The sequence below is a fragment of the Nocardioides malaquae genome (assembly GCF_015070385.1).
Lineage (GTDB): Bacteria > Actinomycetota > Actinomycetes > Propionibacteriales > Nocardioidaceae > Nocardioides > Nocardioides malaquae.
Genome location: NZ_JADCSA010000001.1, coordinates 1 through 56,550 on the forward strand (window position 1 = coordinate 1; position 56,550 = coordinate 56,550).

56 protein-coding genes and 1 riboswitch (1 of these 57 only partly in view) are annotated in these 56,550 nt (G+C 71.7%); of the genes, 7 read left to right on the top strand and 49 right to left on the bottom strand.

What is annotated here, in order from left to right; translation table 11 throughout:
• Positions 1 to 411: 411 nt before the first annotated feature.
• The 11 genes from argH to IEQ44_RS00055 all read right to left on the bottom strand — a co-directional run bounded on the left by argH (position 412) and on the right by IEQ44_RS00055 (position 12,862).
• Positions 412 to 1,851, bottom strand: a complete 1,440-nt coding sequence (argH, locus tag IEQ44_RS00005; RefSeq protein ID WP_193636381.1) for an argininosuccinate lyase — start codon at positions 1,849 to 1,851, stop codon at positions 412 to 414.
• 41 nt (positions 1,852 to 1,892) lie between these two features.
• Positions 1,893 to 3,329 carry an argininosuccinate synthase gene (argG, locus tag IEQ44_RS00010; protein ID WP_193636382.1) on the bottom strand — a complete coding sequence of 479 codons (1,437 nt, stop codon included), beginning with the start codon at positions 3,327 to 3,329 and terminating at the stop codon, positions 1,893 to 1,895.
• Positions 3,326 to 3,919 (bottom strand): arginine repressor, encoded by a 594-nt coding sequence (locus tag IEQ44_RS00015; RefSeq protein WP_193636383.1) that lies wholly within the window; start codon positions 3,917 to 3,919, stop codon positions 3,326 to 3,328. Before IEQ44_RS00015 ends, argG begins: the two co-directional genes overlap by 4 nt.
• Positions 3,916 to 4,839 (bottom strand): ornithine carbamoyltransferase, encoded by a 924-nt coding sequence (argF, locus tag IEQ44_RS00020; protein WP_193636702.1) that lies wholly within the window; start codon positions 4,837 to 4,839, stop codon positions 3,916 to 3,918. The genes IEQ44_RS00015 and argF overlap by 4 nt, the downstream gene beginning before the upstream one ends.
• A 1-nt stretch (position 4,840) precedes the next feature.
• Positions 4,841 to 6,043, bottom strand: coding sequence for an acetylornithine transaminase (locus IEQ44_RS00025; RefSeq protein WP_193636384.1), 1,203 nt, complete (start codon positions 6,041 to 6,043; stop codon positions 4,841 to 4,843).
• Positions 6,040 to 6,975: an acetylglutamate kinase gene (argB, locus tag IEQ44_RS00030; protein WP_193636385.1), complete on the bottom strand. Its 936-nt coding sequence runs from the start codon at positions 6,973 to 6,975 to the stop codon at positions 6,040 to 6,042. The genes IEQ44_RS00025 and argB overlap by 4 nt, the downstream gene beginning before the upstream one ends.
• Complete coding sequence (gene argJ, locus IEQ44_RS00035) at positions 6,972 to 8,123, bottom strand: bifunctional glutamate N-acetyltransferase/amino-acid acetyltransferase ArgJ (protein WP_193636386.1); 1,152 nt, start codon at positions 8,121 to 8,123, stop codon at positions 6,972 to 6,974. Before argJ ends, argB begins: the two co-directional genes overlap by 4 nt.
• Positions 8,124 to 8,195: 72 nt before the next feature.
• The gene (locus IEQ44_RS00040; RefSeq protein ID WP_319804384.1) at positions 8,196 to 8,600 is read right to left on the bottom strand and encodes an ACT domain-containing protein; all 405 of its coding nucleotides are present in this window, start codon (positions 8,598 to 8,600) and stop codon (positions 8,196 to 8,198) included.
• Entirely contained in the window at positions 8,597 to 9,640 is a 1,044-nt protein-coding gene (gene argC, locus IEQ44_RS00045) for an N-acetyl-gamma-glutamyl-phosphate reductase (protein WP_193636387.1), read from the bottom strand. The genes IEQ44_RS00040 and argC overlap by 4 nt, the downstream gene beginning before the upstream one ends.
• A gap of 58 nt (positions 9,641 to 9,698) precedes the next feature.
• A complete protein-coding gene (locus tag IEQ44_RS00050; RefSeq protein ID WP_193636388.1) occupies positions 9,699 to 11,576 on the bottom strand; it encodes a fibronectin type III domain-containing protein in 1,878 nt (625 codons plus the stop codon).
• 62 nt (positions 11,577 to 11,638) lie between these two features.
• Complete coding sequence (locus tag IEQ44_RS00055; RefSeq protein WP_193636389.1) at positions 11,639 to 12,862, bottom strand: GDSL-type esterase/lipase family protein; 1,224 nt, start codon at positions 12,860 to 12,862, stop codon at positions 11,639 to 11,641.
• Between IEQ44_RS00055 and IEQ44_RS00060 the strand changes: the two genes are divergently transcribed.
• Positions 12,840 to 13,130, top strand: coding sequence for a hypothetical protein (locus tag IEQ44_RS00060; protein WP_193636390.1), 291 nt, complete (start codon positions 12,840 to 12,842; stop codon positions 13,128 to 13,130). The two genes, IEQ44_RS00055 and IEQ44_RS00060, sit on opposite strands and share 23 nt — an antisense overlap.
• A gap of 38 nt (positions 13,131 to 13,168) precedes the next feature.
• On the opposite strand, the gene pheT is transcribed toward IEQ44_RS00060, so the two are convergent.
• From pheT to infC, 9 genes are all read right to left on the bottom strand, one after another.
• Entirely contained in the window at positions 13,169 to 15,649 is a 2,481-nt protein-coding gene (gene pheT, locus IEQ44_RS00065) for a phenylalanine--tRNA ligase subunit beta (protein WP_193636391.1), read from the bottom strand.
• Between the two features lie 11 nt (positions 15,650 to 15,660).
• Entirely contained in the window at positions 15,661 to 16,758 is a 1,098-nt protein-coding gene (gene pheS, locus IEQ44_RS00070) for a phenylalanine--tRNA ligase subunit alpha (protein ID WP_193636392.1), read from the bottom strand.
• 188 nt (positions 16,759 to 16,946) lie between these two features.
• Positions 16,947 to 19,523 carry a DUF4153 domain-containing protein gene (locus IEQ44_RS00075; RefSeq protein WP_193636393.1) on the bottom strand — a complete coding sequence of 859 codons (2,577 nt, stop codon included), beginning with the start codon at positions 19,521 to 19,523 and terminating at the stop codon, positions 16,947 to 16,949.
• Positions 19,520 to 20,215 (bottom strand): response regulator transcription factor, encoded by a 696-nt coding sequence (locus IEQ44_RS00080; protein WP_193636394.1) that lies wholly within the window; start codon positions 20,213 to 20,215, stop codon positions 19,520 to 19,522. The genes IEQ44_RS00075 and IEQ44_RS00080 overlap by 4 nt, the downstream gene beginning before the upstream one ends.
• Positions 20,216 to 20,293: 78 nt before the next feature.
• The gene (locus tag IEQ44_RS00085; RefSeq protein WP_193636395.1) at positions 20,294 to 21,340 is read right to left on the bottom strand and encodes a sensor histidine kinase; all 1,047 of its coding nucleotides are present in this window, start codon (positions 21,338 to 21,340) and stop codon (positions 20,294 to 20,296) included.
• Positions 21,341 to 21,381: 41 nt separating this feature from the next.
• Positions 21,382 to 22,161, bottom strand: coding sequence for a TrmH family RNA methyltransferase (locus IEQ44_RS00090; protein WP_193636396.1), 780 nt, complete (start codon positions 22,159 to 22,161; stop codon positions 21,382 to 21,384).
• 8 nt (positions 22,162 to 22,169) lie between these two features.
• Positions 22,170 to 22,553 carry a 50S ribosomal protein L20 gene (gene rplT, locus IEQ44_RS00095; RefSeq protein ID WP_193636397.1) on the bottom strand — a complete coding sequence of 128 codons (384 nt, stop codon included), beginning with the start codon at positions 22,551 to 22,553 and terminating at the stop codon, positions 22,170 to 22,172.
• Between the two features lie 82 nt (positions 22,554 to 22,635).
• Positions 22,636 to 22,830, bottom strand: a complete 195-nt coding sequence (gene rpmI, locus IEQ44_RS00100; protein ID WP_193636398.1) for a 50S ribosomal protein L35 — start codon at positions 22,828 to 22,830, stop codon at positions 22,636 to 22,638.
• 73 nt (positions 22,831 to 22,903) lie between these two features.
• The gene (gene infC, locus IEQ44_RS00105; RefSeq protein WP_193636399.1) at positions 22,904 to 23,572 is read right to left on the bottom strand and encodes a translation initiation factor IF-3; all 669 of its coding nucleotides are present in this window, start codon (positions 23,570 to 23,572) and stop codon (positions 22,904 to 22,906) included.
• Between the two features lie 114 nt (positions 23,573 to 23,686).
• On the opposite strand from infC, the gene IEQ44_RS17570 reads away from it, so the two are divergent.
• Positions 23,687 to 23,815, top strand: a complete 129-nt coding sequence (locus IEQ44_RS17570) for a hypothetical protein (RefSeq protein WP_264674415.1) — start codon at positions 23,687 to 23,689, stop codon at positions 23,813 to 23,815.
• Between the two features lie 38 nt (positions 23,816 to 23,853).
• On the opposite strand, the gene IEQ44_RS00110 is transcribed toward IEQ44_RS17570, so the two are convergent.
• On the bottom strand, positions 23,854 to 24,372 hold the full coding sequence (locus tag IEQ44_RS00110) for an SseB family protein (protein ID WP_193636400.1): 519 nt from the start codon (positions 24,370 to 24,372) through the stop codon (positions 23,854 to 23,856).
• 41 nt (positions 24,373 to 24,413) lie between these two features.
• On the opposite strand from IEQ44_RS00110, the gene IEQ44_RS00115 reads away from it, so the two are divergent.
• The 5 genes from IEQ44_RS00115 (at position 24,414) to IEQ44_RS00135 (ending at position 29,442) form a co-directional block, all read left to right on the top strand.
• Positions 24,414 to 24,839, top strand: a complete 426-nt coding sequence (locus IEQ44_RS00115; RefSeq protein WP_193636401.1) for a cellulose synthase — start codon at positions 24,414 to 24,416, stop codon at positions 24,837 to 24,839.
• Positions 24,836 to 26,050: an amino acid deaminase/aldolase gene (locus tag IEQ44_RS00120; RefSeq protein WP_319804385.1), complete on the top strand. Its 1,215-nt coding sequence runs from the start codon at positions 24,836 to 24,838 to the stop codon at positions 26,048 to 26,050. Before IEQ44_RS00115 ends, IEQ44_RS00120 begins: the two co-directional genes overlap by 4 nt.
• A 2-nt stretch (positions 26,051 to 26,052) precedes the next feature.
• A complete protein-coding gene (locus IEQ44_RS00125) occupies positions 26,053 to 26,619 on the top strand; it encodes a nucleoside/nucleotide kinase family protein (RefSeq protein WP_319804386.1) in 567 nt (188 codons plus the stop codon).
• A 65-nt stretch (positions 26,620 to 26,684) separates the two neighbouring features.
• Positions 26,685 to 28,160, top strand: a complete 1,476-nt coding sequence (locus tag IEQ44_RS00130) for a DUF1800 domain-containing protein (protein ID WP_193636402.1) — start codon at positions 26,685 to 26,687, stop codon at positions 28,158 to 28,160.
• Positions 28,161 to 28,164: 4 nt separating this feature from the next.
• Positions 28,165 to 29,442: a DUF1501 domain-containing protein gene (locus IEQ44_RS00135; RefSeq protein ID WP_193636403.1), complete on the top strand. Its 1,278-nt coding sequence runs from the start codon at positions 28,165 to 28,167 to the stop codon at positions 29,440 to 29,442.
• A 45-nt stretch (positions 29,443 to 29,487) separates the two neighbouring features.
• Here IEQ44_RS00135 and IEQ44_RS00140 read toward each other — a convergent pair whose 3' ends face one another.
• The 28 genes from IEQ44_RS00140 to IEQ44_RS00270 form a co-directional block, all read right to left on the bottom strand.
• Complete coding sequence (locus IEQ44_RS00140; protein WP_193636404.1) at positions 29,488 to 29,952, bottom strand: PH domain-containing protein; 465 nt, start codon at positions 29,950 to 29,952, stop codon at positions 29,488 to 29,490.
• Complete coding sequence (gene hisG / locus IEQ44_RS00145; RefSeq protein WP_193636405.1) at positions 29,936 to 30,802, bottom strand: ATP phosphoribosyltransferase; 867 nt, start codon at positions 30,800 to 30,802, stop codon at positions 29,936 to 29,938. Before hisG ends, IEQ44_RS00140 begins: the two co-directional genes overlap by 17 nt.
• A gap of 11 nt (positions 30,803 to 30,813) precedes the next feature.
• On the bottom strand, positions 30,814 to 31,077 hold the full coding sequence (locus IEQ44_RS00150) for a phosphoribosyl-ATP diphosphatase (protein WP_193636406.1): 264 nt from the start codon (positions 31,075 to 31,077) through the stop codon (positions 30,814 to 30,816).
• A gap of 48 nt (positions 31,078 to 31,125) precedes the next feature.
• On the bottom strand, positions 31,126 to 31,605 hold the full coding sequence (gene ribH, locus IEQ44_RS00155; RefSeq protein WP_193636407.1) for a 6,7-dimethyl-8-ribityllumazine synthase: 480 nt from the start codon (positions 31,603 to 31,605) through the stop codon (positions 31,126 to 31,128).
• Positions 31,602 to 32,825 carry a bifunctional 3,4-dihydroxy-2-butanone-4-phosphate synthase/GTP cyclohydrolase II gene (locus IEQ44_RS00160; protein WP_193636408.1) on the bottom strand — a complete coding sequence of 408 codons (1,224 nt, stop codon included), beginning with the start codon at positions 32,823 to 32,825 and terminating at the stop codon, positions 31,602 to 31,604. Before IEQ44_RS00160 ends, ribH begins: the two co-directional genes overlap by 4 nt.
• Positions 32,822 to 33,547, bottom strand: coding sequence for a nicotinamide riboside transporter PnuC (gene pnuC / locus IEQ44_RS00165; RefSeq protein WP_193636409.1), 726 nt, complete (start codon positions 33,545 to 33,547; stop codon positions 32,822 to 32,824). The genes IEQ44_RS00160 and pnuC overlap by 4 nt, the downstream gene beginning before the upstream one ends.
• Positions 33,544 to 34,197 (bottom strand): riboflavin synthase, encoded by a 654-nt coding sequence (locus IEQ44_RS00170; RefSeq protein ID WP_193636410.1) that lies wholly within the window; start codon positions 34,195 to 34,197, stop codon positions 33,544 to 33,546. Before IEQ44_RS00170 ends, pnuC begins: the two co-directional genes overlap by 4 nt.
• Positions 34,197 to 35,258, bottom strand: a complete 1,062-nt coding sequence (ribD, locus tag IEQ44_RS00175; protein ID WP_227486674.1) for a bifunctional diaminohydroxyphosphoribosylaminopyrimidine deaminase/5-amino-6-(5-phosphoribosylamino)uracil reductase RibD — start codon at positions 35,256 to 35,258, stop codon at positions 34,197 to 34,199. The genes IEQ44_RS00170 and ribD overlap by 1 nt, the downstream gene beginning before the upstream one ends.
• Positions 35,259 to 35,367: 109 nt before the next feature.
• Positions 35,368 to 35,497: riboswitch (FMN riboswitch) on the bottom strand.
• A gap of 70 nt (positions 35,498 to 35,567) precedes the next feature.
• Positions 35,568 to 36,236: a ribulose-phosphate 3-epimerase gene (gene rpe, locus IEQ44_RS00180; RefSeq protein ID WP_193636411.1), complete on the bottom strand. Its 669-nt coding sequence runs from the start codon at positions 36,234 to 36,236 to the stop codon at positions 35,568 to 35,570.
• 9 nt (positions 36,237 to 36,245) lie between these two features.
• Positions 36,246 to 37,217 carry a non-homologous end-joining DNA ligase gene (gene ligD / locus IEQ44_RS00185; RefSeq protein WP_193636412.1) on the bottom strand — a complete coding sequence of 324 codons (972 nt, stop codon included), beginning with the start codon at positions 37,215 to 37,217 and terminating at the stop codon, positions 36,246 to 36,248.
• A 9-nt stretch (positions 37,218 to 37,226) separates the two neighbouring features.
• A complete protein-coding gene (locus IEQ44_RS00190; protein WP_193636413.1) occupies positions 37,227 to 38,603 on the bottom strand; it encodes an RsmB/NOP family class I SAM-dependent RNA methyltransferase in 1,377 nt (458 codons plus the stop codon).
• Entirely contained in the window at positions 38,596 to 39,012 is a 417-nt protein-coding gene (locus IEQ44_RS00195) for an MmcQ/YjbR family DNA-binding protein (RefSeq protein ID WP_193636414.1), read from the bottom strand. The genes IEQ44_RS00190 and IEQ44_RS00195 overlap by 8 nt, the downstream gene beginning before the upstream one ends.
• A 32-nt stretch (positions 39,013 to 39,044) precedes the next feature.
• Positions 39,045 to 39,977: a methionyl-tRNA formyltransferase gene (fmt, locus tag IEQ44_RS00200; RefSeq protein ID WP_193636415.1), complete on the bottom strand. Its 933-nt coding sequence runs from the start codon at positions 39,975 to 39,977 to the stop codon at positions 39,045 to 39,047.
• On the bottom strand, positions 39,977 to 40,522 hold the full coding sequence (gene def, locus IEQ44_RS00205; RefSeq protein ID WP_193636416.1) for a peptide deformylase: 546 nt from the start codon (positions 40,520 to 40,522) through the stop codon (positions 39,977 to 39,979). Before def ends, fmt begins: the two co-directional genes overlap by 1 nt.
• Positions 40,523 to 40,575: 53 nt before the next feature.
• Positions 40,576 to 42,615, bottom strand: coding sequence for a primosomal protein N' (locus IEQ44_RS00210; protein WP_193636417.1), 2,040 nt, complete (start codon positions 42,613 to 42,615; stop codon positions 40,576 to 40,578).
• 63 nt (positions 42,616 to 42,678) lie between these two features.
• Positions 42,679 to 43,872, bottom strand: a complete 1,194-nt coding sequence (metK, locus tag IEQ44_RS00215; RefSeq protein ID WP_193636418.1) for a methionine adenosyltransferase — start codon at positions 43,870 to 43,872, stop codon at positions 42,679 to 42,681.
• Positions 43,873 to 43,945: 73 nt separating this feature from the next.
• Positions 43,946 to 45,205, bottom strand: coding sequence for a bifunctional phosphopantothenoylcysteine decarboxylase/phosphopantothenate--cysteine ligase CoaBC (coaBC, locus tag IEQ44_RS00220; protein WP_319804428.1), 1,260 nt, complete (start codon positions 45,203 to 45,205; stop codon positions 43,946 to 43,948).
• A 46-nt stretch (positions 45,206 to 45,251) separates the two neighbouring features.
• Positions 45,252 to 45,581, bottom strand: coding sequence for a DNA-directed RNA polymerase subunit omega (gene rpoZ, locus IEQ44_RS00225; RefSeq protein ID WP_319804387.1), 330 nt, complete (start codon positions 45,579 to 45,581; stop codon positions 45,252 to 45,254).
• Positions 45,582 to 45,640: 59 nt separating this feature from the next.
• Positions 45,641 to 46,147: a guanylate kinase gene (gmk, locus tag IEQ44_RS00230; protein WP_227486680.1), complete on the bottom strand. Its 507-nt coding sequence runs from the start codon at positions 46,145 to 46,147 to the stop codon at positions 45,641 to 45,643.
• Between the two features lie 80 nt (positions 46,148 to 46,227).
• Positions 46,228 to 46,575 (bottom strand): integration host factor, actinobacterial type, encoded by a 348-nt coding sequence (gene mihF, locus IEQ44_RS00235; RefSeq protein ID WP_227486646.1) that lies wholly within the window; start codon positions 46,573 to 46,575, stop codon positions 46,228 to 46,230.
• Between the two features lie 119 nt (positions 46,576 to 46,694).
• The gene (gene pyrF, locus IEQ44_RS00240) at positions 46,695 to 47,549 is read right to left on the bottom strand and encodes an orotidine-5'-phosphate decarboxylase (protein WP_193636421.1); all 855 of its coding nucleotides are present in this window, start codon (positions 47,547 to 47,549) and stop codon (positions 46,695 to 46,697) included.
• Positions 47,546 to 48,373, bottom strand: coding sequence for a tRNA-dihydrouridine synthase (locus IEQ44_RS00245; RefSeq protein ID WP_193636422.1), 828 nt, complete (start codon positions 48,371 to 48,373; stop codon positions 47,546 to 47,548). Before IEQ44_RS00245 ends, pyrF begins: the two co-directional genes overlap by 4 nt.
• Positions 48,370 to 49,206, bottom strand: a complete 837-nt coding sequence (locus IEQ44_RS17765) for an iron-sulfur cluster-binding protein (RefSeq protein ID WP_193636423.1) — start codon at positions 49,204 to 49,206, stop codon at positions 48,370 to 48,372. Before IEQ44_RS17765 ends, IEQ44_RS00245 begins: the two co-directional genes overlap by 4 nt.
• Positions 49,207 to 49,226: 20 nt before the next feature.
• A complete protein-coding gene (locus IEQ44_RS00255; RefSeq protein ID WP_193636424.1) occupies positions 49,227 to 50,300 on the bottom strand; it encodes a quinone-dependent dihydroorotate dehydrogenase in 1,074 nt (357 codons plus the stop codon).
• A complete protein-coding gene (gene carB, locus IEQ44_RS00260) occupies positions 50,297 to 53,605 on the bottom strand; it encodes a carbamoyl-phosphate synthase large subunit (RefSeq protein WP_193636425.1) in 3,309 nt (1,102 codons plus the stop codon). The genes IEQ44_RS00255 and carB overlap by 4 nt, the downstream gene beginning before the upstream one ends.
• A 3-nt stretch (positions 53,606 to 53,608) precedes the next feature.
• Complete coding sequence (gene carA, locus IEQ44_RS00265; RefSeq protein ID WP_193636709.1) at positions 53,609 to 54,724, bottom strand: glutamine-hydrolyzing carbamoyl-phosphate synthase small subunit; 1,116 nt, start codon at positions 54,722 to 54,724, stop codon at positions 53,609 to 53,611.
• A gap of 180 nt (positions 54,725 to 54,904) precedes the next feature.
• Entirely contained in the window at positions 54,905 to 56,113 is a 1,209-nt protein-coding gene (locus IEQ44_RS16660; protein ID WP_319804429.1) for an MFS transporter, read from the bottom strand.
• Positions 56,110 to 56,550 carry the 3' end of an ATP-grasp domain-containing protein gene (locus IEQ44_RS00270; protein WP_193636426.1) on the bottom strand. The gene runs 819 nt beyond the window's last position, so only the last 441 of its 1,260 coding nucleotides appear in the window; its start codon lies off the right edge, out of view; it ends in the stop codon at positions 56,110 to 56,112. Before IEQ44_RS00270 ends, IEQ44_RS16660 begins: the two co-directional genes overlap by 4 nt.

Sequence of the window (56,550 nt, forward strand, 5' to 3'; positions counted from 1 at the left end):
CGACAAGAACAAACCCTGACTAACTTACGTTGTCAGAATTCATTGTCAAAGAAATCCATCGACACCAACCAAAAGACTGATGCCGACGGGGCATATCAAACTAATTCGTCGACTATGACACACTGTTGAGTTCTCAAGGATCAAGCACACCCAGATCCCACAACCGAAGCTGCTTCGTTCCAGGGCAACCCGACGAACCCTAGTCCGCCAGCCGGAGACCGTCAAACCGACCGGACCCACTTGTCTGCCACCACAACACCAACACCCTCAGATCCAGGCCTTCTGGCCCGGGAGGCTGTCCCTCGCGGCGACAAGAAGAACATTAACCCACCCCCCACCACCACACAAAACCGGGGGCCACCCCCACACAAAACCGCAGGTCAGAGACGGATCGGTGCCGGGTTGGGCCGTTCAGGCGAGCTGAGCCCGCAGCGAGGAGGACCGCTCGCGGACCTCCGTGAGCTGCTTGGCGACCTGGACCGGACCGGTGCCCCCGCGCCCCGTGCGCGCCTCGACCGAGCCTGCGACTGTGAGCACCTGACGTACAGCGGGAGTCAGGGCGGGCGAGATCGCGGCGAACTGCTCGTCGGTGAGCTCGTGCAGCTCGATGCCGTCGGCCTCCGCCACCCGGACGCAGGCGCCCGCCACCTCGTGCGCCACCCGGAAGGGGGTCCCCTCCCGCACCAGCCACTCGGCGATGTCAGTGGCGAGCGAGAACCCCTGGGGGGCCAGCTCGGCCATCCGCGCGGTGTTGAACTCCAGGGTGGCCACCATCCCGGTGAACGCGGGCAGCAGCACCTCAAGGGTGTCGACGGAGTCGAAGACGGGCTCCTTGTCCTCCTGGAGGTCCCGGTTGTAGGCGAGGGGCAGCGCCTTGAGCGTGGCCAGGAGGCCCGACAGGTTGCCGATCAGGCGCCCGGCCTTGCCCCTGGCGAGCTCAGCGATGTCGGGGTTCTTCTTCTGCGGCATGATGCTCGACCCGGTGGACCAGGAGTCGTGCAGCGTCACGAAGTCGAACTCGCGCGTCGACCAGAGAATGACCTCCTCGGCCAGGCGGCTGACGTCGACGCCGACCATCGCACACACGAAGCCGAACTCGGCCACGAAGTCCCGGCTGGCGGTGCCGTCGATGGAGTTCCCGCTCGACCCGGTGAAGCCGAGCTCCGTGGCGACGGCCTCGGGGTCGAGCCCCAACGTCTGGCCGGCGAGCGCGCCAGAGCCGTAGGGAGAGTCGGCCGCGACCCGGCGGTCCCAGTCGGCGAAGCGGTCGACGTCGCGCAGCAACGGCCACGCGTGGGCCAGCAGGTGGTGGGCCAGCAACACCGGCTGGGCGTGCTGCAGGTGGGTCCGTCCGGGCATGACTGCCTCACCGGCGGCCTCCGCCTGCACGGCGAGCGCGTCGACGAGGTCGAGCACCCGTTCGGCCACCGACCGGCCGTGGTCACGCAGGAACATCTTGAAGAGGGTGGCGACCTGGTCGTTGCGACTGCGGCCCGCGCGCAACCGTCCGCCGACCTCCGCGCCGACCTCCGCGATGAGCAACCGCTCGAGGGCACCGTGGACGTCCTCGTCCGAGAAGTCGGGGCGCAGCTCCCCACTGGCGTACCGCTCCCCCAGCACGTCGAGCCCACGCAGGAGCTCCGCGTGGTCGGCGTCGGTCAGCAGCCCTGAGCGGTGCAACGCGTTGGCATGGGCCCGGGAACCCGCCAGGTCGTAGGGCGTCAACCGCCAGTCGAAGTGGGTGGAGCGCGACAGCGCCTCCAGCTCCGGCGACGGGCCACCGGCGAACCGGCCGCCCCAGAGCTTGCCCTCGTTGGTGGTGGACCCGTTGCTGTTCCCTGCGCTGCTCACAGTGCTCCTCGTAGGTCTCGAACTGTCTCGGCTGACCGCGCTCAGTCGGCGCCGAACTCGAACGCCGCGTGGTCGTTGGCCGCGTCGACGTCGGCCTCGTCGGCCACGTCGGGGTTCGCGGTGATCACGTCGGCGCCGCCAGCGGGGAGCTCACCGAAGAGCGTGCCGTGCTCGACGAGCACCTGCCCCTGGTCGAGCGGCTGGTTGGCGTACTGCTCGAGCTTGGCGCGCGAGTCGGCGATGTCGAGGTTGCGCATGGTCAGCTGGCCGATGCGGTCGAGCGGGCCGAAGGCGGCGTTCTCGGTGCGCTCCATCGACAGCTTCTCCGGGTGGTAGGAGAAGGCAGGGCCGTCGGTGCGCAGGACGGTGTAGTCCTCGCCGCGGCGCAGACGGAGGGTCACCTCCCCGGTGACGAGGGAGGCGATCCAGCGCTGGATGGACTCGCGGATCATCAGCGCCTGCGGGTCCAGCCAGCGGCCCTCGTAGAGGAGACGACCGAGCTTGCGACCCTCGTTGTGGTACTGCGCGACCGTGTCCTCGTTGTGGATCGCGTTGACCAGGCGCTCGTAGGCGATCCAGAGCAGCGCCATGCCCGGCGCCTCGTAGATGCCGCGCGACTTCGCCTCGATGATCCGGTTCTCGATCTGGTCGCTCATGCCCAGGCCGTGCCGGCCGCCGATGACGTTGGCTTCGGTGACCAGCGCCACCGGGTCGGCGAACTCGCGTCCGTTGAGGGCCACCGGGCGCCCCGCCACGAACTGGACGGTGACGTCCTCGGTCTCGATCTGCACCGAGGGGTCCCAGAACTTCACGCCCATGATCGGTTCGACGGTCTCCAGGGAGACGTCGAGGTGCTCGAGGGTCTTCGCCTCGTGGGTCGCACCCCAGATGTTGGCGTCGGTCGAGTAGGCCTTCTCCACCGAGTCGCGGTAGGGCAGGTTGTGCTCCAGCAGGAACTGACTCATCTCCGAGCGGCCACCGAGCTCGGAGACGAAGTCGGCGTCGAGCCACGGCTTGTAGATCTGCAGGGCCGGGTTGGCCATGAGGCCGTAGCGGTAGAACCGCTCGATGTCGTTCCCCTTGTAGGTGGAGCCGTCGCCCCAGATGTTGACGCCGTCCTCCATCATCGCGCGCACCAGCTGGGTGCCGGTGACGGCACGGCCCAGCGGGGTGGTGTTGAAGTAGGCCCGCCCACCCGATCGGATGTGGAAAGCACCGCAGGCGAGCGCCGCGAGACCCTCCTCGACCAGCTGGGGCTTGATGTCGACGGCGCGGGCGATCTCGGCGCCGTAGAGCTTCGCCCGGTCCGGGACTCCGGAGATGTCCGGCTCGTCGGGCTGGCCGATGTCGGCGGTGTAGGTGCACGGGACGGCACCGTGGTGGCGCATCCACGCGACGGCGACCGAGGTGTCGAGGCCACCGGAGAAGGCGATGCCGACGCGCTCGCCGACGGGGAGGGAGGTGAGGACCTTGCTCACTGGGCGTCCTTTGCTGTGCTGCTGACGGAGGTGTGGGTGGGGTTGGGAGAAGTCTGCGCGACGGAGTCCGGTGGAGCACCGCCGCCGTGCTGGTTGGCCAGGGTGACGAAGCGCTCAGCGAGCGCGGCGCCCCCGGCCGGGTCTCGGGCGATGACGAGGACGGTGTCGTCACCGGCGATGGAACCGAGGACGTCGTGGAACTCGGCCCGGTCGAACGCGCTGGCCAGGAACTGGGCGGCGCCCGGGGGCGTACGCAGCACCACGAGGTTGGCGCTTGCCTCGGCGCTGACGAGGAGCTCTCCGCACAGGCGCGAGATGCGGTCCAGCGCGGCCGGGCTCTCGCGCGGAGCCACGGGTGAGCGGTCGCCGCCCTCGCCGGGGACGGCGTACACGAGGACGCCCTCGGGGGTGCGGACCTTGACGGCGTCGAGCTCGACCAGGTCGCGGCTCAGCGTGGCCTGGGTGACGTGGAAGCCCTCGGCGGCGAGCAGGGCGGCGAGCTCGGTCTGCGAGCGCACCTCGCGGTGGCTCACCAGGTCGGTGATGCGGGAGTGGCGAGCGCCCTTGGTGCTCGGGCTGATCGCGCTCATGGCCGCTGCTCCTGCAGCCAGGTCATGACGGCCTTCTGGACGTGGCGGCGGTTCTCGGCCTCGTCCCAGACCACGCTGGCAGGTCCGTCGAGCACCTCGCCGGTGATCTCCTTGCCGCGGTAGGCGGGCAGGCAGTGCAGCACGACGGCGTCCGGGCGGGCCCGGTCGAGCAGCCGCTGGTCGAGGCGGTAGGGCTCGAGGACCGCGAGGCGAGCCGCGGCCTCGTCCTCCTTGCCCATCGAGATCCACGTGTCGGTCACCACCACGTCGGCGTCGGCGACGGCCTCGGCCGGGTCGGTGACGAGCTCGACGGAACCCCCCGTGGTCGCCGCGACGGCCCGGGCCCGGGCCACGACCGCGTCGGTCGGCTGGTGTCCGTCGGGACCGGAGAGCACGACGTGCATGCCGGCGGTGGCCCCGGCCAGGGCCCACGAGTTGCCCATGTTGCAGGCGGCGTCACCCAGGAAGACCGCGCGCAACCCGGACAGCGCGCCCTTGTGCTCCCTGATGGTGAGCAGGTCAGCCAGCAGCTGGCAGGGGTGGAAGTCGTCGGTGAGCGCGTTGATCACGGGCACGCCGGCGTGCTCGGCCATCTCCTCGAGCGACGCCTGGGCGAAGGTGCGCCAGACGACCTGTCCGGCCTGGCGGCCCAGCACGCGCGCCACGTCGGACACGGACTCGCGCACGCCGATGCCGGCCAGCGCACCGTCGACGAGCATCGGGTGACCGCCCAGCTCCGCGATGCCGGCGGCGAAGGACGACTGGGTGCGCAGGGTCGGCTTGTCGAAGATCATCGCGACCGTGACGGGCCCCGCCAGCGGCTTGTGGTCGTACGGGGCGGCCTTGAGCGTGGCAGCCAGGTCGAGCACCGTGGCCTGCTCAGCGGGGCTGAGGTCGTCGTCGGCGAGAAGGTGACGCACCTCAGGCACCGGCCTCGTCGAGGATGGCGGGGAACGTCGCCAGGAACTTCTCCGCGTCCTCGTGGGTGAGGACCAGGGGCGGCACCAGACGCACCCGTCCCGGACGCGGCACGTTGAGGATGAAGCCGTGGCGATGGCCGGCCTCGACCACCCGGGAGGTGTCCACGGAGTCAGCGAGGCTGAGTCCCAGCATCAGGCCGGCGCCGCGCACCTCGACCACCCGGGGGTCGGCGAGCAGCCCGTCCCGGAGCAGCGCACCCAGCGCCACGGCGTGCGCCAGCAGACCGTCGCGCTCGATGACGTCGAGCACGGCCAGGGCTGCGGCCGTCGAGACCGGGTTGCCGCCGAAGGTGGTGCCGTGGTTGCCGGGCACCAGGAGCTCGGCCGCGGCCCCGGTGGCGATCGTCGCGCCGATCGGCAGCCCGCCGGCCAGGCCCTTGGCCAGGGTGACGACGTCAGGCACGACCGTGCCGTCCACGAGGCGCGGGTTCTGGTGCGCGAACCAGGTGCCGGTGCGACCGACCCCGGTCTGGATCTCGTCGAGCCACATCAGGGCACCGTGGCGCGAGGTGATCTCACGGACCGCAGCCAGGTAGCGGGCAGGTGGCTGGTTGACCCCGGCCTCGCCCTGGAGGGGCTCCACGACCACGGCCGCGGTCTCGTCGTCAACGGCGTCCGCCAGCGCCTCGACATCGCCGAAGGGCACCCAGGTCACGTCTCCGGGCAACGGCTCGAAGGGAGTGCGGTAGGCCTCGTTGGCGGTGAGCGCCAGAGCTCCCATCGTGCGTCCGTGGAAGCCCTCCAGGCAGGCGACGATCTTTGTACGCCCGGTGCGCCGGGTCAGCTTGAACGCCGCCTCGTTGGCCTCCGTGCCCGAGTTGGAGAAGAAGACCCGGCTCTGCGGACCGGCACCCAGCAGGTCGACCAGGCGCTGGGCGAGGACAACCTGGGGCTGGCTCGCGAACAGGTTCGAGACGTGCCCCAACGTCGCGAGCTGGTCGGTCACCGCCGCCACCAGCGCGGGGTGGGCGTGGCCGAGCGAGTTGACCGCGATGCCGGCCAGCATGTCGACGTACTCGTTGCCCTCGACGTCCCAGACGTGGGCTCCTCGTCCGCGCGTCAGCAGCAGCTTGGGCACGCCGTAGGTGTTCATCAGTCCGGCCCGGTAGTCCTCCGACCAGCCCGTGGGAGGCGTCTGGTTCATGCCGTGGCCTCCTCGTCGGTGTAGGGCTTGCGCAGCTTGGTCTCGACGCCGGGGAGCACCTGGGTGCCGACGCCCTCGTCGGTGAAGATCTCCAGCAGGACGGCGTGGACCTCCCGCCCGTCCACGACGGTGGCGCGCGGCACTCCCCCGCTGACGGCGTCGTAGCAGGCGCGCATCTTGGGCACCATGCCCGAGTCGAGGGTGGGCAGCATCTCCGCCAGGGACTCGGGGCTGATCTCCTGGATGACGTCGTCGGAGTTGCCGTAGTCGCGGTAGAGGCCCTCGACGTCGGTGAGCACGAGCAGCTTCTCAGCACCCAACGCGACCGCCAGCGCGGCCGCCGCGGTGTCGGCGTTGACGTTGTGCACCTGCCCGCTCACGTCGGGTGCCACGCTCGAGATGACCGGGATCCGGCCGGCCTCCACCAGGTCGAGCACGGCTTCGGGGCGCACCTTCGCCACCTCGCCCACGAGGCCGAGGTCGACCTCCTCGCCGTCCACGACCGTGTGGGTGGCGCGGGCCGTGAAGAGCCCGGCGTCCTCACCCGAGAGCCCCACGGCCAACGGGCCGTGGGAGTTGATGAGCCCGACGAGCTCACGCTGCACCTGGCCCACGAGGACCATCCGCACGACGTCCATGGCCTCCGGCGTCGTGACCCGCAGCCCTCCCCGGAACTCCGACTCGATGCCGAGCTTGGTGAGCATCCGGTTGATCTGCGGGCCACCGCCGTGGACCACGACCGGGCGGAAGCCGGCGAAGCGCAGGAAGGCGATGTCCTCGGCGAAGGCCACCTTCAGCGCGTCGTCGGTCATCGCGTTGCCGCCGTACTTCACCACGATGGTGCGGCCGTGGTAGCGCTTCAGCCAGGGCAGGGCGGCGGCCAGCGTCGCGGCCTTCTTGGGATCAGGTCGGGTCGTCATCTTCTCGCTCATGAGCTGTAGGCGCTGTTCTCGTGCACGTAGGCATGGGTCAGGTCGTTGGTCCAGACGGTGGCGCGGGCGTCGCCGGCCTTCAGGTCGACGGTGACCGTGACGTCTCGGGGGGTGAGGTCGACGGTGGCGGGGTCCTCGTGGGGCGTGGAGCGGCGGCAGACCCAGACACCGTTCATCGCCACGTCGAGGTCGGCGGGGTCGAAGGCGGCCTGTGTGGTGCCGACCGAGGCCAGCACCCGGCCCCAGTTGGGGTCGTTGCCGAAGATCGCGGCCTTGAAGAGGTTGCTGCGGGCGATCGACCGTCCGACCTCGACGGCCTCGTCCTCGGAGGCCGCGTTGACCACGGTGATGGCGATCTCGTGGTCGGCCCCCTCCGCGTCCTTGAGCAGCTGCATCGCCAGGTCGGTGCAGACCTGGGTGAGCGCCTCGGTGAAGTCGTCGAGCCCGGGGGTGATGCCGCTGGCGCCGCTGGCCATCACGGTCACCGTGTCGTTGGTCGACATGCAGCCGTCGGAGTCGAGCCGGTCGAAGGAGACCCGGGTGGCGGCCCGCAGCGCGGTGTCGAGGTCGGCGGCGGAGACCACGGCGTCGGTCGTGATGACCACGAGCATGGTGGCGAGCTGCGGGGCGAGCATGCCGGCGCCCTTGGCCATGCCCCCGACCTTCCAGCCAGGACCCTCGACCACGCACTGCTTGGAGACCGAGTCGGTGGTCATGATCGCCTCGGCGGCGTCACCACCGCCGTCGGCCGACAGCGCGGCGTGCGCCGACTCCACACCGGCGAGCAGGTCGTCGCGGGAGTTGACCAGGCCGATGAGGCCGGTGGAGCAGACGACCACGTCGATCGCACCGATGCCGACCTTCTCGGCCACTTTCTCGGCGACGGCGTGCGTGGTCTGGAATCCCTCGGCGCCGGTGTAGCAGTTGGCGCCGCCAGAGTTCAGCACGACGGCGCGCACGACGCCGTCCTTGACGACCTCCTGGCTCCAGAGCACCGGGTTGGCCTTGCAGCGGTTGGCGGTGAAGACGGTGGCCGAGTCGAAGCGGGGCCCGGTGTTGACGACCAGGGCGAGGTCCTTGGCGCCGGTGGACTTGAGTCCGGCGGCGACGCCGCTGGCCATGAAACCAGCAGGGGCAGTGATGCTCACGGTGAGCCTTTCGGAAAGAGCGCGGCGAGTGGTCGGCGGGGCGGGGTCACACGCGGGGCGGCGGCGCTGCGCTCAGGCAGGGACGGCCGGGGCCACGGTGTGCCCCTGTCCTCGCCAGGCCTCCGCTGCAGCCTCGGCCTGCGGCTTGCGCACCAGGACCCAGTCGGTGTCGAACGTGGAGAGCGTGAAGACGCTGATGCCGGCCTCGGCCAGCGGCGTCAGCAGGGCCACGAGGACGCCGACCTGGTCGAACTCCAGCGGCCCCTTCACGGCGAAGGCGGTGAAGGACCGCTCGTGCCTGGCCTTGGTGGGCACGTTGCGGGCCGCGCACACCAAGGAGGTCTCGGTCGCGGTCGCGGTCACCGAGAAGATCGAGGACGACTCCGCCCACTCGGGGATCGGCGCCCCCGGGCCCAGCCGCACCACGGCGACCTGCTCGGGGAACTGCTCGATGGTGAACGTCTGCTTCTCGGTCACGGTGCCATCCCCACGGTCGAGAGTCCGGTCGCCTCGGGGAGCCCCAGGGCGATGTTCATGCACTGCACGGCCGCGCCGGCGGTGCCCTTCGCCAGGTTGTCGACGACGCCGACCGCCACCAGGCGGCGAGCCTCGGGGTCGACGGTCACCTGGACGTGCACCGCGTTGCTGCCCAGCACCGACTGGGTCTGGGGCCAGAGGCCCTCGGGCAGGAGGTGGACGAACTGCTCGTCCTCGTACGCCGTGGCGTACGCCGCCCGGGCCTGCTCGGCGCTCACGTCGCCCGCCAACGGTGCCTGCACGGTGGCGATGATGCCGCGTGGCATCGGGACCAGCAAGGGGGTGAAGGAGACCGAGACCCGGGCACCCGCGACGCGGGTGAGGTTCTGGACGATCTCGGGCGTGTGCCGGTGGGTGCCGGCGACGCCGTAGGCGCTGGCGTTGCCCATGACCTCGGAGCCGAGCAGGTGGGGCTTGGCGGCCTTTCCCGCGCCGCTGGTGCCACTGGCCGCCACCACGGTGACCTCGGGCTCCACCAGTCCCGCAGCGAGGGCCGGGGCGATCGTGATGCTCGAGACGGTGGGGTAGCAGCCGGGCACGGCGATCCGGGTGGCCCCGGCGAGCTCCTCGCGCTGTCCGGGCAGCTCGGGCAGGCCGTAGGGCCATGAACCGGCGTGAGGTGACCCGTAGAACTTCTCCCACGCCGACGCGTCGGTCAGTCGAAAGTCGGCTCCGCAGTCGATGACGACGGTGCTCTCGGGCAGCGCCGTGGCGATCTCCGCAGACTGCCCGTGGGGCAGCCCCAGGAAGACCACGTCGTGGCCGGCGAGCGTCTCGGGCGTGGTCGCCTCGAGGACCCGGTCCGCGAGCGGCACCAGGTGGGGCTGGAGACGCCCGAAGGACTCACCCGCGTTGGACCCACCCGTCAGGGCACCGATCTCCACGCCAGGGTGCCCGAGCAGCAGTCGCAACACCTCACCGCCGGCGTAACCCGAGGCTCCTGCCACGGCAACCTTGATCTTGTCGTCACTCACCTGCATAACAATACATACAAACGTATGCCTTGTCATCCACGGGTGGGGTCGAGTGGGGACACCGTCAGCGCAGACGCATCATGAGGCGACGCGAGGCCGGCCCCGACCACTGCTGGTGCATCGCCCGGACCCGGACAACATAGCGACCCGGTCGGAGCCGCACCGTGGCGCCGGGGCGGCGGACGTGGTCGCGCACCACGCGCCACCGCTGCGCGTCTCGCCGCAGCTCGACCCGGTAGTGAGTGGCTCGGCGCACCTTGCTCCACCGCAGGACGAGTCGGGCCTCGTCCACCGAGCCCATGAGTCGCGACACACGGGCCAGCCTGGGGCCCCGAGTGCGGGCGACGCGCGCCGTGGGCGCGGTGACTCCTTGCGGAGTGAGGCCCCGCACCCTGACCCGGTAGGGGGCGCCTGCGACCAGACCGTCGATCACGGCGGCCCCGGAGGTCACGATGCGTTGGCGCCACGGGGAGCGCCCTCCCCGCTTCCGCCACTCCACGCGATAGCTGACGGCTCCCTCGACCTCCCTCCAGCGGACCCGGAGACGGCGGTCACCGGGCATCACCCGGAGGCGGCGCACGGCCGGGGGTCTCGGCTCGCTCGTGGGCGGCTCGGTGGGAGTCGCTGTGGGCGTCGCGGTGGGAGTCGCTGTGGGCGTCGCGGTCGGAGTCGGCGTCGCGGTCGGAGTCACGGTCGCGGTCGGAGTCACGGTGGGAGTCGGAGTCGGGGTCTCCGTCGGAGTCGGCGTCTCAGTCGGCGTCTCGGTCGGCGTTTCCGTCGGCGTCTCAGTCGGCGTCTCGGTCGGCGTTTCCGTCGGCGTCTCCGTCGGCGCCTCGGTCGCGTCCCCGAGGCGCACCTGGACCGGAGCCGAGAACTGGTCGTCGGCAGAACGCACCGCATACTTCCGGGCCACGACCCTGAAGGAGTAGTCGTGCCCCTCCACGAGCGAGGACAACACGTGGCGACGCCCCCGGACGTCGGCAGCGATCTCGACGTACGCTCCCCCGTCGACGGACATCCACACGTCGTGCCCGGTGGCTCCGGGAGGTCCTGTCCACGTCAGGACTTGCGACCCGGTCCCCTCGTCGAGCGACACGGTCAGGGCCGAACCGCTGCGCAGTCCCTCGACCGGCGCCGGCAACTCTGGTGCGGCACCGTGACCGACACCCACGTGGGCCAGCGCCTCGGCAACCACCGCAGCGATCTTGATCTGACCCGAGGTGTCAGGGTGTGCACCGTCCCAGGTGTCCCGTTCGGGCCCCTCCCCCGTCGCCCGGAGGTCGACCGGAGGGGTGACCACCACCACCGGCGACGTCGGGGTGCTCCAACCCGGCGCCTCGGAGACCATCAGCGCGGCGTAGGCGGCCACGGGGAACTGGTCCCAGTGGTCAGCATCCACCATGGGCGCGGCCAGCACCACGCGCACGTCGGGGTTCACCGCCCTCGCCTCGTCCACCTGCGTCCTGACGCGTTGGAGCAGCTCGACGGGCGCGACCCGCAGCCACGTCAGGTCGTTGAAGCCCGTGGCGTGCACGACGACGTCGGCGTCATGGTCGGCCACCACCCTGCGCACGACACCGGGCGTCATCGAGACGGACTCACCCCAGAGGGCCTGGTGGTCACGGTCGAAGTGAGGGTCGGCGTAGGCCTGCGAGCCACGCGGACTCGTGCTGTCGTCCCAGTCGTCGTCGACCGGGTCGTACACCCCGTCGCGGGCGCCGACGAAGTCGACCTCTGTCCCCGCAGACGCCAGGTGCTGGGCCAGGAAGTAGCGCCACGTCCAGTCACCGCTGGATCCATGGGTGATCGAGTCACCCACCAGGGCGATCCTGACGGGCTCGACCGGCCCCGCGTCCGGCGCGGCCCCGACCGGAGCGACGGTGCCACCGACCAGGACGGCCCCGAGCAGGCCGACCAGCAGCCTGCTCGCCCCGGAACGCATGGGGTCATTCGTACCTCATGCGCACCCCAACCGACCGGAGAACAGCACAACAAGTGCCGTGGTCAGCGTCGGACGCGCCTGACCCGCGTCCGGGACCACGGTCCCGCGTTGCGGGCTCCTTCGGCCCGGACGCGCACCCTGACCACACTGTCGGCCGGAACCCTGCGCAGCACGGCGCGAGGCCGGTCCACCACCTTCGAGGTCACGACCCTGCCTCGCTGCGAACGGGTGACGGCCCTGAACCTGTACTGGCAGGCACCGTCGACGCTCTCCCACCGCAGCCGCACCTGCCGAGCACCTGCTCGCAGCCTAGGCCGCGGCCTCTCCGTGACCTTGGGGCCGACCCGCACACGTACGACGGGAGAGGCCACGTCGTGCCCGGCGACGGTCCACCCCTTGCGAGCCAGCACCCGGAAGTCGTAGGCCTGACAGGGCTCGATCCCGGTCACGACGTAGCTCGCCGCCGGGTGGGCGCGGGCGCGCCGCTGCCAAGGGGCGGGGTGCTCCCGCATCCAGACGTCGAAGCTCGTCGCCCCTGGCGGCACGCTCCACCTCAAGGTGCCTTCCTGCTCGCCGCTGTGCTGCTCGAGCACAGGCACCACCCGTGGCCCCTCGGCGGGGAACACCAACGGACGGGGGTACGGCAGACCCACTCCCAGGCCGGCCAGGGCGTCCGTCACCGCGGCGGCGATGCGCACCTGTCCCCGAGTGTTGGGGTGGACCTGGTCGTAGGTGTCGGCGGGCAGGTCGTCGTCACGGCCCATCGTGTAGCCCTCGGCTGCCCGGGCGACCGTGACGCGCTCCTCAGGCGTGTCCAGGTGCGTGGCGAGCGACCCCAGCAGCGCGTTGTACTCCATGGCGGGCGCGTGGGTGGTCCAGGGCACTTCCACCAGGACGACGTCGAGGCCCGGCACGTCGGTGCGGCTCGCCTCGACCCAGGCCCTCGTCGCAGCGAGCACGTCTGCCGGTGGCACCCGCATCCATCCGAGGTCGTTGGTGCCGAGCGCGAGGACAACCACGTCGGGACGGTAGGTCGTCATCAGCGCTTCCCGGTCGTGCATCGGGAGGTAGGAGATGCGGTCTCCCCAGGCCGCTGCGTGGTCCTGGTCGAAGTGCGGGTCGGCGTACTGCGGCGTCCACGGAGACCCCTCGCCCACGTAGGGGTCCTGACGGGGGCCGACGAAGTCGACCCGGGCACCGCTGGCCTGCAGGTGCCGCCAGGCGAAGTAGCGCCAGGAGTAGTCGCCCACCGACGCGTGGGTGATGGAGTCGCCCACGACGAGCACCGTTGCCTCCTCGGCTGCGCGCCCTTGCGCGTCCCCGGCGGCCGGCACGGACGCCGGGACGGTTGCCGCGGCGCCGACCGGGCCCATCGCCGTGGCGCACAGGGCTGCGGTCGCTCTCCACCCCGTCCTGCCTCGCCTGCTCCTGCTCCATCCCCTGCGGCCATGTCTTCTGCTGCTCTGCCGCGTACTGCTCCCCCGACTCTCCATGCTGGTCATCGAAGCAGAGCGACGACTGCGACGGAACACCGTCGGCCCACGTCCCGTGTAGTGGGACGTGGGCCGAGGCGAGGCGGAAGGTTGCGGCTCTCAGCGCTGGATCGCGCCCACCTGCTCGACGGCGTGGGCCACCGCGGCCTCACGGAACGCAGCGGTCTCCTTCTCGGTCAGCGTCCGGTCGGGGGCCCGGAACCGCAGCGCGTAGGCCAGCGACTTGCGGCCCTCGCCCACCTGCTCCCCCGTGTAGACGTCGAAGAGCCTGATCGACTCGAGGAGGTCGCCCGCCCCCTGGCGCAGCGCGGCCTCGACGTCCGCAGCCGGCACGTCGGCTGCGACGGAGAGCGCCACGTCCTCCTTGGCCATCGGCTGGGTGGCGAAGACCGGAGCCTTCCGCAGGTGCACGGCGCGCTCGATGAACACGTCAAGGTCGACCTCGGCCGCCACGGAGCCACGGGGCAGGCCCAGCGTGGCGCACACCTTCGGGTGCAGCTCACCGGCGTGACCGACGACCTGACCCGCGACACTGAGCTCGGCGCAGCGACCCGGGTGCCAGGGTGCGACCTCGACGCCCCTCGCGTCGACACCCAGGCCGACCGACTCGGCCACGGCTCGCACGGCGTCGACCGCGTCGGCCCACGTGACGGCACGGCCCTCGCCCCACCAGCCGGAACCGTCGGCCTCTCCCACGGCCACGAGGGCCAGGTGGAGCGGCTGGTGCGGGACGGCCGCCTCCAGTGCGGCGAACTCCTCGGCGCTCGGAGCCCGGTCGACCGGCAGGATCGGCGCGACGCCGCCGGTGGGCACGGTGACGGTCGTGGTCTCGAAGACCCCGAACGAGGAGGCGCCGATCCCGACATTGCGGGCGGCGCAGCGCAGCAGCCCGGGCAACAGCGTCGTGGTCATGAACGGGGCCTCGTTGTTGAGGGGGTTGGCCAGGCGCAGGGCCCGGCGGCGTTCGTCGTCGGTGGCGATGCCGAGGGCGTCGAAGTCGGCCTCACCGACGAACGGGAAGGTGACGACCTCGGTGTAGCCCTCCGCCGCCACGGCCCGGCTGAGCCGACGGCGCAGCTGCTGGGCCCGGGTGAGCCCACGTCCGGCGGGCGGGACCGGCAGCACCGACGGCACCTTGTCGTAGCCGACGAGGCGGATGACCTCCTCGGTGGTGTCCTGCGGGTCGGTCATGTCCGGGCGCCACGGCGGGGGCACCACGGTCAACGTGCCCGTGCCGGACACCTCGCACCCGACGGCACGCAGCGCCTCGACGGCGGTGGCCTCGGAGATGTCCATGCCCGAGACCCGCGCGGCCTTGTCGCCGGCGACGGTGATCTGCGGCATGCCGGGAGGCGTGCCCACGACGGTGACGCCGGGGTCGGCGGTGGCGCCGCCGTGCTCCACGAGCAGCTCCACCACGCGGTCGGCGGCTGCCTCGCAGATGGTGGGGTCGACGCCACGCTCGTTGCGCTTGCCGGCCTCGGAGGTGATCTTGTGGCGCTTGCCCGTGCGGAACATCGCCACGGCATCCCAGTGGGCCGACTCGACCAGGATCGAGGTGGTGGTCTCCCCCATCTCGGTCGTCTCGCCGCCCATCACGCCGCCCAGGCCGATGATCCCCGAGTCGTCGGTGACGACCAGGTCCTCGGGGTGCAGCTCGCGACGGGTCCCGTCCAGGGTGGTGAGGCTCTCCCCCGCCACCGCGCGACGGACGACGATCGGGCCCTGCAGCTTGTCGGCGTCGTAGCCGTGGATCGGACGCCCGGTCTCGAGCATCACGTAGTTGGTGACGTCGACCGCGAGCGAGATCGAACGCATGCCCGCACTGGTGAGCCGGTCGGCGATGTAGGCCGGGGTCGGCGCCGTCGGGTCGAAGCCGGTGACCTTGCGCGCGACGAAGACCGGGCAGCCGACGGCGTCCTCGAGGACGACCGGGTGACCGGCGTCGTTGGCCGCCGGGGTGTCGCGCAGGGCAGGGTCCCGGAAGTTCGAGGCGCCCTCGACCGAGACGAGGACGTCGCGGGCGATGCCACGCAGGCTGAGGCCGTAGGCGCGGTCGGGGTTGACCTCGAACTCGATGACCTCCTCGTCGAGCCCCAGCACCGGCCGGACGTCCTGTCCCGGCTCCCCCGCGTCGGCTCGCAGCACGATGATGCCGTCGTGGTCACTGCCGATCCCGAGCTCCTGGGAGGAGCAGATCATGCCCGCGGACACGTGGCCGTAGGTCTTGCGCGCGGCGATCGCGAAGTCGCCGGGCAGCACCGCACCGGGCAGGACGACCACGACCAGGTCGCCGGGCTCGAAGTTGTGCGCTCCGCAGACGATGCCCTGGGGCTCACCTGTGCCGTTGGCGTCGCCGACGTCGACGGTGCACCAGTTGATGACCTTGCCATTCTTCTGCGGCTCGGGCTCCTTGGTGAGGACGCGGCCGATGACCAGCGGTCCGCTGATGGCGGCGCCGGGGCTGACAATCGCCTCGAGCTTGAGCCCGGTCATGGTGAGCCGACGGGTGAGCTCGGCGGTGGTGACGCCCTCGGGGACGTCGACGTACTCCTTGATCCAGGAGACAGGTGCCTTCATCGTTCTACTCCTCAGATCTCAGTGCCGAAAGCGGACGCGAAGCGCACGTCGCCCTCGAAGAGCGGGCGCAGGTCCTCGAGCTCGTGGCGGAACATGAACGATCGGTCCACCCCCATGCCGAAGGCGAAGCCCGAGTAGACCTCGGGGTCGACGCCGCAGGCGACCAGGACGCGTGGGTTGACCACGCCGCAGCCACCCCACTCGATCCAGCCCTCGCCCTTGCAGGTGCGGCAGGAGTCGGAGTCCTCTCCCCGGCACACGAAGCAGAGCAGGTCGACCTCGGCGCTGGGCTCGGTGAAGGGGAAGTACGACGGCCGGAAGCGGGTGCCGATGCCCTCGCCGAAGAGCCGCGCCGCGAAGTGGTCGAGGGCGCCCTTGAGGTGGGCCATCGAGATGCCTTCGTCGATCACCAGACCCTCCACCTGGTGGAACATCGGGCTGTGGGTGGCGTCGTACTCGTCGGTGCGGAAGACGCGCCCGGGGCACGCGATGTAGATCGGCGGCCTGCGGGTGAGCATCGTGCGGGCCTGCACCGGGGAGGTCTGGGTGCGCAGCACCACGTGGTTCTCGGCCGGCTCGGTCCAGAACGTGTCCTGCATGGTGCGCGCGGGGTGGTCCGGCCCGAGGTTGAGGGCGTCGAAGTTGAGCCACTCGGCCTCCACCAGCGGGCCCTCGGCGATCTCCCAGCCCATCGCGACGAAGATGTCGGCGATGAGCTCGGACTGCATGGTGAGGGGGTGGCGCGAGCCACGGCGCCGGCGGGTCGTCGGCAGCGTGACGTCGACGGTCTCGGTGACGAGCATCCGCTCCTCGTGCTCGGCCTCGAGCACGGTCTGGCGCGCGGCGATCGCCTTGTTGACCGCGCCACGGGCCTGGCCGATCCGCTGACCGGCCTCCTTGCGCGCCTGGGGCGGCAGCGCACCGATCTCACGGTTGGCCAGGGCGAGGGGCGAGCGGTCGCCGGCGTGGTCGAGCCGCGCCTGCTTGAGCTCGTCGAGGTCGCCGGCCGCGGCGACGGCCGCGAGCGCGGCGTCACGGGCGGCCTCGACCTCCTCGGCCTTGAGCGGGGTCACTTCGACGGGGTCGTAGTCGTTGTTGGGGCCGGACATGGCTCCCTTTCCAGCAGCGTACGAGGACGCCGCAGATTCTAGGTCTGACGAGGACGGGGGTGCTCCCCGGACCCGGCGGCGGAGTCGGCGTACGCCTGGAGTGCGGCGCGCTCAGATCCCCCGGCCCGCCACGGGCCCGGGGCTGCTAAATCGCCGGAGGTGCTCCACGACGCCCATCCTACGCCTCGTCAGCCGAGCTCCGCGACGCACTGGTCCGCCTCGACCGCCACCTCACCGAGCTCCTCCAGCGCCGTCCGGGCCGCGCTGCGGTCCCAGCTCCAGGAGAGCCACCCCTCGGCCAGCGGGTCCTCCGGCCCGCCGTAGGGGCCCCACGAGGCCACGCAGGCCGCCTGCTCTGGAGTGAGCCGGTCGACGACCGTCGGCAGCGCACCGCCCCCCAGGCTGCCCAGGTAGGCCACGTCGAGACGTCCGGTGGCCTCGAAGCGGTCGATGTTGCGGTCGGCCACCCAGCCGCCGGTGTTGAACCACGACAGTCCCACCACCACCGCTGCGCCCGACACGAGTGCCACCCTCGGCACCCAGGCCGTACGCCCGGCGGCACCCAGCACGACGACGGCCAGGACGACAAGGCCCAACCAGCCCTCGACCAGGTAGGCCATCACGCGCGGCACCGTGTAGCCGTACGCGTCCTGGTAGACGCCCAGCCGTCCCAGTGCCGTCGCCACGACTCCGAGCACGAGCACGCAGAGCAGTCCCGTCGAGGCCCGCAGCCACCGCCGGTCGCCCACGGAGGAGCCCGCGCGCCGACCGGCCGACCAGACCACGACGAGGGCCAGGGCGGTCGCCAGCACCAGCTGGAAGAAGCCGCGACGGGCGTACTCGCTGTACGTGAGCCCCACCGTCCGCCGGACGTAGGCGTCGCCCCCGACCACCGTGGTCACCTGGACGGCGAGGAAGACCATGAAGACGGCGGCCACCGTGAGGACCGGCACCACCCACTCCCACCGGTTGCGCGCGACGATCCCGTGACCGGGCCGCGGGTCGACCTCCGGAGGGTTGCGGGCCAAGTAGGCAGCTGCGAGGGTCATGCCGCCCACGGCGAGGGCCACGAAGGCGCGCGACACGAACTCGTCGATCCGGACATCGGGCACCACCCGGCCGACCCACTGCGTCAGCACCGGGTCCGCCGAGACCAGCAGGAAGCCGAAGACGAGCAGGCCGACGACGGTGGCCACCGCCGTCCGGGCCACCGCGACTCCCCGCGCCCCCGTCGATCCCTGGAGGGTGCGACCGAGCCACGGCAGCCCTCGCAGCGCCGACGCCGGCCAGGCGGCACCGGCGAGGAGGATCCCCCGCAAGGTGCGGGCGTCGGTCACTCCTGCAAGGAACGTGGCGGCCGCGCTGAGCACGGCGACCGTCACCACCGCCGGGTGGGAGTGCACCACCATGCCCAGGACCGATGCCGTGGCCAGGGCGGCGCAGAGCAGGGTGAAGCGGGCGGTACGTCGGTGCGACGCGGTCCACGCCACCGCACCGGCGGCCACCAGGACCAGGGCCCAGCCCAGGCCGGGAAGGTGGTCGACGAGTGTGACGGCGCCCAGCAGGCCGACCGACGCAGCGGCCAGCACGAGTCGAGGCGCCCGCCCGGGCCGTCGTTCGGCCCAGCGGCCCGCGGTGAGCACCGTGAACGTGTCCGCAGAGTCAGGGTCGACGTCGGCGACGGCGACGGCCACCGCCCCGGACTCCTCCTCCTCCTGCACACGCACCGGCGACACCCCCGCGTCCGCCGGTGACGTGGCACGCTGCGCCTGCACGGGCACCTCGACGGGCACCTCCAGCCGGAGCCGGGCTCCACCGCGCTCCTCCTCGGGGTCGAGGAACCCCAACCACCCGCCATGAAGTCGCGCGACCCATCGCGAGACGGCCAGGCCGAGCCCTGTCCCCCCACCGTCGGGGTCGGTCCCGAATCGCTCGAAGACGCGTTCCCGGTCCTCGCGCGCCACCCCTCGCCCGGCGTCGAGCACCTCCAACCACCAGACCTCGGACGTACGCCCGGCCACCACCTCGACCTCGGCGTCGGATGGCGAGTGGCGGGCAGCGTTGTCGAGCACGTTGACCAGGAGCTGGCGCATCCGCGCGGGATCCACCGCGACGACGAGGTCGTCAGGCACCGCAGCCCGGACCTTCACGTGGCGACCGGCCTGTTCCACCTCGGCCACGCACTCGTCGACGAGCGGGCCCAACGTCACCGGCGACGGGTCCAGGGAGACCACGCCTGCCTCCAGGCGCGAGAGGGCGAGCAGGTCGCCGAGCAGGTCACCGAGGCGTTCTGCGGAGGCCAACGTCGAGGCCAGCCGCTCGGGGGTGGGCTCCACGACCCCGTCCGCGAGGTTCTCCAGCTGGGCACTCAGCGCCGCCACGGGCGTACGCAGCTCGTGGGAGACCGTGGCGATGAGGTCCCTGCGCTCGACGTCGACGCGTCCGAGGTCGGCCGCCATGGCGTTGAAGGAACGCGCCAGCCGGCCCACCTCGTCGGCGTTGGTGGTCACCACCCGGGCCCCGTAGTCACCCCGGGCCATGGCCTGGGCCGCGCGGGTCATCTCCTGCAGTGGCGCCACCATGCCGGCGGCGAGCAGCTGGGTGACCGCCAACGCCAGGAGCAGGGTGACCGGCAGGCTCAGCCACGCCGGCACGCCGGCGGCACTGCCGACGAGGGCGACGACCGCGGCGACCAGGACGGTGGCCACCACCAGCAGGCCCAGCTTGACCTTGATGGAGTCCACCCGCGACAGGAGCGTGCTCACGACTCCGTCTCCAGCGCGTAACCGACGCCGTGCACCGTGCGGATCCGCTCCGCGCCGATCTTGGCGCGCAGCGCCTTGATGTGGCTGTCGACGGTGCGGGTGCCGGCCGCGTCGACCCACTCCCAGACCTCGGCCAGCAGCCGCTCCCGGCTCTGCACCCTTCCGGGTTGTCGCGCCAGCACCGCCAGCAGGTCGAACTCGGTGCGGGTGAGGTGGACCTCGGTGCCGGCCGTGCGCACCCGCCGCTGCGCGAGGTCGACCTCCAGGTCGACCCACACCAACCGGTCGGAGCTGTTCGCGTCCGCCGGACCCAGCTGCGAGGCGCGCTCGACCCGGCGCAGCAGCGCGGCCACCCGAGCGACCACCTCGCGGATCCGGAACGGCTTGGTGAGGTAGTCGTCGGCCCCGATCCCCAGGCCCACCAGCACGTCGGACTCCTCGTCACGGGCGGTGAGCATCAGCACCGGCACCGGCCGGTCTGCCTGGATGCGACGACAGACCTCGTGACCGTCGAAGCCGGGCAGCATCACGTCGAGCACCACCACGTCCGGGCGGGCCTCGGCCGCGGCCGCCACCGCCGACGGCCCGTCGAAGGCCTGCTCGACGTCATAGCCCTCGGCGCGGAAACGGTCGGCCAGGGCGTCACTGATGGCGCGTTCGTCCTCCACCACCAGCACGGTGCGTCTCTCCATGGCGACGACCCTAGGCCCGAGGGCGTGCAGGAAGGCGTCACCCTGCGTGAAGATCCTGTGCAGACTCGGGCGGAGATCTCAGCGCACCTGGTCGCGGCGGTCCACCGAGGGCCACCGCACGGTGACCGAGGCTCCCCCACCCGGTCGGTCCCCGATCTCCAGCTCACCGCCGTGGGCGCGGGTGAGGCCCGAGGCGATGTACATGCCCAGGCCACTGCCGGCGGTGCTTCCGCCCTGGGTCCAGAACTTGGTGAGCACCCGCCGACGGAGGTCCTCGGGGATCCCCTCTCCCTCGTCGCTGACGGTCACGGAGACGCCTGGGTGGTCGGCGCCGGCCGGCAGCGCGGCCACCGAGACCACCACGCGGCCGTCACCGTGGCGCACCGCGTTCTCGACGAGGTTGGTGACCACCTGGGTGAACTTGTCCGGGTCGGCGAAGACCTCGAGGTCCGGCTCGCCGACCTCCAGCTCCACCGGGCGGGACGTGGCTGCACCCACCGAGTCGACCACGCGTCGGAGCAGCACCTCCACCCCCACCTCGCGGGGATAGATGCTCAGCCGACCGGTGTCGAGGCGGGCGACGTCGAGCAGCTCGGCGATCAGGCGGGTGAGCCGGGCCGCGTCGGCGTTGACGGTCGTCAGCATCAGCTTCTTCTGCTCGTCGCTCAGCACGTCCCAGCGGTTCAGCATCGCCTGGACGAATCCCTTGACCCCCGTGAGCGGCGACCGGAGCTCGTGGGCCACGGTCGCCACCAGGTCGGAACGTTCCCGGTCCAGGCGCGCCCGGCCCCGTCCGCTGCGCAAGGTGAGCGCCACGCGCTCGACGGGTGCGCCCGGGCCGCTGCGCTGCAGGCGCGCCGCGACGAGCACCTCGTGACCGTCGGGCAGGAGCCACGACTGCTCGGGGATGCCGGACCGGATGCCCAGCCCGCCGTAGGGCTCGTGGGTCTCCCACCAGGTGGTGCCGTGCTGGTCGACCAGCGCGAGCACGTCGCGCAGGTGGTGGCCGGCCCGGGCGTGGGGTCCCAGCATGGACCGGGCCATGGCGTTGACGACCGTGACGACGCCACTGCCGTCCGCCACCACGACCCCGTCGGGCAGGGCGTCACACCAGTCGGGAGTCATCTGGACAATCTAGCCAGACGGAGACCAACCGGCCGGGGAGGTCAGCGGTGGGCCCGTGCGCTCGCGTACAGGCAGACCGCGGCGGCGGTGGCCAGGTTGAGGCTCTCGGCCCGGCCGTGGATCGGGATGGCGACCCGCTCGTCGGCGAGGCCGGCAAGCTCGTCGGGCAGCCCCCAGGCCTCGTTGCCCAGGAGCCAGGCGGTGGGCGGCGTCAGGTCGACCTCGAAGAGGTCGCGCTCTCCACCGCCGTCGGCAGCGAGGACGCGCAGACCCGCCGACCTCAGCTCGGAGACGACCTCGCCGGGATCGGTGGCGATGACCACGGGCAGGTGGAAGAGGCTCCCGACCGTGGCGCGGACGGTCTTGGGGTTGTAGGGGTCGACGCTGTGGCCGGCCAGCACGACGGCCGCGGCGCCGGCGGCGTCGGACGTACGGATGACCGTGCCGGCGTTCCCGGGGTCACGGACGTCGGCGCACACCGTGAGGAGCCGCGGGGAACGGGCCAGGACGTCGGAGAGGGGCACGTCGAGGAAACGGCAGACCGCCACGACGCCGGCCGGGGTGACCGAGTCGGAGAGCGACTCCATGGCGCGGTCCTCGACCAGCCAGACCTGGGGCGCGTCGGCCAGGAGCTGTGCGTGCTCGTCGGCGGCCCTCACGGTGGCGAAGACCTCGACGACGCAGTCGGGCACCGAGAGGGCACCCTCGACGGCCTTCGGGCCGTCGGCAAGGAAAAGCCGCCGCTCGGTTCGCACCGAGCGGCGGCTGAGCTTCCGTGCCTCCTTGACGCGGCTGTTCGCGTGCGACAGAGGAGTGTTCACGTGAGGGGTCAGGAGGCCTTGGGGGCGTTGACGTCCTCGGGCAGCGCGGCCTTGGCGGTCTCGACGAGCGCGGCGAAGGCCGGGGCGTCGTTGACGGCCAGCTCGGCCAGGATCTTGCGGTCGACCTCGACGCCGGCCAGGTTGAGGCCCTGGATGAAGCGGTTGTAGGTCATGCCGTTGGCGCGGGCGGCAGCGTTGATGCGCTGGATCCACAGCTTGCGGAAGTTGCCCTTGTTCTTGCGGCGGTCGTTGTAATTGTAGACCAGGGAGTGGGTGACCTGCTCCTTGGCCTTGCGGTAGAGGCGCGAACGCTGACCGCGGTAGCCCGAGGCGCGCTCGAGGACGACCCGGCGCTTCTTCTGGGCGTTGACTGCCCGCTTGACGCGTGCCATTTCTTACTCCTTGTTGCTTGGGCCGGCAGACCGCCTCACTGGCAGCCGCCGCTAGTTCGGGGGTGGGGCTTCGACGCCAGGCTCAGCGGCCGAGCAGCTTCTTGGCGCGGGGCACGTCGGCGGCGGCGACCTCGACGGTGCCGGTCAGGCGACGGGTGACCTTGGAAGCCTTCTTCTCGAGGTTGTGGCGCTTGCCGGCCTTCTCGCGAAGGATCTTGCCCGAGCCGGTCACGCGGAAGCGCTTGCCGGCACCGGAGTGGCTCTTGTTCTTCGGCATCTGGATGCCCTCTCTCTTCGTGGTGCGTCAACCGAACAGCTGGACTGTCCGGCTCAGTTCAGTGACCGGTGGGTCAGACGTCGATGTCGGGGTCGAGGTTCTCGGAGCGCTTGCGCTCCTTCTTCTGGGCCACGAGCTGACCCTCCTTGGGCGCGCGACCCGCGCGCTCCTCGACGGCAGCGGCCTCACGCTCGGCGACCCTGGCGTCCTTCTCGGCCTGGACGTCGACCTTGGCGTCGGCCTTCTTCTTGTGCGGGCCGATCACCATGGTCATGTTGCGACCGTCCTGCTTGGGCGACGACTCGACGAAGCCGAGCTCCTGCACGTCCTCGGCCAGCTTCTGCAGCAGGCGGAAACCGAGCTCGGGGCGGTGCTGCTCACGGCCCCGGAACATGATCGTGATCTTGACCTTGTCGCCAGCCTTGAGGAAGCGGACCACGTGGCCCTTCTTCGTCTCGTAGTCGTGCTGGTCGATCTTGGGACGAAGCTTCATCTCCTTGATGATCACGTTCGTCTGGTTCCGTCGGGCGTCACGGGCCTTCTGGGCGTTCTCGTACTTGAACTTCCCGTAGTCCATGAGCTTGCAGACGGGCGGGCGGCCCTGGGGCGCGATCTCGACGAGGTCGAGGTCTGCCTCCTGGGCAAGCTTCAGTGCCTGGTCGGTCGGGACGATGCCGACCGTCTCGCCGTTGGGACCGACGAGACGGACCTCGGGAACCCGGATCCGCTCGTTGATGCGCAACTCAGTACTGATGTGTCCTCCAGTGGTCTGTGGACGGGGCACATCCTCCGCAAATGAACGATGGCTCCCGCATGTCGAAGCGGAAGCCAGTCATCACGCCACCCGGGGCGTTGCGTGGAGCCGACGCCCGCAGGCGGGCAGCTCCGACCGGACCCGACGACCTGGACGGCCGGAGGGTGGGAGACGTGGTGCGTGCCTCCGCTTGTGATCAACCCGGGGCCGGGCCGATCGGTCAACTCGTGAAGGATAGCCGATCGGCTCGAGCAACCCCAACTCGACGGTCAGGGCGCGTCGCGGATCCAGCCCGTGCGGTCTCCCACCCGGGCGAAGCTCCACCCGGCGGCGAACGCCTCCAGGTCGCGCTCCTCCAGCACGAAGGTCACGGGTCCGGCGATGTCGACCACCAGGGCGGCGGCGCTCTCCTGCACGGCGCTCTGCGCGGCCACCGGGGCGGGCACCGGCACAGGGCGGGCCTCGGGGTTCCACCGGTGGAGCGTCTCGGTGGACGTGAAGGCCAGCAGCGCCTGACGGCCGTCGGCCCCGGTGACGAGCACGGTGGCCATGTCACTGGACTTGTCGTGCGCCAACCCCTGCTCGTCGACCTCCACCTCGCCCAGCACGGCGACCACCGGCACGAGCAGTCGGGCCGGCGCCAGCGCGCCCACCACGGCGCCGAAGGCCTGGCGGTCACCGGCGTACGCCTGCAGCGCGGCCTCGAGCTCGGGCGCGACGCGGCCGTCGTCGTCGGGGAACGACGACTGGAGGATCTCGGCGCCGGCGAAGCGGTGGGGGTCGACCATGGTGCGGTCAGCCTATCGGGTCGATGTGGGACGCTTGACCAATGGACGACGTGACCTGGGGTGCACTGGCACTCGCACTCACCGTGCTGGGGGGCGCGTGCACGTGGTGGGCGTTCCGCCGCCGCGGAGTCCCAGCGGGGCTGCGGGCGCTGGCACTCACCCTCCTCGCCCCGGCTGCCTGGTTGACCGGCACGCTGGGCATGTTCACCCAGATCGCCCGCGCCGTCAGCGGCTGGGCGACGGGCCTCGTGCTCTCCCCCGCCGTCTGGACCGGGATCGCGGCTGCCGGCACGTCCGTGTTGCTGTGGGTGGTCGCCAGCGGGATCGACCGCCGCGACAAGACCGTCGGGCGTGCCCGCGGGACGCGCTCCGTCGCCGCCGCCTCCGCCCCACCCGCAGGGAAGACACAAGGCGACGACGAGTTCGACGAGATCGAAGAGCTCCTGCGACGCAAGGGCATCCAGTGACCCCAGACCTCCAGGTCGAGCGGAACCGGCTCTGGGCCCGCCTCGACCGCGCCGTGAGCGCCCTCACCGACCGACCCACTCCGATCGCCGTCGTCGACCTCGACGCCTTCGACGCCAACGCCGACGACCTGGCACGCCGGGCCTCCGGCACGCCGATCCGCGTCGCGTCGAAGTCGCTGCGGGTGCCCGCGCTGATCGAACGCGCCCTGGCCCATCCCGGGTTCGCCGGAGTCCTCGCCTTCACCCTGCGTGAGGCCCTGTGGCTGCACGCCGAGGGGGTGAGCGACGACCTGCTGGTCGCCTACCCCAGTGTCGACCGGGCCGCGCTGGCCCGACTCACCCGAGACCCGGCCGCGGCCGCCTGCATCACCGTCATGGTCGACGACGTGGCCCACCTGGACCTCCTCGACGCTAGTCGCACCGGCGACGCCGAGGTGCGCGTGGCCCTCGACGTCGACGCGGCCCTGCGCCTGGCAGGGGCCCACGTCGGCCCGCGACGCTCCCCCCTCCACGACGTCGACGACGTCGTGGCTCTGGCGCGGACCGTGGCCGCCCGGCGGGGGGTGCGCCTGGTGGGCGTGATGTCGTATGAGGGACAGGTCGCCGGGCTCCCCGACTCCCTGCCCACACAGCGTGCCCGCTCGGCGGTCGTACGCCGCATCAAGAGTGCGTCGGTCCGCCAGCTGGCGCGGCGCCGCAGCGCGATCGCCGAGGCACTGGCCCCGGTCGCCGACCTGGAGTTCTGGAACGCCGGCGGCTCCGGCTCGCTGGAGACCTCGGCTGCCGACGGGGCGGTGACCGAGCTCGCTGCCGGTTCGGGCCTCCTGGTGCCCGGCCTCTTCGACCACTACCGCGCCTTCTCCCCGCGGCCCGCCGCCTTCTTCGGCCTGCCCGTGACCCGACGTCCGAGCGAGGGCGTCGTCACCGTGCACGGTGGCGGACTGGTTGCCTCCGGACCTCCCGGTGCCGACCGCGCACCCCTGCCGTGGGCCCCGGCGGGGCTGACGCTGACCGCCACCGAGGGCGCCGGCGAGGTGCAGACCCCCCTCACGGGACACCCGGCATCGTCGCTGGCGATCGGCGACCTGGTGTGGTTCCGCCACGCGAAGTCCGGAGAGCTCTTCGAGCACGTGCGCACCACCCACCTGCTCTCCGGCGACTCGCTGGTGGGCGAGGTGCCGAGCTACCGGGGTGCGGGTCAGGCCTTCTGAGCGTGGGCACCGACGACGACGCACGCACCGTGCTGGACCTCGTGAACGGTCGCCCGCCGCGCCTGGGCCGCCGCACACGGCTGCTCTGCATCGACGGCCCCGCCGGATCCGGCAAGAGCACCCTGGCGGCGGCGGTCGCCTCCGCCTCCCCGGTCGCCACCCACGTCCTGCCGCTCGACCTCCTGCTCGACGGGTGGTCCGGCCTCGACGACGTGGTGGAGACGCTGGTGGACGAGGTCCTGCGACCGATGAGCCGAGGCCGTCGGGCCACGCACCGTCGCTACGACTGGCACGAGGGCCGCTTCGTCGACCGGGTCGAGGTGCCCAACTGCGCGCTGCTCGTCGTGGAGGGCGTCGGGGCGGGGTCACGTGGTACGCAGCCCTACCGCAGCGCCAGCGTCTGGCTCGACGCTCCGGAGGACGTGCGTCGCGACCGCGCCCTCTCCCGGGAGGGCGACGGCGACGCGTTCGCCCCGCACTGGGCGGCGTGGGCTGCCCGGGAGGCCCGGCTGTTCGCCCGAGAAGGCACCCGGACGACCGCTGACCTCGTCCTGACGACCGTTCGTTGACTCCACGTCGAGCCTGCGCCCGGTTCGCCTGACAACAGCGTGGGGCCTTCTTTACAGTCGAACCCATGCCCGACGCCCCGACCGCCGCCGCGAAAGCGCGTCGCCGCACCCAGGTGAAGGTGCTCCCGCCCCGGCAACGCCACCTGGTCAGCCGGTTCTCCTACGGCGTCACCCCCGCGCTGGCGGCGCAGGTCCGCGCCCGTGGCGGTGCCGAGGCATGGTTCGACCGGCAGCTCAAGGGCACCGCGCTGCGCGACCCCGTGCTCGGCCGCACCAAGGCCTGGTGGCCCGACCTGGGGCGTGGCCCCGAGTCGTTGTGGCAGCGCAGCGTGAACGGCACCCGGGGTGGCTGGGAGGTGATGGCCGACTACCAGCGCTGGGTGATCGCGCGACGGACGACCTCACCGCTGCAGGTGCTGGAGACGATGACCCAGTTCTGGGAGAACCACCTCTACGTGCCGACCAACGGTGAGCAGTGGTTCGTGCACCGGGTCTCCTACGGCGAGACGATCAGGCGTCACGCGTTGGGCAGGTTCGCCGACCTGCTGCGCGCGACCACCACCCACCCCGCGATGCTCATCTACCTGGACAACGCCACCTCCACCGCGTCCCAGCCCAACGAGAACCTGGGTCGCGAGCTGCTCGAGCTGCACACCGTCGGGCGCGAGGTGATCGACGAGTCCGACGTGAAGGACTCCGCCCGCATCCTGACGGGGTGGAGCGTCGACATGTGGAAGACCTGGAAGGCGTCCTACGCACCCGAGATGCACTCGACCGGACGGGTGCGGGTGCTGGACTTCACCCACCGCAACGCCGCTGCCGACGGCCGTGAGGTCACCCGGCTCTACCTCGACCACCTGGCCCGGCACCCGGCGACGGCCCGGAGGATCGCGACCAGGCTCGTGACGAAGTTCGTCCAGGACGCGCCGGCTCCCGCGCTGGTCGACCGCCTGGCGCGGGTCTACCTGCGCCACGACACCGCCATCGTCCCGGTCCTGCGCGCCCTGGTCGCCTCGAAGCAGTTCCGGGCCTCGGTCGGAGGCAAGGTGCGCGACCCCATCGAGGACGTCGTGGCGACCTACCGCGCCCTCGGGGCCAAGGTCTCCCGGCCGACCTCGTCGAACTCGGCGGCCAACGCGGTCCTGTGGCAGACCCAGGCGCTGGGAGCGACCCCCTTCGGCTGGCCCCGGCCCGACGGCACCCCGATCGACGACGCCGCCTGGTCGTCGACCTCGCGGGTCCTCGCCTCCTTCCAGATGCACTACTCCATGGCAGGAGGCTGGTGGCCGAGCGCCCAGGTGAAGCACCGGGCGCCCGCCAGCTGGCTGCCGCGCAGGCGCCTGAGGTTCGACGCACTGGTCGACCACCTCTCCCGGTCGTTGCTCCACCGCCCGGCCTCGCGGCGGCTCGTCCAGGCCTGCAGCGAGGCGGTGGACGTACGCCCCGGCGAGCGCATCACGCGCGACCATCCGCTGGTGAAGTGGAGCATGCCCCGCCTCCTCACGACCGTGCTCGACTCCCCCGACTTCCTGCGACGGTGACCTGATGCCCTCCTCCCCCGCGCCCGAGCCCGACGCCTGCTGCCGGGAGTACGCCGACCTCTCACTGTCGAGGCGGGGCTTCCTGGGCGGGGTCCTCGCCACCGGGGTGGCCACGACCATCGGCTCGACGGTGGTCCAGGTCGCCCAGGCACCCGCCGCCCGGGCCGCTGGCGATGCGCGCCGGGTGCTGGTGGTCCTGTCCCTGCGAGGCGCCGCCGACGGCCTCTCGCTGGTCGTGCCGCACGGCGACCCGGTCTACGCCCGGGCCCGGCCACGGCTGGCGGTCCCGACCGACCAGCTGCTGGCCCGTGACGACTTCTTCGGCCTCCACCCCGCCTTCGCGCCTCTCCTCCCCCTGTGGAGCTCGGGCCGGATGGCGGCTGTGCACGCGGCCGGGCTGCCGGCTCGCAACCGTTCCCACTTCTCCGCGATGGAGGAGCTGGAGAACGCCGCGCCCGGGTCGGCGAGGCGCAACGGCTGGCTCAACCGACTCGTCGGGGTCGACACCGACTCCTCGCCCCTGCAGGCCGTCCACCTGGGCGCCGCTGCGCCGACGGCCCTGTACGGCGCCCACCCGTTCCTGACCGCTCCCAAGCTGGAGGACGTGAAGCTCGCCGGCGCGGACCAGTGGGACGTCAAGAAGGGGCGTCCCCGATCGCTGAGGACGTTGTGGAACGGCCAGCGCGACCCCCTGGGCCGAGCGGTGCAGGCCGCCTTCGCGGCCGTGGACGCCTTCGAACCCGCGCGCACGAGCCCCACGGACCCGCTGCACGGTGCGACCTACCCCACCCACGACCTCGGGCGTGCGCTGGCGCAAGTGGCCCGACTCGTCCGGTCGGGGGTGGGCACCCAGGTGGTGACGGTCGACCACGGCGACTGGGACATGCACACCGACGTCGGCAACCTCGAGTGGGGCGCGATGAAGCAGAAGACCGGCGAGGTGGCCGGGGCGTTGGCGGCCTTCTTCACCGACCTGGGCCCCGACGCCGACCAGGTGACCGTCGTGTGCCTGAGCGAGTTCGGACGCCGGGTCGAGGAGAACGCCAACTGGGGCCTCGACCACGGGTACGGGACCGCCATGCTGCTCCTGGGAGCGGGCGTACGCGGCGGCTACCACGGCAGCTGGCCGGGCCTGCAGACCGGCTGGGACGCCGACCTGCTCGTCACCACCGACTACCGCAGCGTGCTCGCCGAGGTGGTGAAGGCACGCTTCGGCAGCAGCAGCGCCCAGGTCTTCCCGGGCTTCACCCCGACCCGTGTGGGTGTGATGCACGGGCAGTGACCTGCCCAGCAGACGCCGCCTCGACAGAGGCCGCGCGTGCGGGGGTCAGCGCTGCTCGAGCAGGGCGTTGAGCTCGGCCACGGCGCGGGTGGCACGCGGACCGTCGGAGCCCTGCAACGCCGTCAGCGAGAGCGTACGACCGTCGGTGAGTCGCATCCGGGCCCACGGGGCGCCGGACGGCAGCCGAATGGTCTCCACGTCGCGCCAGGCGACCTCGTGGCGACGGAACCCGTTGACCACGACGAGGCCCTCGTCGGTCGCGTCCACCCGGGCACGCGCGACCCCGTAGCCGACACCCGCGCCGCCGAGGATCATCACCGCGAGGGTGGACAGCTGGAAGGGGGTGTAGGTGTCCCGCGTCTCCTGCGAGAACCCGAACCAGGCGGCCAGGAAGACGATGGCGAGCAGCGCCCCGAAGAAGACCACCGCCAGTCGTACGCCCAGCGGACGCCAGGTCTGGGGAAGGTCGGGCACGGCGATCTCCTCGCGGGGTTCAGAGGCGGCAGGCATGGATGTCGGTCAGCAGGATCCCGCGCGCGCCCAGCTCGAAGAGCGCGTCCATCAGGCGCTGGCTGCCGGTGCGCGGGACCATCGCGCGCACGGCCACCCAGCCCTCACGGTGCAGCGGCGAGACCGTCGGCGACTCGATGCCGGGGGTCAGCGCCACGGCGGCCTGGACGTGCTCGCTGGGGATGTCGTAGTCCATCATCACGTAGCTACGGGCGGTCAGCACGCCCTCGACGCGACGTCGGAAGATCTCGAAGTCGGGGTGCTGCTCTCCCTGACGGGTGACCAGGACGGCCTCCGACTCCAGGATCTGCTCACCGAAGGTCTCCAGCCCGGCCGCGCGCAGCGTCGAGCCGGTCTCGACCACGTCGGCGATGACGTCGGCGACCCCGAGCTGGATGCTGGTCTCGACCGCTCCGTCGAGGCGGATCACGCTGGCGTCGATGCCCCGCTCGTCGAGGAAGGCCTCCACGACGCCGGTGTAGGAGGTGGCGATCCGCTTGCCGGGGAGGTCCGCCAGCGAGGCGTACCGCCCGGCGGGTCCCGCGAAGTGGAAGCGGGACCGGCCGAAGCCGAGCGCCCGCACCTCCTTGGCGTCCGCCCGGGAGTCGAGCAGCAGGTCGCGACCCGTGATGCCGGCGTCGAGGGTGCCGGAACCGACGTACAGCGCGATGTCGCGCGGCCGCAGGTAGAAGAACTCGACGCCGTTGTCGGCGTCGGTGACCGCCAGCTCCTTGGAGTCACGGCGCTGCCGGTAGCCGGACTCCCTGAGGATCTCGGTGGCGGCGACGGAGAGGGCACCCTTGTTGGGCACGGCGACGCGCAGCAGCGCGCCGGTGGATGACTGCGACATGGAAGAAGTCCTCAGAGGTGGGCGTAGACGTCGTCGAGCGTGATTCCACTGGCGAGCATGAGCACCTGGGCGTGGTAGAGGAGCTGGCTGATCTCCTCGGCCGTCGCCTCCTTGCCCTCGTAGCGCGCGGCCATCCAGGACTCGGCGGCCTCCTCGACCAGCTTCTTGCCGATCGTATGGACCCCGGCCTCCAGGGCACGCACGGTGCCGGAACCCTCCGGACGGGTCCGGGCGATCTCGTTGAGCTCGTCCCACAGGCCTTCGAACGTCTTCACGGGGTCCAGCCTAAGCGGTGCAGGGCGCCGGGACGCACCTCGGTCCGTTCAGCCTCCTGCACGGATGCCGCGGATCACCCGAGCCGTCTCCAGCGCCGCGGAGGTGGCCTCCCAGCCCTTGTCCTCCCGGGAACCCTCCAACCCGGCGCGGTCCAGCGCCTGGGCGTCGGTGTCACAGGTCAGCACGCCGAAGCCGACGGCCACCCGGTGGTCCAGGGCCACCCGGGTCAGACCGTCGGTCGCCGCGGAGCACACGTACTCGAAGTGCGGGGTGCCGCCGCGGACCACCACACCCAGCGCGACGACCGCGTCGTAGCCCTCGGCCGCCAACGTCTGCGCCACGACGGGCAGCTCGAACGTGCCGGGCACGCGGAACTCGTCGGCGCGCGCCGAGTAGGCCTCCAGGGCGCGACGGGCCCCGGCCAGCAGGCCGTCCATCACCTGGGTGTGCCAGCTGGCGGCGACGACGGCGACCTTCAGGTCGCTGCAGTCCACGGGCTGGCTCTGGGGTGCTCCGGCTCCACTCACAGCTGCTCCTCGAGGTTGTCGATGACGTGACCCATGCGGTCACGCTTGGTGCGCAGGTAGGCGCGGTTGTGCTCGGTGGGCCGCGGCGTCAGGGCGACGCGTTCGGCGACCGGGACCCCGAAGGCGACCAGGTCGCGGCCCTTGAGCGGGTTGTTGGTCAGCAGCCGCACGGCGCCCACTCCCAGGTCACGCAGGATCTGGGTGGCCGCGGCGTAGTTGCGGGGATCGGCCGGCAGTCCGAGGTCGAGGTTGGCGTCGACGGTGTCGCGACCCTGCTCCTGCAGCTCGTAGGCCCGCAGCTTCTCCCCCAGTCCGATGCCACGACCCTCGTGACCGCGTAGGTAGACCACGACCCCACGGCCCTCCTCGACGACCCTCTTCATCGCCTCCTCCAGCTGGGGACCGCAGTCGCAGCGCAGCGACGCGAACACGTCGCCGGTCAGGCACTCGGAGTGCACCCGGGTGAGCACCGGCTCGTCACCGCTGATGTCGCCGTGGACCAGGGCCAGGTGCTCGGTGTGGTCGTGCAGGCTGCGGTAGCCGTGGGCGACGAAGTCACCGTGGAGCGTGGGCAGGCCCGTGACCGCGATCCGCTCGACGTGCATCTCGGTGCGACGGCGGTACTCGACCAGCGCCTCGATCGAGATCATCGCCAGGCCGTGCTCGTCGGCGAACTCGCGCAGCTCGGGGCCGCGCTTCATGGTGCCGTCGTCGTTGACGATCTCCACCAGCACGCCCACCGGTGCGAGGCCGGCCATCCGGGCCAGGTCGACGGCCGCCTCAGTGTGGCCGCGGCGTACGAGCACCCCACCCTCGCGGTAGCGCAACGGGAAGACGTGGCCGGGTCGCGTCAGCTCGAACGGCTGCGTCTCCGGGTCGGCGAGCAGGCGCGCCGTACGCGCGCGGTCGGCCGCGGAGATGCCGGTGCTGACGCCGTCGCGGGCGTCCACCGAGACCGTGTAGGCGGTCTTCATCGGGTCCTGGTTGTGCGGGGTCATCAGCCCGATCTCGAGGTGGTCGAGCTCAGCGGCAGGCATCGGCACGCAGATCACGCCACTGGAGTGGCGGATGGTGAAGGCCATCAGCTCCGTGGTCGCCTTCTCGGCGGCGAAGATGATGTCGCCCTCGTTCTCGCGGTCCTCGTCGTCGACGACCACCACCGCACGTCCGGCGGCGATGTCGGCAACGGCGCGCTCGACCGAGTCCAGACGGATGCTCATGCCTGCACCTCCTCGACGATCCCGGCGGGCTCGGCGACCGCGACATGGGCGGCGTGCCGGGCAGCCTCGTGGGTACGGGCGGCCCGCCACCACGTGAAGAAGCCGACCACGACGAAGAAGGCGTAGAAGAGGTACATCGCAATCGTTGCCTGGACGTCGTAGGGCGAGCTCCACAGGCTCCAGACGCCGACGACGTCGACCAGCAGCCACACCAGCCAGAACTCGACCCAGCCACGGGCCATGCCCCACGTGGCGAGCATCGACCCCGCCACGATCCACGCCTCGGTGGTGGGGTTCCACGACCCGATCAGCCCGAGCACCTGCACGGCGGCCAGGTAGCCCACCACACCGACAGCGGCCAGCAGCGCGCGCTCGCGCCAGGTCGCCCAGCGCACCGTGATCGCACCGCCGTCGCTGGCTCCGCCGCCGCGCCTCTCCTGCGACCAGCGCCACCAGCCGTAGAGGCTGACCGAGGCGAAGAAGACCTGGCGCAGCGCCTGACCCCAGAGCTTGTCGCCGTCGAGGTCGATGACCTCGCCCGAGGTGTAGACGAAGAAGAGGACCACGTTGCCGACGAGGCCGACCGGCCACGCCCACATGAACCGCTTCATGCCGAGCAGGGCACTGGCCAGGCCGAAGACGTTGCCCACGACCTCAGGCACCCGCAGGGTGCTGCCGGCCACGGGGATCGTGCCGTTGATGAACCATTCCAGGAGCGTCATGCGTCCTTCTCCTCGGTGGGCGTGCCGGCGCCGGCCGGCAGGTAGGCACGGACCAGCTTGGCCACGTGCTTGGCGATGACGTCGGTCTCCAGGTTCACCCGGTCGCCGGGCGCCCGGAAGCCGAGCGTGGTGCGGGCCAACGTCTCCGGGATCAGGCTGACCGTGAAGCTGGAGTCGGTGACGTCGACCACGGTGAGGCTCACCCCGTCGACGGTGATCGAGCCCTTCTCCACCAGGAACGGGGCCAGGTCGGCGGGCAGCGAGATCTCGACGACCTCCCAGTGCTCACTGGGGGTGCGCGCGAGCACCTCCCCCACGCCGTCGACGTGACCCTGCACGATGTGGCCGCCCAGTCGCTTGTCGGCCGTGACGGCCCGCTCCAGGTTGACCCGGTCGCCGGGGGCGACGCCGGCCAGGCTGGTGCGGTCCAACGTCTCCTGCATCAGGTCGGCGGTCCACAGGTCGACCCGACCGTCTCCGGCCGAGGTCCCCACCTCGGTGACGGTCAGGCAGCAGCCGTTGACCGCGATGGAGTCGCCCAGGTGCACGTCGTCGAGCACGGTCTCGGCGCGCACGGTGAGGCGGATGGCGTCGGACTGGTCCTCCACGGCGTGGACGGTGCCCAGCTCCTCGACGATTCCGGTGAACATCAGGTGTCCTCCTGGTCGGTGCCCGCCAGCGGGCGCTGCGGGGTGAGGGTGAGTCGTACGTTGGTGTCGGCGCCCTCGCCGAGCACGGTGACGTCGGTGGGCGTCAGGTGCACGGCGTCGGCCAGGGTGGTGATCCCGAGGTCGCCGACGGCGCTGCGCCCCGAGCCCAGGAGCAGCGGGGCGACATAGGTGACGACCTCGTCGACGAGGTCGGCGGCCAGGAAGGCGGCCGCGAGCGTCGGCCCACCCTCCAGGAAGACGTGGCGGCGACCCCGGGCGTACAGCATCGCCAGGGCCTCGGACGGGTCGCGGGTCTCGAGGTGCACGGTCTCGGCGCTCGCGTCACGCAGCTTGAGGCCCTCGCGCAGCGGCCGCAACCCCATCACGGCGCGCAGCGGCTGGTGAGCGACGGGGCGGTCATGCTCGTCGCGCACGGTGAGGGCCGGGTCGTCCAGCAGCGCGGTCCCGGTGCCGACGAGCATCGTGTCGCACTCGGCGCGCAGCCGGTGGGTGTCGTGGCGCGAGGCAAGGCTGCTGATCCAGCGGCTGGTCCCGTCGGCCGCAGCGCTGCGCCCGTCGAGCGACGTCGCGAACTTCCAGGTGACCAGGGGACGGCCGTGTCGCACACCGAAGGTCCAGGCCCGGTTGAGGTGGGCCGCCTCGTCGTGGAGCACCCCGTCCAGCACGTCGATGCCGGCAGCCCGCAGCGTGGTGGTGCCGCCGGCCGCGACGGGGTTGGGGTCGCGCTGCGCGAAGACGACTCGGGCGACCCCGGCCTCCACCAAGGCCTGGGCGCAGGGACCGGTGCGCCCCGTGTGGTTGCAGGGTTCGAGGGTCACCACCGCCGTCGCGCCACGGGCAGCGCCACCGGCCCGGGCCAACGCGTCGGCCTCGGCGTGGGGCGTACCGGCACCTCGGTGGAAACCTTCGGCAACGACGTCACCCGACGCGGACAGCAGCACGCAGCCGACCCGAGGGTTCGGCCCCAGCGGTACGCCCGGGGTCGCGGCCAGCGCGAGGGCGCGACGCATCGCATCGGTCTCGGTGGCGGTGGCCGGCATCTCGATCTCCTGGTCCGGGTCACTCACGAACCGTGGGAGAGATGCGGGCGGCCCCACGCGCGGCAGGCGTACGCGAGACGTACGGCCGGCACACCCGTCACGGGGTCACCTGCGTGCACTTACCATCCGGACTTTGACCGTCGGTGCAGGAATTTCACCTGCTCAACCGACCACTGGGTGTGGCCGGGTCGCGGACTTTCACCGCCGGTGCGGAATTTCACCGCCCCCAGAGCACGCGAGTTCTTCAACTCGTCCCGACACTCTAACGCACCGCCTTCGCCGCACCTCGGGGCGGGACGGTGAGGAGGCTCACTCCCAGGGGCTGGCGGACTCCGCGTGGGCGCGCAGCTGGCGCACCATGGCGTCGGGGTCGTCGGCCGAGTAGACGGCGGACCCGGCGACGAAGACGTCAGCACCCGCCTCGGCACACCGCTCGATGGTCTCGAGGCTCACGCCGCCGTCGACCTGCAGCCAGGTCTCGACACCGTGCTTCGCCATCAGGGCGCGGGCCCTGCGTATCTTGGGCAGGCAGAGGTCGAGGAACTTCTGACCGCCGAAGCCGGGCTCGACCGTCATGATGAGCAGCATGTCGAGCTCGGGCAGCAGGTCCTCGTAGGGCTCGATCGGGGTGGCCGGCTTGAGGGCCATCGACGCCCGGGCCCCTTGGGCACGGATCTCACGGGCCAGCCGGATCGGAGCCTTGGCAGCCTCCACGTGGAAGGTGACGCTCGAGGCGCCGGCCTCCACGTACGCAGGGGCGTTGCGGTCGGCGTCCTCGATCATCAGGTGGGCATCGAGCGGCAGGTCGGTGACCCGGCTCAGCGCCTCGACCATCGACGGACCGAAGGTCAGGTTGGGCACGAAGTGGTTGTCCATCACGTCGACGTGGACCATGTCGGCGCTGGGGATGCGAGCCACCTCCTCACCCAGACGAGCGAAGTCGGTGTTGAGGATGGACGGCGTGATCTGGATTCCCACGCAGCGATTCTAGGCCGAGCCGTGCGGCGTCTCCGCCTCCGCCCCGACCCCCTCGGCCTCGTCCCGCTCCGCCCACTCCAGCAGGGGCCCCAGGTCGAAGGGGTGCTCGTCGATGGTCGCGTGCAGGTCACCGATCGCGGCGTACCGGGCAGGCACCGTGGCGATGGTGAAGTCGCCCGGTTCGCAGTCGGCGACCTCGTCCCACGCGACCGGGGTGCTCACCTGGGCGTTCGGGACGCCGCGCACCGAGTAGGCCGAGGCGATGGTGTGGTCACGGGTGTTCTGGTTGTAGTCGATGAAGAGGTGGGCCGGGTCGCGGTCCTTGCGCCACCAGGCCGTGGTGACGTCGTCGGGCGCCCGCCGTTCGACCTCCCGGGCGAAGGCGTGGGCGGCGCGGCGCACGTCGGCGAAACCGAGCGCGGGCGGCACGCGCACGTAGACGTGGAGGCCGGAGCCACCACTGGTCTTCGGGAAGCCCGTGGCGCCGAGCTCGTCGAGCACCTCGTGGACCACTCCGGCGACCCGTTGCACCGTCGCCCAGTCGCACTCCGGACCGGGGTCGAGGTCGATGCGCCACTCGTCCGGCTTCTCGGTGTCGGAGCGCCGACTGTTCCACGGGTGGAACTCGACCGTCGACATCTGCACCGCCCACGCGACCGAGGCCAGCGAGGTCACGCAGAGCTCGTCGGCGGTCCTGTTGTAGCGAGGGAAGTGCAGCTCGACGGTCTCGACCCAGTCGGGAGCGCCCTTCGGGATCCGCTTCTGGTGCACCTTCTCCCCCGCCAACCCCTTCGGGAAGCGGTGAAGCATGCAAGGGCGTTCGAAGAGCGCGTTGACGATGCCGTCACCCACCGAGAGGTAGTACTCGAGCAGGTCGAGCTTGGTGGCCCCGATCTCCGGGAAGTAGACCCGCTCAGGGTTGGTCACCTTGACGACGCGGTCCTCGACCTCGACCTCGACGAAGGGGGACGCGGCAGCCATGGCTCCACGCTAGGGCATGCGGCGCAGCGTGGCCGCGAACATCGCGTCGCAGCCGTCGAGGTGCGGCCACAGCTGGAAGCGGTCCTCCTCGACCACGTCGTCGCGGCCGGCGAGCACCGCGTCCACGACGCCGGAGGTCTCGGCGAGCACCGGCGAGCAGGTGGCGTAGACGACGACGCCGCCGGGCCGTACGGCGTCGAGGGCGGTGGTCAGCAGGTCGCGCTGGAGGACGACGAGGTCATCGACGTCGGTGGCCGTACGCCGCCACCGCGACTCCGGTCGTCGGCGCAGCGCCCCGAGGCCCGAGCAGGGGGCGTCGACCAGGGCACGGTCGAAGGTGCCGGGGCGCCACGCGGGACGGGTGCCGTCGCCGGTGACGACGCCTGCCATGCCGGCACCGGCGGCCCGGACGCCGCGCGCGACGAGGCGCGAGCGGTGGTGCTGGCGTTCGTTGGCGAGGACCTTGGCCCCTCGCCCGGCCGCCAGCGCGGCGAGCAGGGCGGACTTGCCGCCCGGACCCGCGCAGAGGTCGAGCCACCGCTCGTCGCGGCCCCCCACCACGGCGGCGTCGAGCGCCAGCGCGACCCGCTGGGAACCCTCGTCCTGGACGCCGGCACGCCCCTGCACCAGGGCGGGCACCGTCGAGAGGTCACCGCCTCCCCAGGTCAGCGCGTAGGGCGAACGACCGGTGGGCTCGGCGCCGGCCTCGACGAGCTCCTCGACCTCGACGAAGCCCGGGCGGGCGACGAGGGTGACCTGGGGCGAGACGTTGTCGGCGGCCAGCAGGTCGGCCAGCTCGGAGCCCGGACGGCCGTGGCCCACGAGCGCCTCCCCCAGCAGGTCGACGACCCAGCGGGGGTGGGAGGTGGCGACCGCGAGGTGCCCGTGGCGGTCCTTGCCGTCAGGTGCCACGTCGGCGAGCCACTCCTCGCGGGTCCGGGAGGAGACCTTGCGCAGCACCGCGTTGACGAGACCGGTCGGGCCGGTGCCCACGCGGTCGCGGGCCAGGTCGACGGAGGTGCCGATGGCGGCATGGTCGGGCACCCGCATCGCCAGCACCTGGTGCACCCCCAGCCGCAGCACGTCGCGGACCTTCGCCTCCAGCCGCGGCCTGGTCAGGCAGGCGTCGATGATCGCGTCGTACAGGCCCTGCCACCGGATGGTGCCGGAGGCGAGCTCGGTGGCGAAGGCGGCGTCACGACCGGTGAGACCGTGCTTCTCCAGCACCTGCGGCAGGACGAGGTTGGCGTAGGCGTCCTCGACCCGGACGGCACGGAGCACGTCCCAGGCAGCGAGGCGCGACGGGTCGACCCGGGGGCGGTCGGCCGGGCGGTTCCGCTGCGGGGCAGGGCGCCCGCTTCGTCGGCGGCGTGCTGGGTCACCCATCGGCGAAGAACTCCTTGACCAGTCTCGTGGGGGCCCGGCAGGCCCAGGCGTCGGTGAGGATCTCGCGCAGCTCCTCGTAGGTCATCTCGCCGAGGCGGGACTGCTGCACGAGCACGGCGTTGGTGGTGCGGAAGTGTTCGATGGTGAAGAACGGCAGGTCAGGGTCCTCGACCAGCGCGGCCTTCTCCCCGGGGCCCGGCACCACCACGACCAGGAGGTCGTCATACATCTCCCCACTGACCGGGTCGACCGCGCTGGAGTGCGGGCGCCGGTAGAGCAGGAATCCGCGCCCCTTGGCCCCACGAGGCACCTTCCAGGTCGGCACGTCACCCCACGAGGTGCCGAGCTCGGTCTCCGGCAGGGAGGCACAGATCGCCTCCACGTCGTCGGGGTGTGCGGGCCGGCTCATGGGGCGAGCGTACGCAGCCCCGGACGCCCGCGTCAGTCCTCGTCGCCGAAGCGCACACCGGACTCCAACCGGGCCCCCCGGGCCCAGTCGGCAGCCTGCATCTGCTTCTTGCCGAAGGCCTTGACCTCACCCAGCTGGACCGGCGTGGTCCCGGTGCCGACGAAGACGGCCTTCTTGGTGACCTCGAGGACCCCGGGCTCCAACGGCTCGCGATCGGTAGCGGTGACGGGGCCCACCTTGATGCGCTGGCCCTCGTGCAGGCTCCACGCACCCGGCGCCGGGGTGCACGCGCGCACCTGGCGGTCGATGGCGGCGGCGGGCTGGGTCCAGTCGATGCGGGCGTGCTCGACGAGGATCTTCGGGGCCAGGCTGATGCCGTCGTCAGGCTGGTCACGCGCCTCGAGCTGACCCGACTCGATCCCGCTGATCGTCTGCACCAGCAGGTGGGCTCCCCCCTCGGCCAACCGGCCCAGCAGGTCGCCAGAGGTGTCGTCGGGGCGGATCTTCTCCGTCATGACGCCGAACGTCGGTCCCGCGTCAAGCTCCTTGACGATCCGGAAGGTGGTGGCCCCGGTGAACTCGTCGCCGGCCCACAGCGAGTGCTGCACAGGCGCGGCACCTCGCCACGCCGGCAGCAGGGAGAAGTGCAGGTTGATCCAGCCGTGGATGGGGATGTCGAGCGCCGACTGCGGCAGCAGGGCGCCGTAGGCGACCACCGGACAGGCCTCCGGAGCCAGCTCCTCGAGCTGCGCCTGGAAGTCGGGGTCGCGCGGGTGCTCGGGCTTGAGCACCGGGATGCCCAGCTCCTCGGCACGCTGGGCGACCGGGCTCGCGACGAGCTTGCGCCCCCGACCCGCCGGCGCGTCCGGCCGCGTCACGACCGCGACCACCTCGTGGGGCGAGTCGACGAGGGCGTCGAGGGAGGGCACGGCGACCTCGGGGGTGCCGGCGAAGACGAGGCGCATCAGAAACCGAATCCGTTCGTGGTGTGCGGGGAGACCTTGACGACGGGCTGCTCGAGGCCGAACCAGTCCGACTCACGGATGGCACGCATCGCGGCCTTGCGAGCCTCGGCGTCCAACCGGTCGATGAAGAGGACGCCGTCGAGGTGGTCGGTCTCGTGCTGGATGGCCCGGGCCAGCAGCTCCGAGCCCTCGATCCGCACCGGGTCGCCGTGCATGTTGAACCCGGTGGCCACCACCCGCAGCGCGCGGCGGCAGTCGTAGGTCAGGTCCGGCAGCGAGAGGCAGCCCTCGGGGCCGTCCTGGATCTCGTCGGAGAGGTCCAGGACCGGGTTGATCAGGTGGCCGACCTCGCCGTCGACGTGCCAGGTGAAGGCGCGCAGACCCACGCCGATCTGGGGCGCTGCCAGACCCGCGCCCGACGCCTGGAGCATCGTGTCGGTGAGGTCCTGCACGAGCGTGCGCAGCTCCTTGTCGAAGGTCGCGACCTCGACGGCCGGCTTGCGCAGGATCGGGTCGCCGAACAGGCGGATGGGCTGGACTGCCACGCGTGGTGCTCCTCGTCAGGTCGTTCCCACCAGTCTACGGAGACGACGACGGGTCACAGCACGTGCGGGTCGACCTGCACCCGCACGGCGGCGAGCCGACGGGCCGAGCGCAACCGCTGCATCGCCAGCAGGGCCCCACTCAGCGCAGGACCGCTGTGGCGAGGCACGCGCAGCACCATCCGCACCTCGTCCGGGTCCTCCCCGCGTCCCTCGACGGGGACGGGGCCCAGCACCTCGACCACCTCCGGCATCTCGACCAGGGCGAGTGCCTCCTCGACCGCCTCGGGCGCGCCGGTCACGGTGGCCATCCGCACCGCGGGGGAAAGGTGGGCGCCGGCCCGTTCCTCCAGCTCTCGGGCCGCGAACCCGGCCGGGTCCCACCGCACCACCGTCTGCAGCAGCGCCGACGCGGGGTCGCCCACCGCCACGACCCGACCACCGGGCCGCACCAGCGCGGACGCGTTCAGCCACCGACGTACGACCTCTTCATCGCTGCGCAGCTCCGGACGTCCGGGCCCCAACCAGGTGTCGAGCAGCAGCACGGCCGCGAAGCCGCGACGCGCCACCGGCTCCGCCCCGGGCGTCGCCACGACGAGGTCGGCGTCCTCCCCCACCTCGGCGAGCACCCGGTCTCCCCCGGAGGTGCGCACGACGTGGCCGGGAAACATGCGACCCAGCTCCTCCGCGGTCCGGTCCCGGCCCAGCACCGGGGCGCGCAGGCCCCGGCCTCCGCACTCCGCGCAGGCCCAGTCGGGCGCCTCGGCCCCGCACCATCCGCACGACGGTGGTGACGTGGGGGCGACCAGACGCAGGGGTCCTCGGCAGGCCCGGCACCGAGCAGGGGTGCGGCATCGGTCGCAGGCGAGGTGCGGGACGTAGCCGGCCCGGGGGGTCTGCACCAGGACCGGACCCTCCTGGAGGGCCTGGCGCACCAGCTTCACCGCGGGCCCCGGAACCCGGGCGCCCCTGGCCTGCTCACCGTCGGAGACGACGTCGACCCTCAGCTGCTGTCGCACGGCGGCGCGGGGCGGCGTCAGGGGGCGCGCCCAGTCGGTGCGTACGAGGTACTCCCCCTCCACGGTGCGCGCCAGGCCACCGACCAACGCAGCGGTGCCCTCGACCTCGGCCCGGGTCAACAGCACCTCGCGGGTGTGGGGGTAGGGCGCTCGAGGTTCGCCGTGCAGGTCGTCACCGTCGTCCCAGATGACCACGAGCCCCAGGTCACGCACCGGCGCGAACGCGGCAGACCGCGTCCCGACGACCACCTTCACGGTGCCGCGCAGGGCCGCCAGAAAGGCGGCGTACCGCTTGGCGGGCCCCTGGTCGGCCGTCAGGACCACGTGCTGCCCCGAGCCCAGGACCCGGTCGAGCGCGGCACCCAGACGGGTCACGTCACGGTGGTCCGGAGCGCAGACCACCGCACCCCTTCCGGAGGCGACGGCCATCGCCACCGCCTGGGCCACGAGCTCCGTCCAGTCCACCCCGGGCAGGCACTGCCACACCGCCCTGGGGTTGCCGCCGTCAGCGAGTCGGGCGAGGAAGCCCTCCGCCCCGTCGTGCCCCCGCCACAGGCGCGCGGCGGCGTCGGGGTCCGGGGGCGAGCCCGGCACTGCCTGCGCCGGGGGCGCCTTCTCCACACTGGCGTGTCGCGGCGGCACGGCGAGCCGCAGCACGTCGGCCCTGGCGCCGGCGTAGCGCGCCGCGACAAGACCGGTGAGACGCTCCACGGCGGGAGTCAGGACCCGTTCAGGGCTGATCACCCGCCGCAGCGGGGACAACCGCCCCGGGTGGTCGCTCTCGGCGGCTCGTGCGACGACGAAGCCGTCGACGTCCTGGCCGGCGAAACGCACCTTGACCCGGACACCCGGCAGCGCGGTCTCGGCCATGGAGGCGGGGACGAGGTAGTCGAAGGGTCGGTCCAGGTGCGCCAGGGGCACGTCGACCAGGACCCTGGCCACGGGATCGACCTCCGCCGGGGCCTCGGCCTCACGGCGTCGCTGCTCGGCCTCCCCGCGTCGAGCCCTGCCCGAGGCCACGGACGCACGGAGGCCGGGCAGCATCTCCAGCTGCCCGGCCTCGTGTGTGTCGCTCATGCGCGCATTGTTACCAGTGCCCGCCGACAGGCGGGGCGACGGCAGGGTGCGTCGCGCCTCGGGTCACAGACCCGCAGCCGCCCGCAGCGCGTCGGCGCGGTCGGTGACCTCCCAGGTGAAGCCGGGCAGCTCGCGGCCGAAGTGGCCGTAGGCCGCGGTCCGGGCGTACTTCGGCTTCAGCAGGTCGAGGTCCCGGATGATCGCGGCGGGACGCAGGTCGAAGACCTCGAGCACCGCCTCCTGGATCTTCTCGTCGGGCACGACGCCGGTGCCGAAGGTCTCGATGAAGACACCGACCGGGGCAGCCTTGCCGATCGCGTAGGCCACCTGCGCCTCGCAGCGACGGGCGAGACCGGCCGCCACCACGTTCTTGGCGACCCAGCGCATCGCGTAGGCCGCGGAGCGGTCGACCTTCGAGGGGTCCTTGCCCGAGAACGCGCCGCCACCGTGACGCGCCATGCCGCCGTAGGTGTCGATGATGATCTTGCGGCCGGTGAGGCCGGCGTCGCCCATCGGGCCACCCACGACGAAGCGGCCGGTCGGGTTGACCAGCAGGCGGTAGTCGTCGGAGGGGATGTCGAACGAGGCCAGCACCGGGTCGATGACGTGCTGCTTGATCTCGCCCTCGAGCTTGTCGAGGTCGGTCTCCTCCGAGTGCTGCGTCGAGAGGACGACGGTGTCGACGCGCACCGGACGGTTGTCGGCGTCGTACTCGATGGTGACCTGGGTCTTGCCGTCGGGACGCAGGTGCGGCAGCGTGCCGTCCTTGCGCACCGCGGAGAGACGCTCGGAGAGGCGCTGCGCGATCGTGATCGGCAGCGGCATCAGCTCGGGGGTGTCGTCACAGGCGTAGCCGAACATGAGGCCCTGGTCGCCGGCACCCTGCTTGTCGAGCTCGTCGCTGGAGGTCTCGACCCGCTCCTCGTAGGCGTCGTCGACGCCCTGGGCGATGTCGGGCGACTGGGCGCCGATCGCGACGCTGACGCCGCAGGAACGGCCGTCGAAGCCCTTCTCCGAGGAGTCGTAGCCGATCTCGAGCACCTTGTCGCGGACCAGCTGCGCGACCGGGGCGTAGGCCTTGGTGGTGACCTCGCCCGCCACGACGACCAGACCGGTCGTCAGGAGGGTCTCGACGGCAACCCGGCTGGCCGGGTCGTGCTCGAGCAGGTAGTCGAGGATGGTGTCGCTGATCTGGTCAGCGATCTTGTCCGGGTGACCTTCGGTCACGGACTCGGAGGTGAAAAGGCGTCCTGCCACGGCTGACTCTCTCCCCAGGTGGATGGTGGGCTCAGGTGAGCCTAGAGGGGTGTCAGCATGCAAGAAAGCCGTCTCACATCACGAATCGACGCGCCACCTGGTCCCAGATCGCGTGGGCGACCGACGTCTTCGATCCCCGCTCCACGTCGACCGAGGTGCCGTCGGCCCCCAGGATGACCACGTCGTTCTCCTCGGCGCCGAAGACCGCCCCACCGCCGACGTCGTTGACCACGAGCAGGTCGCAGCCCTTGCGCGCCAGCTTGGCCTGGCCGAGCTCGAGCACGCTGCCGGTCGCGTCGCCGGTCTCGGCGGCGAAGCCGACGACGACCTGTCCGCCGCGCTGCCGGTCGGCCGAGATCTCGGCCAAGATGTCGGGGTTCTGCTCGAGGGCGAGCGGGGGCGCGGAGCCGTCCGAGGCCTTCTTGATCTTCGACTCGCTGGCGGCCACGGGCCGGAAGTCGGCCGGGGCGGCAGCCATCACGACGGCATCGGCCTGCGCCGCCCTGCGCACGACCTCGTCGCGCAGCTGGGCGGTCGTCTCCACCCGCACCACGTCGACGCCGGCGGGGTCGGGCAGGGTGACGTTGGCGGCCACCAGGGTGACCCGCGCCCCGCGGGCGACCGCGGCACGGGCCAGGGCATAGCCCTGCAGGCCCGAGGACCGGTTGCCCAGGAACCGCACCGGGTCGAGGTACTCGCGGGTGCCTCCGGCGGAGACCACGACGTGGCGACCCGCCAGGTCCTGCCCCTCGACCCCACGCTCGAGCACCTGCACGGCCGTCTCGAAGATGGCCGCGGGATCGGGCAACCGCCCCTTGCCGGTGTCCTTACCGGTGAGGCGGCCCTCTGCGGGCTCGATCACGACCGCGCCGCGGGCGCGCAGGGTCTCCACGTTGGCGCGCGTGGCGGGGTGCTCCCACATCTCGGTGTGCATCGCCGGCGCGAAGACCACGGGGCACCGAGCGGTGAGCAGGGTGTTGGTGAGCAGGTCGTCAGCGAGTCCGTGGGCGGCCTTGGCCATCAGGTCGGCCGTGGCCGGGGCGACCACCACGAGGTCAGCCTCCTGGCCGATCCGCACGTGCGGCACCTCGTGCACGCTCTCCCACACGGAGGTCTGCACGGGCTTGCCCGAGAGCGCGGCCCAGGTCGGGGCCCCCACGAACTCGAGGGCCGAGGCCGTCGGCACGACCGTCACGTCGTGGCCGGACTCGGTGAGGCGTCGCAGCAGCTCGCACGCCTTGTAGGCGGCGATGCCGCCGGTCACCCCGAGGACGACACGCGGCCGCGTCCCGGAGGGGGACACGGCCGGTGCGGACGGCTTCTCGTCGTGGATCGCCACTCAGACCACGCAGGGGCTCGTCGTGCGGGTCACGCGTGGATCACTCGGCCTCGACGGCGGCGGCCTCGGCGCGGGCAGCCTGGGCGGCGGCCTCGGCGGCGAGCTCGGCGGGGTCGACGTCCTCACAGGTCAGCAGGTCGTCGTTGATCTCGCGCAGCGCGATCGAGAGGGGCTTCTCCTGGACGTGCGTGTCCACCAGGGGGCCGACGTACTCCAGCAGGCCCTCGCCCAGCTGCGAGTAGTACGCGTTGATCTGGCGGGCGCGCTTGGCGCTGTAGAGGACCAGCTTGTACTTGCTGTCGGTCTTGGTGAGCAGGTCGTCGATCGAGGGGTTGGTCACGCCCTCGGCGTCGATCAGGGGAGCAGACACGCGTGGCCTCGCAGTATTTCGTAGGGGCCGTACGCGGAGGCGTACGGCGGTCGTGCACGTCAGTGAGCGGGTCGTGCCGACCCGGACCTGATCAAGGTTACCAACTCCTGCACCGCGGCAGGAACTTCGTGGTTGACGATGGTGACGTCGAACTCCGACTCGGCGGCCAGCTCCTCGTGCGCGGTGGCGAGACGGCGCTCTCGCTCTGCCGCCGTCTCGGTGCCGCGACCGACCAGTCGCCGTTCCAGCTCCTCGAAGGAGGGCGGCGCGAGGAAGACGAAGAGCGCCTCGGGCATGGTGCGGCGCACCTGCCGGGCCCCCTGCAGGTCGATCTCGAGCATCGCGGGACGACCGGCCGCCAGTGCTTCCTCGACCGGTCGGCGGGGCGTCCCGTACCGCGCTGCCCGGTGGACGACCGCCCACTCGAGGAGCTCGTCCTCGGCGACCATGCGGTCGAACTCCTCGTCGGAGACGAAGAGGTAGTGGACCCCGTCGACCTCACCCGGGCGCGGGGCCCGGGTGGTGGCGCTGACGGAGATCCAGACCTCCGGGTGCTCGGCCCGCATGGCGGCTGCGACCGTCCCCTTGCCGACGGCCGTCGGGCCGGCGAGCACCACGAGACGTGAGTGCGGCTGCTCCACCGTCGTCACGCGCCGGGGGCGAACTCGCGCTCGAGCGCAGCGACCTGCTTGACGCCCAGGCCACGCACCCGACGGCTCTCGGCGATCGCCAGCCGCTGCATGAGCGCCGTGGCACGCACCTTGCCCAGACCGGGCACTGCCTGCAGCAGGTCGATGACGCGCATCTTGCCGATGACCTCGTTGTCCTGGCCCTCACGGATGACGTCGATGACCGAGGCACCCGAGTTCTTGATGCGGTTCTTCACCTCGGCGCGCTCCCGGCGCGAGGCCGCAGCCTTGTCGAGCGCCGCCTGGCGCTGTTCGGGGGTCAGCTGGGGCAGGGCCACGTCGGTCTTCCTCGTCGTTCGGAACATCGGGGCCGCGGAGAGCGGCCGGGGACAATCAGGCCATGGTGGCTCAGGTCCTTCACACCCCGACGACCGGGGTCGGTCCGGACCTCGTCGCCATGACCTTCATCATGGGCCACCCGCGCTCAGGCGTCGAGGGCTGCGACGTCGTCGATCGCCCGACGGGCCGCGTCGACCAGGCCCGCGGGGCCGGCCTCGAGCACGCCACGACTCGTGCTCGGCACGAGCGCTCGGGCGGCGTCACCGAAGACGCGACGCATGTCGGAGACGGTTCCGCCCTGCGCACCGTAACCGGGGACGAGGATCGGGCCGTTGACGTCGACGTCGACGCCCGGGTCACCGACGGTCGCGCCGATCACGGGTCCGAAGCTGCCGAGGGGGTCGGTGTCGACGTTCAGGGCGCGCAGCGCGTCGAGGATGGTGGCGGCGACGGTCCGCCCGTCCTCGGTGCGGGCGCGCTGGACCTCCCGCCCCTCGGGGTTGGAGGTGAGGGCGAGCACGAAGAGACCGGAGCCGTGCTTGCGCGCGGTCTCCACCATCGGTGACAACGAGCCGAATCCGAGGAAGGGGCTCGCCGTGACGGAGTCGGAGAAGAGGGGCGACGCAGGGTCGAGGTAGGCGTCCGCGTAGGCCTGGGTGGTCGACCCGATGTCACCACGCTTGACGTCCATGCAGACCAGCGCGCCGGCCTCCCGGGCGTGCGCGACGACGCGCTCCAGCACGGCGACGCCCCTGCTGCCGAACCGCTCGTAGAAGGCGCTCTGCGGCTTGATGACCGACACCTCGGGCGCCAGTGCCTCGACCGCCGTCATGGCGAACCGTTCGAGACCGGCGACGTCGTCGTCCAGGCCCCAGGCCTGGAGCAGGGATGCGTGCGGGTCGATGCCCACGCACAGTCGTCCTCGGGCCGCGACGAGACGGTGCAGACGCGCACCGAAGGGCTCACGGCCGCTCGTGGTGGATCCGGAGGTGGTGGTCATGGTGTCTCCTCGAGGTCGCGGACGAGCTGGCTGATGAGTGTGGGGTCGTGCAGCAGGCCGCTGCCGACCTGGACGGCGAGGGCGCCCGCCGCCAGGTGGGCACGGACGTGGGCGACGGCGGTCACGCCACCGCACCCGATGACGGGGAGCCCGGCCCCGCCGACCGCCGCCACGGCGGCCAACGCCACCGGGCGGATCGCAGGCCCGCTCAGGCCTGCGGGTCTGCCGTTGGGCATCGCGGCGGGCAGGGCGTTGCCGACGACCACGGCGGAGGCGCCGGCGTCGTGCACCGCCCGCGCGGTCTCCACCACCCGTGTCGGGTCGGGGCGCAGCTTCGCCCACAGCCCCAGGTCGGCCGGGAGCTCACGGCGCACGGCAGCAACCACGGACGCGGCGTGGTAGGGCTCGCGGGCGTCGAAGACGTCGAGGCCGTCGGTGTCGGGCGCCGAGAGGTTGACCTCGACCCCGACCGTTCCGGGCGTACGCGCCAGGACGCGGGTGAGCTCCGCGTACTCCCCCAGCGAGGCGGCGCAGAAGGAGACCACCACCCGGGCGCCCTGCCGGACGAGCCACGGCAGCTCCTCGTCGACGAAGGCGTCGAGACCGGGGTTGGCCAACCCGACCGCATGCACCAGACCGCCGGGCGAGTCCACCACCCGGGGCACCGCACCACCCTCGTGGGGGTGACGGGTCAGGGTGCGGGTGACGAACCCGACGCCGTCCAGCGAGTCGTAGGCGGCGAGCTCGCGTCCGGTGCCACCGCAGCCGGCAGCCACGAGCACCGGGTGGCTCAGCCCGAGCGGCAGCGGCGCCGTGGCACTCACGGGGCCACTCCGGCGTCGGTCGCCACGAGCTGGTCCCACGCGACGCGGTGGCCCGGCAGCACCGGGCCCTCGACGCATGCGCGCACCTGCCGGACGGCGTCACCCGGGGTCAGGACCGGAAGGACGCACCCGTGGCATAGGCCGGTCCCGCACGGCATCGGCACCCGCAGCGCCACCTGGGCGGGCACGCCGGCGGCGTCGGCGGCCTCGACGACCGGCCTGCAGGCGTCGGGCACGCCGGCGGTGTAGAGCACGGCCGCCTGGCTGGCGGCGAGGAGCGGACCCACCGCGTCGGCGACGTGCCCACGCTCCCCCACCGACCCGTCGTGGGTGCGCACGTGCAGGTGGCGGGCGAGCCGCCTGGCCTCACGGACGGCGAAGAGGTGCTGCTCGTCCGGCGCCCCCAGCAGCAGTGTGACGGCGCACCCGCGCTGGCGGAGCCGGTCGGCGAGCTCGACCAGCGGCGAGGCGTTGCCGCCCTCGCCCACCAGCAGCACGGGCACCGGCTCGCGTGGCAGGGTGAACGGGCGACCGAGAGCCCCGGTGACCCGGACGCTCCGGCCCACCGCGAGCCCCAGCAGCCAGGCCGCGTCGGCTTCCTCGGGGTCGACCAGCACCTCGACCGTGGGGCCGAAGGCGCTGGTTGGCTCCACCCGGTGGATCCACCACGCACCTGAGCCACCCCACCCCTCGTCGTGCCGTCCCGACTCGGAGACCTTCACGAAGGTGCCGGGTCGGAAGGTCGCCGGAACTCCCGGGGCCGCGAGGCTGACCACCCGGTGGGCACCCGCCCGCCGCACGGCCAGCACCTCTCCCCGGACGTGCCGTGGCACGTTCCCTCCCCCGGCCACGGTCACCCTCGGGCCAGACCGCTCACGATCCGGCGAGGCCACAGCGGGCCCTCGTAGACGAAGGCGGTGTAGCCCTGGAGCAGGTTCGCCCCGGCGGCGAGGCGGTCGCGGGCGTCCTGTGGCGTCGTGATGCCCCCGACCCCGATCAGCGTCAGGTCGTCGCCGACGCGACCACGCAGCATCCGCATGACCTCCAGCGATCGGCGGGTGAGCGGGCGGCCCGACAGGCCGCCGGCACCGATCTCGCTCACCTTCGCCGGGTCGGAGGCCAGACCCTCACGACTGATGGTGGTGTTGGTCGCGATGATGCCGTCGAGGCCGATGGCGAGCGCCAGGTCCGCCACGGCCAAGATGTCGTCGTCACTCAGGTCGGGGGCGATCTTGACCAGCAGCGGGACGCGCACCCCCTTCGGCTGGGTGGCCTCGTCGGCCTTCGCGCGTACGGCCCGCAGCAGCGGCTCCAGCTTCTCCACGGCCTGCAGGTCGCGCAGGCCCGGGGTGTTCGGCGAGGAGACGTTGACGACGAGGTAGTCGGCGTGGGGCGCGAGCAGCGACGTCGACTTCTCGTAGTCGCCGATCGCCTCGTCCTCGGGGACGACCTTGGTCTTGCCGATGTTGACGCCGAGCACGACGTCGGACGCCCTGCCGGACGACGCCCGTGCGGCGAGCCGGCGGGACACGACCTCAGCGCCCTCGTTGTTGAAGCCCATGCGGTTGACGATCGCGCGGTCGTCGGTCAGCCGGAACAGGCGGGGCGTGGGGTTGCCGGACTGCGGCTCACCGGTCACCGTGCCGATTTCGACGTGCCCGAACCCCAGCCCTGCGAGGGCATCGATGCCGACCGCGTTCTTGTCGAAGCCGGCAGCCAGACCCAGCACGTGCGGGAAGCGCAGGCCCATCGTGTCGACCGGGGTGCCCACGCCGGCCACACCCGCGCCGACCACCCGCTGGGTGAGCGGGCGGGCGGCGCGGAGCGCGGCGAACGCCTTGTGGTGGATCCACTCGGGATCGGTGCGCGCGAAGACGTGCGTGAAGAGCTGGTCGTAGGCCTTGCCGGCCAGGGAACCGTTGCTCATCGACCGGCGCGGATCGTCTGGGCCCACTCCTGGAGGGAGCGCACGCCGATGTCCCCGGCCCGCGTGGCGGCGATGCCCTGCACCGCGGCCGCGGCCCCCTGCACGGTGGTGATGCACGGGGTTCCCGTGAGCACGGCGGCCGCGCGGATCTCGTAGCCGTCGTAACGGGCACCGGTGGCCGAGCCGTTGGGGGTGTTGATGATCAGGTCGACCTCGCCGTCCTGGATCATCCCCACGATGGTCTTCTCGCCGTCGGGGCCGACGCCGGTGGAGTGCTTGCGCACCACCGTCGAGCTGATCCCGTTGCGGCGCAGCACCTGGGCGGTCCCCTCGGTCGCCAGCAGCTCGAAGCCGTAGTCGGCCAGGACCCGGGCCGGGAAGATCATCGTGCGCTTGTCGCGGTTGGCGATCGAGATGAAGACCTTGCCCGACGTCGGCAGCGGGCCGAACGACCCGGCCTGCGACTTGGCGAAGGCCGTGCCGAAGTCGGCGTCGAAGCCCATGACCTCACCGGTGGACTTCATCTCCGGGCCGAGCACGGTGTCGACGAACAGGCCCTCGTGCGTGCGGAAGCGGTTGAACGGGAGGACGGCTTCCTTGACCGCGATCGGCGCGTCGGCCGGCAGCAGCCCACCGTCACCGGTGGCCGGGAGCAGGCCCTCGGCACGCAGCTCGGCGATGGTCGCGCCCAGCATCACGCGCGAGGCGGCCTTGGCCAGCGAGGTGCCGGTCGCCTTGGAGACGAACGGGACGGTGCGCGAGGCACGCGGGTTGGCCTCGATGACGTAGAGGACGTCGGCGCCGATGGCGAACTGGATGTTGATCAGACCCTGCACACCGACACCCCGGGCGATCGCCTCCGTCGCCGTGCGGATCCGCTCGATCTCGCTGGAACCCAGGGTGATCGGCGGGAGGGCGCAGGATGAGTCACCGGAGTGGATGCCCGCCTCCTCGATGTGCTCCATGACGCCGCCCAGGAAGAGCTCGTCGCCGTCGAAGAGGGCGTCGACGTCGATCTCGACCGCGTCGTCGATGAACCGGTCGATCAGGACCGGCCGTTCGTCGCTGATGAGCTCGGTGGCGGCCTGGAGATAGGTCTCCAGGGTCTCGTCGGAGTAGACGATCTGCATGCCGCGACCGCCCAGGACGTAGGACGGGCGGACCAGGACGGGGTAGCCGATCTCGTGCGCGATGGCGCGAGCGTCCTCGAAGGAGACCGCGGTGCCGTGCTTCGGGGAGGTCAGTCCGGCCTCGGAGAGGATGCGGCCGAAGGCACCGCGCTCCTCGGCCAGGTCGATCGCCTCGGGGCTGGTGCCGACGATCGTGACGCCGGCGTCCTGCAGCCCCTGGGCCAGACCCAGCGGCGTCTGGCCACCGAGCGTCGCCACGACACCGGCGATCGGGCCGGCGGCACGCTCGGCGTCGACGATCTCGAGCACGTCCTCCAAGGTGAGCGGCTCGAAGTAGAGCCGGTCGGAGGTGTCGTAGTCGGTCGACACGGTTTCGGGGTTGCAGTTGACCATGATCGTGTCGTACCCGGCCTTCGACAGCTCCTGGGCGGCGTGCACGCAGGAGTAGTCGAACTCGATGCCCTGACCGATGCGGTTCGGACCCGAGCCGAGGATGATCACGGCTTCGCGCTCACGCGGCACGACCTCGGTCTCCTCGTCGTACGAGGAGTAGTAGTAGGGCGTACGCGCGGCGAACTCGGCGGCGCAGGTGTCGACGGTCTTGTAGACCGGGCGGACGCCGAGCTGGTGCCGTGCGGCACGGACCTCGGCCTCGGTGATGCTGCGGATGCCCGCGACCTGGGCGTCGGAGAGGCCGTGGCGCTTGGCGAGGCGGAGCGTGGCGGCGTCCAGCTCGGGGGCGGCGGCGACCGCCTCGGCCACCTCGTTGACCAGGAAGAGCTGGTCGACGTACCAGGGGTCGATCTTCGTGGCTTCGAAGATCTCCTCCGGCGTGGCACCGGCGCGGATGGCCAGCATCAGCTTCTGGATGCGGCCGTCGTGCGGACGCCTGACGTCCTCGAGGATGGCGTGCTTGTCGCCCGGTTCGCCGGTCCAGGAGAACTGCGAGCCCTTCGACTCCATCGACCGCAGGGCCTTGTTGAGCGCCTCGGAGAAGTTGCGGCCGATCGCCATCGCCTCCCCCACCGACTTCATGTGGGTGGTCAGCGTGGAGTCGGCGGTCGGGAACTTCTCGAACGCGAACCGCGGCACCTTCACCACGACGTAGTCGAGCGTGGGCTCGAAGGACGCGGCGGTGGAGCCCTGCGGACCCGAGGTGATGTCGTTCTCGATCTCGTCGAGGGTGTAGCCGATGGCGACCTTGGCGGCGATCTTCGCGATCGGGTAGCCGGTGGCCTTCGACGCGAGCGCCGACGAGCGGGACACGCGGGGGTTCATCTCGATGACGATGACGCGCCCGTTCTCCGGGTTCACCGCGTACTGGATGTTGCACCCGCCGGTGTCGACGCCGACCTCGCGGATCACGCCGATCGCCAGGTTGCGCAGGTGCTGGTACTCGCGGTCGGTGAGCGTCATCGCCGGGGCGACGGTGATCGAGTCACCGGTGTGGACGCCGACCGGGTCGAAGTTCTCGATCGAGCAGATGATGACGACGTTGTCGTTCTTGTCGCGCATCACCTCCAGCTCGTACTCCTTCCACCCGAGGATCGACTCCTCGATCAGGACCTCGGTGGTGGGCGAGGCCGAGAGGCCTGCGCCGGCGATGCGCTGGAGGTCGTCGGCGTCGAAGGCGATGCCCGAACCGAGGCCCCCCATGGTGAACGACGGCCGGACGACGACCGGGAAGCCGAGCTCCTCGGTGGCCCTCTCCACCTCGTCCATCGAGTGGCAGATGAAGGAACGGCAGACCTCGCCGCCGACCTTCCGGACGATGTCGTTGAAGAGCTCGCGGTTCTCACCGCGGTGGATGGCCTCGAAGGAGGCGCCGATCATCTCCACGTCGTACTTCTCGAGCACGCCGTTCTCGTGCAGCGCGGTCGCGGTGTTGAGCGCGGTCTGGCCACCGAGGGTCGGCAGGATCGCGTCGGGACGCTCCTTGGCGATGATCTTCTCGACGAACTCGGGGGTGATCGGCTCGACGTAGGTGGCGTCGGCGAACTCCGGGTCGGTCATGATCGTGGCCGGGTTGGAGTTGACGAGGATGACCCGCAGGCCCTCCTCCTTGAGCACCCGGCACGCCTGGGTGCCGGAGTAGTCGAACTCGCAGGCCTGACCGATGACGATCGGCCCCGAGCCGATGACGAGGACGGACTTGATGTCGTCACGCTTCGGCATGGCTCAGGCCTCCTGGGTGGTACGGGCGGCCATCAGGTCGCAGAATCGGTCGAAGAGGTACGCCGCGTCGTGCGGACCTGCCGCGGCCTCCGGGTGGTACTGCACCGAGAAGGACTTCAGGGCGCCGGCGGCGTCGCGCAGCTCCAGGCCCTCGACCACGTCGTCGTTGAGGCAGACGTGGGAGACCGTCGCGGTGCCGTAGGGCGTCTCGGTGCTGCCCTCCAACGGCGCGTCCACGGCGAAGCCGTGGTTGTGCGCGGTGACCTCGACCTTGCCGGTGGTGCGGTCCATCACCGGCTGGTTGATCCCGCGGTGGCCGTACTTGAGCTTGTAGGTGCCGAAGCCGAGCGCCCGGCCGAAGAGCTGGTTGCCGAAGCAGATGCCGAAGTACGGCACGCCACGGTCCAGCGCGTCCTGGAGCAGCTCGATCTGGCCGGTGGTCGCGGCCGGGTCGCCCGGGCCGTTGGAGAAGAAGAGGCCGTCCGGGGAGACCGACAGGACCTCGTCGATCGTGGCGGTGGCGGGGAGCACGTGCACCTCGATGCCACGCTCGGCCATCATCCGGGGGGTGTTGGCCTTGAGGCCCAGGTCGACCGCGGCGACGGTGAACTTCTTCTCACCGACCGGGGGCACGACGTACGCCTCGGAGGTCGTGACGGCCTCCGACAGGTTGGCGCCCTTCATCTCGGCGGCCGCCTTGACCTTCTGCAGCAGCACGGCCGGGTCGGTGTCGACGGTGGAGATGCCGACTCGCATCGCGCCGCGCTCACGCAGGTGGCGCGTGAGGGCACGGGTGTCGACACCGGAGATGCCCACGACACCCTGCGCCCGCAGCTCGTCGTCGAGCGTGCGCTGGGAGCGCCAGTTGGAGGGGACCCGCGCGGGGTCACGCACGACGTAGCCGGCCACCCAGATGCGGCGGGACTCAGGGTCCTCGTCGTTCATGCCGGTGTTGCCGACGTGCGGCGCGGTCATCACGACGACCTGCCGGTGGTAGGAGGGGTCGGTCAACGTCTCCTGGTAACCGGTCATGCCGGTGGAGAAGACCGCTTCGCCGAAAGTTTCGCCTTCGGCCCCGAAGGACTCACCGAGGAAGACCCGCCCGTCCTCGAGGACCATGATCGCGGGCTTGGTGGCATGCAGCGGCACGCCGTACCTCCTTCTCCGCCTCTCTGGACGGATCGTTAAAGGATGTTCGAGCGCGCTCACCCTACCAGCGATCCTTCGCGCCGACGGAGGCGGCGCCCTGACCGTACGCTCCCCGGACGGCGCCCGCGAGCCACCTGCGGAGGGCTCGACTCAGGCGGGGACGTGCTCGTGGGCTGGCTCGACACGGGCGACGAGGACGTTGACGACGATGCCGAGCAGCAGGATCGCGCCCACCAGGAGGTAGGCGGCAGCCAGGCTCATGCCCAGCGCGATACCGATGATCGGCAAGGTCACGGCGGTGACGAGACCGATGACGGCCTGCCGCAGGGCCCCGGCCTTGCCCACGGCGTCCTCCGTCACGGTCCGCTGCAGCAGGGTGACCTGCTGGCTGGAGGACACCGCCACCCCGGCGCCGAGGAGGAGCGCGCCGAGGCACACAGCCACCGCTCCCCCACCGGACCACACGGCGCCGACCGCGAGGGCGATCATGCCCACCACCTGGATTCCGAGGCCGAGGCTCACCGCGCGACGCAGAGCCTGCTGCGTCGTGCGACGACGACCAAGCCCCAGTGCGGCCACGACGATGGCTCCGACCGCGAACACCGCGTCGAGGATGCCGAGCCACACCGCGTCGCCGAACACCGTGTCGACGAGCGGCGCAAGGGCCACGGTGAACGCGGCCATCGCCACGAAGTCGGCACCGATCAGCAGCAGCGACGCAGCCTGACGCGGTTGGCCGAGGAGCTCACGCAGCATGGCGAGCCAGCCGCTGCGGTCGGCGGCGGCGGCGCTGCTGGTCGTCGACCGGACCTTCCCGCGCGCCACCCACATCGACAGCGCCGACCCGGCGAAGGTTATCGCCGCGACGCCGAACGCCGCCGTGGGGCCGATCGTCGACAGCGTCGCGCCGGCGGCGGCGCCACCCATGATCTGGCCCGCCTGCACCGAGATGGCCCAGCGCACGTTGTACTCCGCCAGCTCGTCGGACGCGACGCTGCGCGCGCCGGCCGCGAAAATGCCCGCGCGGTAGAACGGCCGAACCAGGTTGATCACGGCACCGAGCGCGATCGCGGCGGCCGGGACGGTGCCGGGCACGAGGAGGAACACGCACATCGCCGCCGTGGCGACGACGGCCGACCACATGCACAACAGCGCGGCGTTGAAGCGGTCCGTCAGGCTGCCTGCAAGAGCGCCGAGCACGATGGGCCCGACGTACTCAATGACGACGACCGCGGTGAAGACGCCCACCGAGCCGGTCTCCTCGTAGAGCGCCTGGCCCAGCGCGAGCGTGTAGCAGCCCGACGCGAAGTTGAAGAGCGTCGAGCCCGACAGCAGGCTCGCGCCCGGGACCCGGCTCAGGACCGCTCTCCCGCCGGTCCGAGTTCTCGCGCACTCATGGTGCCCACGAGGTCGGGCTGCACCGTCTCGACCGCGGCTCGAGCTCGTGCGCGCGCCGACACCGCGTCGGGGCCGGTGGCGATGGCCCACGCGAGCCGCGAGTAGCTGCTGGCCCGGTCGGGCCCGATGACGTCGCCAACGTCGGGAATCGTGCCGACGCCCTCGACGCCGGGCAGCTGGCGAGCCTCGTCGACCCCCGTCCAGCCGGCGACCTCGCCGCTGTCCTGAGGGAACGAGAACTGGCTGCTGGCGGCTCCGAGGTCGCGGGCGGCGGGCATGGCGTCGAGACGGCCGAGCAAGTCCTCGACGTGGAGAGCGGTGAGGTCGAGGCCCGTCGCGTGGCGGACGAGGTCGAGGATGCCGTCGCCACCACCACGCAGGTGCGTCTCGACGACGTG

Bases quoted from the DNA above. Each gene is read 5' to 3' on its own strand.
- IEQ44_RS00130 (WP_193636402.1), top strand. From the start codon at position 26,685: ATGCCCGACGCCCCGACCGCCGCCGCGAAAGCGCGTCGCCGCACCCAG.
- IEQ44_RS00060 (WP_193636390.1), top strand. From the start codon at position 12,840: ATGGAGTCGCCCACGACGAGCACCGTTGCCTCCTCGGCTGCGCGCCCT.
- pheT (WP_193636391.1), bottom strand. From the start codon at position 15,649: ATGAAGGCACCTGTCTCCTGGATCAAGGAGTACGTCGACGTCCCCGAG.
- IEQ44_RS00080 (WP_193636394.1), bottom strand. From the start codon at position 20,215: ATGGAGAGACGCACCGTGCTGGTGGTGGAGGACGAACGCGCCATCAGT.
- hisG (WP_193636405.1), bottom strand. From the start codon at position 30,802: ATGTCGCAGTCATCCACCGGCGCGCTGCTGCGCGTCGCCGTGCCCAAC.
- gmk (WP_227486680.1), bottom strand. From the start codon at position 46,147: ATGCGGGCCGAGCACCCGGAGGTCTGGATCTCCGTCAGCGCCACCACC.
- ligD (WP_193636412.1), bottom strand. From the start codon at position 37,217: ATGGCTGCCGCGTCCCCCTTCGTCGAGGTCGAGGTCGAGGACCGCGTC.
- pheS (WP_193636392.1), bottom strand. From the start codon at position 16,758: ATGTCCGGCCCCAACAACGACTACGACCCCGTCGAAGTGACCCCGCTC.
- IEQ44_RS00170 (WP_193636410.1), bottom strand. From the start codon at position 34,197: ATGTTCACCGGAATCGTCGAGGAGCTGGGCACCGTCCACGCCGTGGAG.
- rplT (WP_193636397.1), bottom strand. From the start codon at position 22,553: ATGGCACGCGTCAAGCGGGCAGTCAACGCCCAGAAGAAGCGCCGGGTC.
- ribD (WP_227486674.1), bottom strand. From the start codon at position 35,258: ATGCCGGCCACCGCCACCGAGACCGATGCGATGCGTCGCGCCCTCGCG.
- IEQ44_RS00135 (WP_193636403.1), top strand. From the start codon at position 28,165: ATGCCCTCCTCCCCCGCGCCCGAGCCCGACGCCTGCTGCCGGGAGTAC.
- argC (WP_193636387.1), bottom strand. From the start codon at position 9,640: ATGCAGGTGAGTGACGACAAGATCAAGGTTGCCGTGGCAGGAGCCTCG.
- rpmI (WP_193636398.1), bottom strand. From the start codon at position 22,830: ATGCCGAAGAACAAGAGCCACTCCGGTGCCGGCAAGCGCTTCCGCGTG.
- mihF (WP_227486646.1), bottom strand. From the start codon at position 46,575: ATGTTCCGAACGACGAGGAAGACCGACGTGGCCCTGCCCCAGCTGACC.
- IEQ44_RS00190 (WP_193636413.1), bottom strand. From the start codon at position 38,603: ATGGGTGACCCAGCACGCCGCCGACGAAGCGGGCGCCCTGCCCCGCAG.
- IEQ44_RS00015 (WP_193636383.1), bottom strand. From the start codon at position 3,919: ATGAGCGCGATCAGCCCGAGCACCAAGGGCGCTCGCCACTCCCGCATC.
- IEQ44_RS00160 (WP_193636408.1), bottom strand. From the start codon at position 32,825: ATGAGCATCCGTCTGGACTCGGTCGAGCGCGCCGTTGCCGACATCGCC.
- carB (WP_193636425.1), bottom strand. From the start codon at position 53,605: ATGCCGAAGCGTGACGACATCAAGTCCGTCCTCGTCATCGGCTCGGGG.
- IEQ44_RS00210 (WP_193636417.1), bottom strand. From the start codon at position 42,615: ATGAGCGACACACACGAGGCCGGGCAGCTGGAGATGCTGCCCGGCCTC.
- pnuC (WP_193636409.1), bottom strand. From the start codon at position 33,547: ATGACGCTCCTGGAATGGTTCATCAACGGCACGATCCCCGTGGCCGGC.
- argB (WP_193636385.1), bottom strand. From the start codon at position 6,975: ATGAGCGAGAAGATGACGACCCGACCTGATCCCAAGAAGGCCGCGACG.
- carA (WP_193636709.1), bottom strand. From the start codon at position 54,724: ATGGTCCTCGAGGACGGGCGGGTCTTCCTCGGTGAGTCCTTCGGGGCC.
- fmt (WP_193636415.1), bottom strand. From the start codon at position 39,977: ATGCGCCTCGTCTTCGCCGGCACCCCCGAGGTCGCCGTGCCCTCCCTC.
- IEQ44_RS00050 (WP_193636388.1), bottom strand. From the start codon at position 11,576: ATGCGTTCCGGGGCGAGCAGGCTGCTGGTCGGCCTGCTCGGGGCCGTC.
- IEQ44_RS00025 (WP_193636384.1), bottom strand. From the start codon at position 6,043: ATGAACCAGACGCCTCCCACGGGCTGGTCGGAGGACTACCGGGCCGGA.
- pyrF (WP_193636421.1), bottom strand. From the start codon at position 47,549: ATGACCACCACCTCCGGATCCACCACGAGCGGCCGTGAGCCCTTCGGT.
- IEQ44_RS00110 (WP_193636400.1), bottom strand. From the start codon at position 24,372: ATGGTCGACCCCCACCGCTTCGCCGGCGCCGAGATCCTCCAGTCGTCG.
- IEQ44_RS00255 (WP_193636424.1), bottom strand. From the start codon at position 50,300: ATGAGCAACGGTTCCCTGGCCGGCAAGGCCTACGACCAGCTCTTCACG.
- IEQ44_RS00140 (WP_193636404.1), bottom strand. From the start codon at position 29,952: ATGCCTGCCGCCTCTGAACCCCGCGAGGAGATCGCCGTGCCCGACCTT.
- IEQ44_RS00195 (WP_193636414.1), bottom strand. From the start codon at position 39,012: ATGAGCCGGCCCGCACACCCCGACGACGTGGAGGCGATCTGTGCCTCC.
- IEQ44_RS00115 (WP_193636401.1), top strand. From the start codon at position 24,414: ATGGACGACGTGACCTGGGGTGCACTGGCACTCGCACTCACCGTGCTG.
- IEQ44_RS00085 (WP_193636395.1), bottom strand. From the start codon at position 21,340: ATGACTCCCGACTGGTGTGACGCCCTGCCCGACGGGGTCGTGGTGGCG.